The 55,766-nt window shown below is 72.4% G+C and carries 55 protein-coding genes, 4 tRNA genes and 1 pseudogene (1 of these 60 running past the window's edge); 30 read left to right on the forward strand and 30 right to left on the reverse strand.

Going from position 1 to position 55,766, the window contains the following annotated elements; translation table 11 throughout:
- Positions 1–687 precede the first annotated feature (687 nt).
- The gene (locus OP18_RS45380; RefSeq protein ID WP_033365872.1) at positions 688–900 is read left to right on the forward strand and encodes a hypothetical protein; all 213 of its coding nucleotides are present in this window, start codon (positions 688–690) and stop codon (positions 898–900) included.
- A gap of 55 nt (positions 901–955) precedes the next feature.
- Here the strand turns inward: OP18_RS45380 and OP18_RS45385 are convergent, their stop codons facing one another.
- The 7 genes from OP18_RS45385 to OP18_RS45415 form a co-directional block, all read right to left on the reverse strand.
- Positions 956–1,750: a carbon-nitrogen hydrolase family protein gene (locus tag OP18_RS45385; protein ID WP_033365874.1), complete on the reverse strand. Its 795-nt coding sequence runs from the start codon at positions 1,748–1,750 to the stop codon at positions 956–958.
- Between the two features lie 16 nt (positions 1,751–1,766).
- On the reverse strand, positions 1,767–2,600 hold the full coding sequence (locus tag OP18_RS45390) for an EamA family transporter (protein ID WP_033366069.1): 834 nt from the start codon (positions 2,598–2,600) through the stop codon (positions 1,767–1,769).
- Between the two features lie 194 nt (positions 2,601–2,794).
- Positions 2,795–4,093, reverse strand: a complete 1,299-nt coding sequence (gene clpX, locus OP18_RS45395) for an ATP-dependent Clp protease ATP-binding subunit ClpX (RefSeq protein ID WP_033365878.1) — start codon at positions 4,091–4,093, stop codon at positions 2,795–2,797.
- A 245-nt stretch (positions 4,094–4,338) separates the two neighbouring features.
- Positions 4,339–4,998 (reverse strand): ATP-dependent Clp protease proteolytic subunit, encoded by a 660-nt coding sequence (locus tag OP18_RS45400; protein WP_033365881.1) that lies wholly within the window; start codon positions 4,996–4,998, stop codon positions 4,339–4,341.
- 11 nt (positions 4,999–5,009) lie between these two features.
- On the reverse strand, positions 5,010–5,660 hold the full coding sequence (locus tag OP18_RS45405; RefSeq protein WP_033365883.1) for an ATP-dependent Clp protease proteolytic subunit: 651 nt from the start codon (positions 5,658–5,660) through the stop codon (positions 5,010–5,012).
- A 140-nt stretch (positions 5,661–5,800) separates the two neighbouring features.
- Positions 5,801–7,171 (reverse strand): trigger factor, encoded by a 1,371-nt coding sequence (gene tig / locus OP18_RS45410; RefSeq protein ID WP_033365885.1) that lies wholly within the window; start codon positions 7,169–7,171, stop codon positions 5,801–5,803.
- 74 nt (positions 7,172–7,245) lie between these two features.
- Positions 7,246–7,319 (reverse strand) — tRNA-Pro (locus tag OP18_RS45415).
- Positions 7,320–7,461: 142 nt separating this feature from the next.
- Between OP18_RS45415 and OP18_RS45420 the strand changes: the two genes are divergently transcribed.
- Positions 7,462–7,532, forward strand: a tRNA-Gly gene (locus OP18_RS45420).
- 312 nt (positions 7,533–7,844) lie between these two features.
- Here the strand turns inward: OP18_RS45420 and OP18_RS45425 are convergent.
- Both OP18_RS45425 and OP18_RS45430 read right to left on the reverse strand, forming a co-directional pair.
- Positions 7,845–8,108 (reverse strand): hypothetical protein, encoded by a 264-nt coding sequence (locus tag OP18_RS45425; RefSeq protein WP_052388324.1) that lies wholly within the window; start codon positions 8,106–8,108, stop codon positions 7,845–7,847.
- 191 nt (positions 8,109–8,299) lie between these two features.
- Entirely contained in the window at positions 8,300–9,115 is an 816-nt protein-coding gene (locus tag OP18_RS45430) for an SDR family oxidoreductase (protein ID WP_033365887.1), read from the reverse strand.
- Positions 9,116–9,234: 119 nt separating this feature from the next.
- Between OP18_RS45430 and OP18_RS45435 the strand changes: the two genes are divergently transcribed.
- The 6 genes from OP18_RS45435 to OP18_RS45455 all read left to right on the forward strand — a co-directional run bounded on the left by OP18_RS45435 (position 9,235) and on the right by OP18_RS45455 (position 12,985).
- Positions 9,235–9,882: a DUF2625 family protein gene (locus OP18_RS45435; protein WP_033365890.1), complete on the forward strand. Its 648-nt coding sequence runs from the start codon at positions 9,235–9,237 to the stop codon at positions 9,880–9,882.
- A 1-nt stretch (position 9,883) separates the two neighbouring features.
- Positions 9,884–10,639, forward strand: coding sequence for an alpha/beta fold hydrolase (locus OP18_RS45440; protein WP_033365892.1), 756 nt, complete (start codon positions 9,884–9,886; stop codon positions 10,637–10,639).
- A 12-nt stretch (positions 10,640–10,651) separates the two neighbouring features.
- Positions 10,652–11,053 (forward strand): YciI family protein, encoded by a 402-nt coding sequence (locus OP18_RS45445; protein ID WP_211273884.1) that lies wholly within the window; start codon positions 10,652–10,654, stop codon positions 11,051–11,053.
- Entirely contained in the window at positions 11,037–12,257 is a 1,221-nt protein-coding gene (locus OP18_RS45450) for an RNA polymerase sigma factor (RefSeq protein WP_052388326.1), read from the forward strand. Before OP18_RS45445 ends, OP18_RS45450 begins: the two co-directional genes overlap by 17 nt.
- A 70-nt stretch (positions 12,258–12,327) precedes the next feature.
- Positions 12,328–12,483, forward strand: a complete 156-nt coding sequence (locus OP18_RS58250) for a hypothetical protein (protein WP_156090244.1) — start codon at positions 12,328–12,330, stop codon at positions 12,481–12,483.
- A gap of 115 nt (positions 12,484–12,598) precedes the next feature.
- Complete coding sequence (locus tag OP18_RS45455) at positions 12,599–12,985, forward strand: hypothetical protein (protein WP_156090245.1); 387 nt, start codon at positions 12,599–12,601, stop codon at positions 12,983–12,985.
- A 126-nt stretch (positions 12,986–13,111) separates the two neighbouring features.
- Here the strand turns inward: OP18_RS45455 and OP18_RS58925 are convergent, their stop codons facing one another.
- Both OP18_RS58925 and OP18_RS54060 read right to left on the reverse strand, forming a co-directional pair.
- Complete coding sequence (locus tag OP18_RS58925; protein WP_052388327.1) at positions 13,112–13,837, reverse strand: tyrosine-protein phosphatase; 726 nt, start codon at positions 13,835–13,837, stop codon at positions 13,112–13,114.
- Positions 13,834–15,522: a protein kinase domain-containing protein gene (locus tag OP18_RS54060; protein WP_081971679.1), complete on the reverse strand. Its 1,689-nt coding sequence runs from the start codon at positions 15,520–15,522 to the stop codon at positions 13,834–13,836. The genes OP18_RS58925 and OP18_RS54060 overlap by 4 nt, the downstream gene beginning before the upstream one ends.
- 107 nt (positions 15,523–15,629) lie before the next feature.
- Between OP18_RS54060 and OP18_RS45470 the strand changes: the two genes are divergently transcribed.
- Positions 15,630–16,856 carry a GNAT family N-acetyltransferase gene (locus OP18_RS45470; RefSeq protein ID WP_033365899.1) on the forward strand — a complete coding sequence of 409 codons (1,227 nt, stop codon included), beginning with the start codon at positions 15,630–15,632 and terminating at the stop codon, positions 16,854–16,856.
- Positions 16,857–17,754: 898 nt separating this feature from the next.
- A pseudogene (locus OP18_RS62405) lies at positions 17,755–17,949 on the forward strand (hypothetical protein); the annotation flags it as partial.
- 416 nt (positions 17,950–18,365) lie between these two features.
- On the opposite strand, the gene OP18_RS45480 reads toward OP18_RS62405, so the two are convergent.
- The 5 genes from OP18_RS45480 to OP18_RS45500 form a co-directional block, all read right to left on the reverse strand.
- Complete coding sequence (locus tag OP18_RS45480; protein ID WP_033365901.1) at positions 18,366–18,836, reverse strand: ribose-5-phosphate isomerase; 471 nt, start codon at positions 18,834–18,836, stop codon at positions 18,366–18,368.
- A 13-nt stretch (positions 18,837–18,849) separates the two neighbouring features.
- Positions 18,850–19,038, reverse strand: a complete 189-nt coding sequence (locus tag OP18_RS45485; protein ID WP_033365906.1) for a hypothetical protein — start codon at positions 19,036–19,038, stop codon at positions 18,850–18,852.
- Positions 19,039–19,094: 56 nt separating this feature from the next.
- Positions 19,095–20,261, reverse strand: coding sequence for a DUF1015 family protein (locus tag OP18_RS45490; protein WP_033365907.1), 1,167 nt, complete (start codon positions 20,259–20,261; stop codon positions 19,095–19,097).
- Positions 20,262–20,278: 17 nt separating this feature from the next.
- On the reverse strand, positions 20,279–20,491 hold the full coding sequence (locus OP18_RS45495) for a hypothetical protein (RefSeq protein WP_033365909.1): 213 nt from the start codon (positions 20,489–20,491) through the stop codon (positions 20,279–20,281).
- A 146-nt stretch (positions 20,492–20,637) separates the two neighbouring features.
- Entirely contained in the window at positions 20,638–21,039 is a 402-nt protein-coding gene (locus tag OP18_RS45500) for an ATP-binding protein (protein WP_052388329.1), read from the reverse strand.
- A 144-nt stretch (positions 21,040–21,183) separates the two neighbouring features.
- Between OP18_RS45500 and OP18_RS45505 the strand changes: the two genes are divergently transcribed.
- Entirely contained in the window at positions 21,184–22,116 is a 933-nt protein-coding gene (locus OP18_RS45505; RefSeq protein WP_033365912.1) for a cation diffusion facilitator family transporter, read from the forward strand.
- Here OP18_RS45505 and OP18_RS45510 read toward each other — a convergent pair.
- Genes OP18_RS45510 through OP18_RS45520 form a run of 3 tightly spaced genes read right to left on the reverse strand, consistent with a single transcriptional unit; the run spans position 22,084 to position 23,442 of the window.
- Positions 22,084–22,401: a DUF3817 domain-containing protein gene (locus OP18_RS45510; protein WP_081971687.1), complete on the reverse strand. Its 318-nt coding sequence runs from the start codon at positions 22,399–22,401 to the stop codon at positions 22,084–22,086. The two genes, OP18_RS45505 and OP18_RS45510, sit on opposite strands and share 33 nt — an antisense overlap.
- Positions 22,402–22,415: 14 nt before the next feature.
- The gene (locus tag OP18_RS45515; RefSeq protein WP_033365918.1) at positions 22,416–22,787 is read right to left on the reverse strand and encodes a hypothetical protein; all 372 of its coding nucleotides are present in this window, start codon (positions 22,785–22,787) and stop codon (positions 22,416–22,418) included.
- A gap of 25 nt (positions 22,788–22,812) precedes the next feature.
- Positions 22,813–23,442 carry a mycothiol-dependent nitroreductase Rv2466c family protein gene (locus OP18_RS45520; protein ID WP_033365920.1) on the reverse strand — a complete coding sequence of 210 codons (630 nt, stop codon included), beginning with the start codon at positions 23,440–23,442 and terminating at the stop codon, positions 22,813–22,815.
- Between the two features lie 161 nt (positions 23,443–23,603).
- Between OP18_RS45520 and pepN the strand changes: the two genes are divergently transcribed.
- A complete protein-coding gene (gene pepN / locus OP18_RS45525) occupies positions 23,604–26,195 on the forward strand; it encodes an aminopeptidase N (protein WP_052388331.1) in 2,592 nt (863 codons plus the stop codon).
- A gap of 147 nt (positions 26,196–26,342) precedes the next feature.
- On the opposite strand, the gene OP18_RS45530 is transcribed toward pepN, so the two are convergent.
- Positions 26,343–26,747, reverse strand: a complete 405-nt coding sequence (locus OP18_RS45530) for a DUF5130 family protein (RefSeq protein ID WP_033365928.1) — start codon at positions 26,745–26,747, stop codon at positions 26,343–26,345.
- The gene (ctaJ, locus tag OP18_RS45535) at positions 26,734–27,036 is read right to left on the reverse strand and encodes an aa3-type cytochrome oxidase subunit CtaJ (protein ID WP_033365930.1); all 303 of its coding nucleotides are present in this window, start codon (positions 27,034–27,036) and stop codon (positions 26,734–26,736) included. Before ctaJ ends, OP18_RS45530 begins: the two co-directional genes overlap by 14 nt.
- Before the next feature lie 118 nt (positions 27,037–27,154).
- On the opposite strand from ctaJ, the gene kynU reads away from it, so the two are divergent.
- Complete coding sequence (gene kynU, locus OP18_RS45540; protein WP_033365931.1) at positions 27,155–28,405, forward strand: kynureninase; 1,251 nt, start codon at positions 27,155–27,157, stop codon at positions 28,403–28,405.
- Positions 28,406–28,419: 14 nt separating this feature from the next.
- Here kynU and OP18_RS45545 read toward each other — a convergent pair whose 3' ends face one another.
- On the reverse strand, positions 28,420–28,962 hold the full coding sequence (locus OP18_RS45545; protein WP_033365933.1) for an HNH endonuclease: 543 nt from the start codon (positions 28,960–28,962) through the stop codon (positions 28,420–28,422).
- Between the two features lie 198 nt (positions 28,963–29,160).
- On the opposite strand from OP18_RS45545, the gene OP18_RS45550 reads away from it, so the two are divergent.
- From OP18_RS45550 to OP18_RS45570, 5 genes are all read left to right on the forward strand, one after another.
- Positions 29,161–30,198: a mechanosensitive ion channel family protein gene (locus OP18_RS45550; protein ID WP_245635761.1), complete on the forward strand. Its 1,038-nt coding sequence runs from the start codon at positions 29,161–29,163 to the stop codon at positions 30,196–30,198.
- A gap of 244 nt (positions 30,199–30,442) precedes the next feature.
- On the forward strand, positions 30,443–31,945 hold the full coding sequence (locus OP18_RS45555) for an MFS transporter (protein ID WP_052388332.1): 1,503 nt from the start codon (positions 30,443–30,445) through the stop codon (positions 31,943–31,945).
- Complete coding sequence (locus OP18_RS45560; RefSeq protein ID WP_033365938.1) at positions 31,942–32,361, forward strand: globin; 420 nt, start codon at positions 31,942–31,944, stop codon at positions 32,359–32,361. Before OP18_RS45555 ends, OP18_RS45560 begins: the two co-directional genes overlap by 4 nt.
- Before the next feature lie 74 nt (positions 32,362–32,435).
- The gene (locus OP18_RS45565) at positions 32,436–33,689 is read left to right on the forward strand and encodes a PKD domain-containing protein (RefSeq protein WP_033365939.1); all 1,254 of its coding nucleotides are present in this window, start codon (positions 32,436–32,438) and stop codon (positions 33,687–33,689) included.
- Between the two features lie 180 nt (positions 33,690–33,869).
- Complete coding sequence (locus OP18_RS45570; protein WP_156090248.1) at positions 33,870–34,817, forward strand: hypothetical protein; 948 nt, start codon at positions 33,870–33,872, stop codon at positions 34,815–34,817.
- Between the two features lie 47 nt (positions 34,818–34,864).
- Here OP18_RS45570 and OP18_RS45575 read toward each other — a convergent pair.
- The 4 genes from OP18_RS45575 to OP18_RS45590 all read right to left on the reverse strand — a co-directional run bounded on the left by OP18_RS45575 (position 34,865) and on the right by OP18_RS45590 (position 39,581).
- Positions 34,865–34,940 (reverse strand) — tRNA-His (locus tag OP18_RS45575).
- A 53-nt stretch (positions 34,941–34,993) separates the two neighbouring features.
- On the reverse strand, positions 34,994–35,611 hold the full coding sequence (gene orn, locus OP18_RS45580; RefSeq protein WP_389254044.1) for an oligoribonuclease: 618 nt from the start codon (positions 35,609–35,611) through the stop codon (positions 34,994–34,996).
- Positions 35,612–35,773: 162 nt separating this feature from the next.
- On the reverse strand, positions 35,774–37,570 hold the full coding sequence (locus OP18_RS54065) for a hypothetical protein (protein WP_052388333.1): 1,797 nt from the start codon (positions 37,568–37,570) through the stop codon (positions 35,774–35,776).
- Positions 37,571–37,862: 292 nt separating this feature from the next.
- The gene (locus tag OP18_RS45590; protein ID WP_033365944.1) at positions 37,863–39,581 is read right to left on the reverse strand and encodes a copper resistance CopC/CopD family protein; all 1,719 of its coding nucleotides are present in this window, start codon (positions 39,579–39,581) and stop codon (positions 37,863–37,865) included.
- 122 nt (positions 39,582–39,703) lie between these two features.
- Between OP18_RS45590 and bcp the strand changes: the two genes are divergently transcribed.
- From bcp to OP18_RS45620, 6 genes are all read left to right on the forward strand, one after another.
- A complete protein-coding gene (bcp, locus tag OP18_RS45595) occupies positions 39,704–40,177 on the forward strand; it encodes a thioredoxin-dependent thiol peroxidase (RefSeq protein ID WP_033365946.1) in 474 nt (157 codons plus the stop codon).
- Positions 40,178–40,243: 66 nt separating this feature from the next.
- Positions 40,244–41,818 (forward strand): circularly permuted type 2 ATP-grasp protein, encoded by a 1,575-nt coding sequence (locus tag OP18_RS45600; protein WP_081971684.1) that lies wholly within the window; start codon positions 40,244–40,246, stop codon positions 41,816–41,818.
- An 8-nt stretch (positions 41,819–41,826) separates the two neighbouring features.
- Positions 41,827–42,774, forward strand: a complete 948-nt coding sequence (locus OP18_RS45605) for an alpha-E domain-containing protein (RefSeq protein WP_033365948.1) — start codon at positions 41,827–41,829, stop codon at positions 42,772–42,774.
- Complete coding sequence (locus tag OP18_RS45610) at positions 42,771–43,613, forward strand: transglutaminase family protein (protein ID WP_033365950.1); 843 nt, start codon at positions 42,771–42,773, stop codon at positions 43,611–43,613. The genes OP18_RS45605 and OP18_RS45610 overlap by 4 nt, the downstream gene beginning before the upstream one ends.
- Positions 43,614–43,648: 35 nt before the next feature.
- Positions 43,649–43,721: transfer RNA gene (locus OP18_RS45615), tRNA-Leu, on the forward strand.
- Positions 43,722–43,773: 52 nt separating this feature from the next.
- On the forward strand, positions 43,774–44,505 hold the full coding sequence (locus OP18_RS45620) for a DUF7873 family protein (protein WP_033365952.1): 732 nt from the start codon (positions 43,774–43,776) through the stop codon (positions 44,503–44,505).
- A 396-nt stretch (positions 44,506–44,901) separates the two neighbouring features.
- Here the strand turns inward: OP18_RS45620 and OP18_RS45625 are convergent, their stop codons facing one another.
- Genes OP18_RS45625 through OP18_RS45635 form a run of 3 tightly spaced genes read right to left on the reverse strand, consistent with a single transcriptional unit; the run spans position 44,902 to position 46,974 of the window.
- Positions 44,902–45,393 carry a hypothetical protein gene (locus tag OP18_RS45625; RefSeq protein ID WP_033365955.1) on the reverse strand — a complete coding sequence of 164 codons (492 nt, stop codon included), beginning with the start codon at positions 45,391–45,393 and terminating at the stop codon, positions 44,902–44,904.
- A gap of 13 nt (positions 45,394–45,406) precedes the next feature.
- A complete protein-coding gene (locus OP18_RS45630) occupies positions 45,407–46,120 on the reverse strand; it encodes an HAD family hydrolase (RefSeq protein WP_033365960.1) in 714 nt (237 codons plus the stop codon).
- Between the two features lie 38 nt (positions 46,121–46,158).
- Positions 46,159–46,974, reverse strand: coding sequence for an MOSC domain-containing protein (locus OP18_RS45635; RefSeq protein WP_033365963.1), 816 nt, complete (start codon positions 46,972–46,974; stop codon positions 46,159–46,161).
- Between the two features lie 96 nt (positions 46,975–47,070).
- Between OP18_RS45635 and OP18_RS45640 the strand changes: the two genes are divergently transcribed.
- Genes OP18_RS45640 through hutH form a run of 6 tightly spaced genes read left to right on the forward strand, consistent with a single transcriptional unit; the run spans position 47,071 to position 54,888 of the window.
- Entirely contained in the window at positions 47,071–47,931 is an 861-nt protein-coding gene (locus OP18_RS45640) for a MurR/RpiR family transcriptional regulator (protein ID WP_033365966.1), read from the forward strand.
- A 13-nt stretch (positions 47,932–47,944) separates the two neighbouring features.
- Positions 47,945–49,594: a urocanate hydratase gene (hutU, locus tag OP18_RS45645; RefSeq protein ID WP_033365970.1), complete on the forward strand. Its 1,650-nt coding sequence runs from the start codon at positions 47,945–47,947 to the stop codon at positions 49,592–49,594.
- A gap of 2 nt (positions 49,595–49,596) precedes the next feature.
- Positions 49,597–50,802: an allantoate amidohydrolase gene (locus tag OP18_RS45650; RefSeq protein WP_081971685.1), complete on the forward strand. Its 1,206-nt coding sequence runs from the start codon at positions 49,597–49,599 to the stop codon at positions 50,800–50,802.
- Positions 50,799–52,205, forward strand: a complete 1,407-nt coding sequence (locus OP18_RS45655; protein WP_052388344.1) for a formimidoylglutamate deiminase — start codon at positions 50,799–50,801, stop codon at positions 52,203–52,205. The genes OP18_RS45650 and OP18_RS45655 overlap by 4 nt, the downstream gene beginning before the upstream one ends.
- Positions 52,202–53,371, forward strand: a complete 1,170-nt coding sequence (gene hutI / locus OP18_RS45660) for an imidazolonepropionase (RefSeq protein ID WP_033365976.1) — start codon at positions 52,202–52,204, stop codon at positions 53,369–53,371. Before OP18_RS45655 ends, hutI begins: the two co-directional genes overlap by 4 nt.
- Complete coding sequence (gene hutH, locus OP18_RS45665) at positions 53,368–54,888, forward strand: histidine ammonia-lyase (protein ID WP_033365981.1); 1,521 nt, start codon at positions 53,368–53,370, stop codon at positions 54,886–54,888. Before hutI ends, hutH begins: the two co-directional genes overlap by 4 nt.
- Before the next feature lie 737 nt (positions 54,889–55,625).
- Here hutH and rdgB read toward each other — a convergent pair.
- Positions 55,626–55,766 carry the 3' portion of an RdgB/HAM1 family non-canonical purine NTP pyrophosphatase gene (gene rdgB / locus OP18_RS45670; RefSeq protein ID WP_033365985.1) on the reverse strand. 456 nt of this gene lie beyond the right edge of the window, so the window shows 141 of its 597 coding nt (coding positions 457–597); its start codon lies off the right edge, out of view — the gene reads right to left on this strand; the stop codon is at positions 55,626–55,628.

The following is a 55,766-nucleotide window of genomic DNA, read 5'->3' on the forward strand; positions in this document are numbered from 1 at the left end:
GAATCCTCGGACACGACAAGCGTGTCACGGGGTCAATCAATTGGCACTGGCTTAACAAGCACCCTGTTGAGTTCTCAAACAACCAACACACACCGCTGAAGCTCGCTAAGCGAAGCTCGCCTCATCCGGGGCAACTTCTCTACTTTACCAGGTCGCTCGCCGTTGTCAAGTCCGTGTTTTCGGGCTGTTCAACTGCAAGCGGCTTTCCCAAAGCATAACAACAGCACCGTTTCCGGTGATCTTGTTTCGGGAGATCCGGTAGGACCGGCCGGCACTGGAGCGTCACGCTCGCTTGCCCGCCCGGCTCCCTGCCGGCTTTGTTACTTTACCAGTCCGTTCCGTCCTGTCAAGTTCGCGTTGACCGCTTGTTGACGCTCTGGCCCGGCTCCCGCGCATGCCGACCGCACCGTCTCCGGTGTGGGGACCTGCTCGGGATTCCGACTGGACCGGCCGGCTCGCACCTCTCGGTGCTCACCCGCCCGGCTCCCTGCCGGCTGATCTAAGCTACCCGGCCGGCTTCGCGATCGCAAATCAGGCTTACACCGTCTGAAATCGCACCACCCGGGGACAAACACCGTGAACGGGTCGTTTCCGACCAGCTCTCGGACCTGGAGAACCGTACGGGGAACGACGAACCCGAGTCAAATCGGCCGTGCACCGGCCCTGCCGAACAGGGAGGATGGCGACATGACGCCGAGCCCCCGCGCTGACGCGCTGCTGGAGCTGCTCTTCCCCGTGTGGCAGTTCGTGATCGGTGTGGTCGTCGCGTTGGTGGTCGTCATCGCCACCTACCGGCTCGCGCTACGGGGACCCTCGCGCATGCGCACCGTGCTGATCGTCACGGGCGCGGCCATCGTGGGGATCACCGTCTTCGGCATCCTGAGCGCCCGCTCCGCATAGGTCAGGAGGTGCGCGGCATCAGTCAGGGACACGTGACGCCCGCGAGAGCCACCGCTCAGAGCCGCCGGTTCGCCAGACTCGGCAGCGTCGCCCGGATCTCCGCCAGCCGCGCGAAGTCCAGATCCGCGAACGTGACACCCACGACATCCGGCGCCAGCGCGACCACCGTCCCCCACGGATCGACCACCATGCTCCGCCCGAAGCACGTCCGGTCCGGGTCGTGGTTGCCGACCTGCCCGGCGGCCAGCACATAGCACTGGTTCTCGATCGCCCGGGCGCGCAGCAGCGGCTCCCAATGGTCGCGCCCCGTGTGCAGCATGAACGCCGCCGGCACCACGAGCACGGTCGCGCCGTCGATCGCGAGCTGCCGGTACAGCTCCGGGAAGCGCAGGTCGTAGCAGATCGACAGCCCGACCATGGCCTCGTCGACGGGCAGCAGCGTGGTCCCGGTGCCCGGGGCGACGGTCGCGGACTCGTGATAGGAGACCCGGCCCGGGATCTCCACGTCGTAGAGGTGGATCTTCCGGTACGTGCCGGCGAGCCCACCCTGCCGGTCGAAGACGAGCGTCGTGTTGTAGGTGTGCTCCGCGTCTGGACCGATCTCGTGGAACGAGCCGGCGTGCACCCAGATCCCGAGCTCCCGCGCCGCGTCGGCGAAGAAGGTGGCGAACTCCCCGTCGATCGGCTCCGGCTTCGGCGCGCCCTCGGCCCGGCCGAGATAGTCCACGTACTCCGGCAGCACCGCCAGATCGGCGCCACCCGCGGCGGCCCGCTCCAGCAGGCCCCTGGCCACCCTCAGGTTCTCCGCCCGGTCGTCACGGGCGTTGAGCTGACACACCGCTACGCGCATACCTCCAGCCTATCGATCAGGCGGCGCTCAGCACGAGTGCCGCGGCGGCCAGACCGAGGCCAGTGATCTGCAGCGGCCGCATCCGCTCCCGGTCGACGGCCATGGCCAGGAACACGGTGCTGACCGGGTAGAGCGACGCGATCGGCGCGGCGATGCTCAGCATCCCGTCCCGCACCGCCATGAGGTAGAAGGCGTTGGCGGTCACGTCGAACACGCCGGCCGTGCCCGCGAGCACGACCGATGTGCCGTCCATTCGCGTCGGTACGCGCATCAACCGCATCGCCACGAGCAGACCGACGGCGCCGGCGACCCGCCCCGACAGCAGCGGCCACATCCCGGACTCGTGCGACGTCTGGGCGAGCAGCGTGAAGTACCCGCCGAACAGCACCCCGGCGGCGAGCGCGGCGGCAACCAGGCGCTTGGAGACGGTCCCCCCGGCGCTCGGGCCGGCGCTCACGAGCGTGATGGCGACGACGGCGAGCACGGCACCGGCGAGCGCCAGGGTCGACGGGCGGCGGTCGAGCACCAGGCCGAGCAGGAGCGGCACCGCGGCGGTCGTGGTCGCGGTCAGCGGCGCGACGACCGACATGGCACCGCCGGACAGCGCGCGGTAGAAGACGACGAGACCGGCGACGCCGAGTACACCCGCCGCGGCGCCCCAGCCGAGGTCCGCGGCCGCCGGCACGCCGGGCCGGGTGACGAGCAGCCAGCCGATGACGAGCGGAATGCCGGCCAGCTCGGCGACGAGCGCGATGCCGACCGAGTTGGTGCGCTGACTCGCCTTGCCGCCGGCGAAGTCACCCGCACCCCAGATGAGCGCGGACGTGGCGGCGAAGAGGAGTGACAACACGCCGGCCACGATATGCGTTGGCTAGACGGCCTGCCACCACGTTTTCCGTCGTACCGAACGGTCACACACCATTTTTCCGTGGCGTGAGCTGGGCGTTCGTCGTACGGACGCCGCCGCGGGAACACCGGAAGGACGTGGCACGAAACACGCCGCCCACCTGGAACGGTGGACGGCGTGCCGGTGGTCGGTGCGGATCAGGCCGACTTCTCCTCGCGGTCCGCGCGGCGGCGGCCGGCCCGGTGGGCAGCCAGGTCGCGCGGGACGATGGTCGGGATGACCTTCTCGAGGACGACCTCGCGGGTGATCAGGACCCGGGCGATGTTCGGGTTGCTGGGCACCTCGTACATCACGCTGAGGAGGACCTCCTCCATGATCGCGCGGAGCCCCCGGGCGCCGGTGCCGCGGAGGATCGCCTGGTCGGCGATCGACTCGAGGGCCTCGGCGTTGAACTCCAGCTCGACGCCGTCCAGCTCGAACAGGCGCTGGTACTGCCGCACGAGCGCGTTGCGCGGCTCGGTGAGGATCTTGACCAGGGCGTCGCGGTCGAGGCTCTTGACGCTGGTGATGACGGGGAGCCGGCCGATGAACTCGGGGATGAGCCCGAACTTCAGCATGTCCTCCGGCATCACGTCGCCGAAGCTGTCGTCCATGGTGCGGTCGGTGATCGAGCGCAGGTTGGCGCCGAAGCCGGTGCCGCCCTTGCCGACCCGCGCCTGGACGATCCGGTCCAGGCCCGCGAACGCGCCGCCGCAGATGAACAGCACGTTGGACGTGTCGATCTGGATGAACTCCTGGTGCGGGTGCTTGCGGCCGCCCTGCGGCGGCACGTTGGCGACCGTGCCCTCGATGATCTTCAGCAGCGCCTGCTGCACGCCCTCGCCGGACACGTCCCGGGTGATGCTGGGGTTCTCCGACTTGCGGGCGATCTTGTCGACCTCGTCGATGTAGACGATGCCGGTCTCGGCGCGGCGGATGTCGTAGTCCGCGGCCTGGATCAGCTTCAGCAGGATGTTCTCGACGTCCTCGCCGACATAGCCGGCCTCGGTGAGCGCCGTGGCGTCCGCGATCGCGAACGGCACGTTGAGCATCCTGGCGAGGGTCTGCGCGAGGTGGGTCTTGCCGCAGCCCGTCGGGCCGATCAGCAGGATGTTGGACTTGGCCAGCTCCACGCCGTCGCTGCCCGTGTTGCCGCCGGATTCGGCCTGGACCCGCTTGTAGTGGTTGTAGACCGCCACCGCGAGGGCCTTCTTCGCCTGGTCCTGTCCCACCACGTACTGGTCGAGGAAGGCGCAGATCTCCATCGGCTTGGGCAGCTCGTCGAACTTGACGTCACCGGACTCGGCGAGCTCTTCCTCGATGATCTCATTGCAGAGATCGATGCACTCGTCGCAGATGTAGACGCCGGGTCCGGCGATCAGCTTCTTCACCTGCTTCTGCGACTTGCCGCAGAAGGAGCATTTCAGTAGGTCGCCGCCGTCGCCGATCCGTGCCACCTACGATCTCCCTGCCTTCAGCCGGACTGACTGCCCGGATCGCATCGTGCTGTCGTTGCCGCGCGGCGCCCGCGTGAGGTGCCCGCCGCCGCTCGCGTCGTGCTTCGTGCGTGTTGCTTGGTGCTGCCTCGACGTTACCTGGTGGTCGGCAGTATTCCGACCCCCTGGGGCGTGGTGTCTTTCCGGAGGGCCACATCGGCCCGCCAGACCGTGAGGTGAGGCGGGCCGAGCGTGGACCTGTGGCACTACGCCCCGGAAGCGACCAGCGCCGACTTCTTGCGGCTGACGAGAATGTTGTCGACCAGCCCGTACTCCTTGGCCTCCTCGGCCGTCAGGATCTTGTCACGGTCGATGTCCTTGCGGACCTTCTCGATCGGCTGCCCGGTGTGGCGGGACACCATCTCCTCGAGATTCGTGCGCATCCGCATGATCTCGCGCGCCTGGATCTCGATGTCGGATCCCTGTCCGTAACCGCCCTCGGTGGCCGGCTGGTGGATGATGATCCGCGAGTTCGGCAGGGCGAGCCGCTTGCCGGGCGTGCCGGCCGCGAGGAGCACCGCCGCGGCGCTCGCCGCCTGGCCGAGGCAGACGGTCTGGATGTCCGGCCGCACGTACAGCATCGTGTCGTAGATCGCCGTCATGGCGGTGAACGAGCCGCCGGGCGAGTTGATGTACATGATGATGTCGCGGTCCGGCTCGTTGCTCTCCAGCGTCAGCAGCTGCGCCATCACGTCGTTGGCCGACGCGTCGTCGATCTGCACGCCGAGGAAGATGATCCGGTCCTCGAACAGCTTGTTGTACGGGTTGGTCTCCTTGATCCCGTACGACGTGCGCTCCACGTAGGACGGGAGGATGTAACGGTTGTGCACCTCGCGCAACGCCGGGGGCAGGCTCAGATCGGTCATCGCTTCGCTCCTCAAGCCAGGGTTCCGGCGCCTTCCGGAGCCTGCTGGGCCCCGGTGATCACCTTGTCGATGAAGCCGTAGTCGCGCGCCTCTTCGGCGGTGAACCAGCGGTCGCGGTCGGAGTCGGCCTCGATCTGCTCCAGGCCCTGGCCCGTGTGGAACGCGACCCGCTCCTGGAACATCCGCTTGGTGTAGAGCATCTGCTCGGCCTGGATGGCGATGTCCGAGGCCGTGCCGCCGATGCCGCCGGAGGGCTGGTGCATCATGATCCGCGCGTGCGGCAGCGCCATGCGCTTACCCGGCGCGCCGGCGCACAGCAGCAGCTGGCCCATCGACGCCGCCATGCCCATCGCGACCGTCGCCACGTCGTTGGTGACAAACTGCATGATGTCGTAGATCGCCATGCCCGAGTAGACGGAGCCACCGGGCGAGTTGATGTAGAGCCAGATGTCGCGCTCCTCGTCCTCGGCGGCGAGCAGGAGCATCTGGGCACAGATCCGGTTGGCGACCTGGTCGTTGACCTCGCTACCAAGGAAGATGATGCGCTCCTTGAGCAGCCGGTTGAACACCGAGTCGTCGAGCGTCAGGCTCGAGTCCGCGCCCCGACCGCGCCCCGAGGGCGCGGGACTGACTGGCGACGCTGGAATATGCAGGTCGGTCATGGCAGCCCTTCGCAAGAGTCTTGTACTTGCCGACCCTAACCGGTGTTGGGAGCGGGAGCTTCCCATGCTCACCGCATTTCGCTATGAGCGCACCGTGGTCGACCGGGCCCGCAGCGTCCGCCCGGGCCCGGTCGATCGGGTCAGTGGTTGTGACCCTCGTGGTCACCGTGGTCGTGGCCCTCGTGCTCGTCCACCGGGCCGCGCAGGTCGTCCAGCGACAGCGCGGTGCCCTCCGAGTCGACGATCTTGACGCGCTCCAGCACCAGGCCCAGCGCCTTGCCCCGCCGGACGTCGCCGAAGACCGCGCCGGCGACACCGGCCTGGACCAGCTGGTCGTAGTACTGCTGCGGGCCGACCCCGGCGCGCTGCGCCCGGTGCACGATCTCGTGCCCGAACTCGTCGTCGCTCACCTGGATGTTCTCGGCGTCGGCCAGGGTGTCGAGCACCAGCTGCACCTTCACGCCCTCGACGGCCGCCTCGTTGAGCTCGGCGTCCATCTCCTCCTCGGTCTTGCCCTCCGTGGACAGGTAGTCCTCGAACGACGCGCCGATGCGCTGGAGCTGATCGTTCATCGACTCCTTGCGCGACTCCACCTCGTCCTTCACCACGCCCTCCGGCGCGGGGACGTCGGTGGCCTCGATGACGGCCTTCAGCGCCAGGTCACGGGCCGAGTAGAGCTGCTCCATCCGCTTCACCCGGCTCAGCCGCGTGCGCAGGTCGTCCTTCAGCTCCTCGAGCGTGTCGAACTCGCTCGCCAGCTGCGCGAACTCGTCGTCGACCGGCGGCAGCTGCTTGTCCTTGACCGACTTGACGGTCACCGCCACCTCGGCGTCGCGCCCCTCGAACTCCCCGCCGACCAGCTGCGTGGTGAACGTGGTCGACTCACCGGCCGACATGCCGACCAGCACGTCGTCCAGGCCCGGCACGAGCTGGCCGCTGCCGACCTCGTGGGAGATGTTGTTGGCGCTGCCGCCCGGCACCTCCTCGCCGTCGACCTTCGCGACCAGGTCGATCTGGACGAAGTCGCCGACCAGCGCCGAACGCTCCACCGTCTTCAGCGTCGCGAACCGGTCCCGCAGCCCCTTGAGCTGCTCCTCGACGTCATCCTCGCTCACCACGAGCGCGTCGACCGTCACCTGGATCTCGCTCAGGTCCGGCAGCGTGATCTCCGGCCGCACGTCCACCTCGGCGGTGAACTTCAGCGGCTGCCCGTCGGCGAACTCGGTGATCTCCACCTCGGGCCGGCCGAGCGTCTTCACCTCGTGCTCACGCACCGCGGCGAGGATCTGTGTCGGGATGACCTCCTGCACCGCCTCGTTGAGCACAGCGCCCCGGCCGACCCGCTGGTCGATCACGGCGCTGGGCACCTTGCCGCGGCGGAACCCGGGAATCACGACCTGCGAGCCGATCTCCCGGTAGGCCTTCTTCAAGCTGGGCTCCAGCTCGGCGAACGGCACCTCGATTTCGAGCCGCACGCGCGTCGGGCTCAGGGTCTCGACGGTGCTCTTCACAGAACTTCTCCTCATGGGTCGCGGTCAGCCGCTCCAACGGCTGGGTGGACTGGCGGCTGCCTGGTGTGTCCCGGTCGGGGTGGCGGGATTTGAACCCACGGCCCCTCGCTCCCAAAGCGAGTGCGCTACCAAACTGCGCTACACCCCGGTGCTGTGCGTCGGCAAGTGTATGCGTTGGGTCCGACAGTCCGCCGCTCGGTATGGCGGTGTCGCACTGCATGGACCCGCCGTCTGCCTTCCCGGCGAGGATTCGGTACGCTGGGAGACGCACCCGGCACCACCGGGCGCACGCGGGCGTAGCTCAATGGCAGAGCTTCAGTCTTCCAAACTGACGGTGTGAGTTCGATTCTCATCGCCCGCTCTTCACTCTTCCGGCAGGTCAGCGCCGGTCGCGCCGCGGTGCGGGCGGCGGGGATGACCGCTTTGACCGTGTCTTTCCGGTTCACCGCATGGCCGTAAGTTTCCCGCGACGCCGGCGCCGGCGGGGCGCCGCGACGGGCACCCGCGAGCGGGCCGCCCGGGGATACTGCCCGGACCCTCGCCTTCCACTCGGCCGGCGGCTCGACCTCACCCTCGAGTTGCTCCGCCGCGCAGCCGCGCCGTCAGCGCGGAGCGGAGGCTCCCGACCCTCCGCCCAAGGGGCACAGGCGGCACCGCCGGCATGGGGGCACGGTCAGGGCGCGGACGCTCCGGACCCCGCGGTCCCCATCAGCCCGAAGCCGCCGAAGCAACCCACGCAGCACAGGACGAGGAGCAGGATCGGCGCGACCGTCATCACGATCCAACCCCACAGCGCGATCTTGCCCGCGCGGAACAGGCCGACCTTCTCCTGCTCCGCCGCCTGCGTGGACGACGGCGGCGGCTGGTGCTGGGCGTACGGCGGGGACAGGTGGGGCGGCTGCTGGAACCCGTACGGCGGCGGCACGGGCTGCCGCATCGGCGCCGGCAGATTCGCGGCCGGCGGGGTACGGTCCGGGCAACGGCACGACCCGGGTGAATCCCCGAAATCAGCCGGTCCGGGTCGTTGCCCAGAGCGGTCACCGCCCCCGGTCGGCGGGACCGCCGCACCGGATGCCGCCACCGCCGGCACCAACGACCGGCGGCGGTCGACGAACGGCCCGGCGAAGCTCAGGAGACCGTCAGCGGGCGGGCGTTCAGCAGGGCCGTGTGCTGGCGCTGGGCGGCGTCCAGCAGGGCCCGCCAGGCGTCCTCGCCGATCGGGAGCCTCGTCGGGCGGTCGTCGGAGGCGATCAGCCGCAGCACCTCCGCCGCGAACAGTGACGGCGGGTTGGCGATCGGCAGCTGCTTCATGGCGCGGGAGCCGGCGAGCATCGGGGCGGTGACGTCACGGTACGTGTCCAGGTGCGCCGACTCGGTCAGCGTGGTGCCCCATTCGGTGGCGAAGCAGCCGGGCTCGACGGCGACGACGTTGACGCCGGTGCCGGACAGCTCCTGCGACAGGGCGTCGACCATGCCTTCGAGGGCGTACTTGGCGGCGGTGTACGCACCCAGGCCCGGGTACGCGAGGCGGCCCGCGGTCGAGGAGACCATGACGATGTCGCCGTGGCCCCGGGCGCGCATCTGGGGCAGGACCATGCGGGTCAGTCGCCACGGGGCGAACAGGTTGGTCGCGAACTGGGCCGCCAGCTCCGCGTCGGTGACCTCCTCGACGGCGCCGAAGTGGCCGTAGCCGGCGTTGTTGACCAGGACGTCGATGCCGCCGAAGCGGGCCGTGGCGGCGTGCACGGCGTTGTGACAGTCGTCCGGGTCGCACACGTCGAGCGCGCAGGTGGCGAGCGTGCGCGGGTACGCGTCACGCAGGTCCTCGAGCGTCTCGGGACGGCGGGCGGTGGCGAGGACCTGTTGCCCGGACGCGGCGACCGCCTCAGCGAGCGCCCGGCCGAGTCCGGTGGAGCATCCGGTGATCAACCAGCGACGAGTCATGTGGGACATAGTGACTCTCAGTATCCGTTCAAGGGCAGAGCGAGAAACGTGAGTGACCGTCATTCACCGAAGAATCCGCCGTTCGTGTCGGCGGCCGGAGCGGGCCGTAGAGTTGCGGCATGCGCTCGCTCGCCGAGCTGATCTCCGAGGACCGGTCGGCGTGGGCCGAGGTCGAGGCGGCGGTCAGCGCGTCACCGTTCGCGGTGGAGATCCTGCCGACCGACCCGGACCGGGCGGCGGCCTGCCTGCAGCGGCTCCAGGTGACCACGAAGTCGTGGCTGGGGTCGCTGGTGTACCTGTCCGGCGGGATCGTCGTCGACGACGGCTGGCTGCGGATCCTCGGCTCCGGGCACCCGCAGCGGCGCCTGCCCGACATCCACACGGTCAACGCGGGGTTCGAGGGCGCCGGGCTGGTCGTCGCGCAGGACGTGATGGGCGGCGAGTTCGTGTGGCGGCAGGGCGACGGCCCGACCCCCACGATCCACTACTTCGCGCCCGACACGCTGGGCTGGGAGGACCTCGGCCTCGGGTACACCGACTGGCTGTACGGCATGCTCGGCGGCGCGATCGACCGGTTCTACCTGAGCTGGCGCTGGCCGGGCTGGCAGGACGAGGTCGCCGCGGTGCCGTTCGACGCCGGGCTGCACACCGCGCCACCGCTGTTCGCCGCCGAGGGCAAGGACGTCGCCGACGTGAGCCGCCGGCCGATCCCGATGACCCAGCTGGTCAGCGTGCTGCACGACTTCGCCGACCAGTTCGGCGCCTGAGGTGGACGGACCGGTCCAGCTGCACCACCGCGTCGAGGGACCGCCGGACGCGCCCGCGGTGGTGCTGCTGCACGGCGGGGGCAGCCGCGGCGCCACCTGGGACCTGTTCACGCCGGCCCTGGTCGCGGCCGGGCACCGGGTCGTGGTGCCGGACCTGCGCGGGCACGCCGGCAGTCCGCGCTCCCGGTCGTACACCCTGGAACATCACCGCGACGACGTCCTGGCGCTGCTCGACCGGCTCGGCCTGGACGCCGTGACGCTCGTCGGGCATTCACTCGGCGGCTACGCCGCGTCGCTGGTCGCGCAGGAGCAGCCGGCCCGGGTCACCCGGCTGGTGCTGGAGGACCCGCCGGCACCGCCGCGACACAGCGAGGGCCGGCTGTCGCTGGGGCGCCTGCTGCTGCTGTCCATCGGGACCGTCGATCCGCGCCGGCGGTACGACCGGCTCGCCCTCACCTCCGCGATCGCGCAGCTGCGCCAGGGGCACCCCGGGTGGTGGGACGCGCTGCCGCGGATCACCGCGCCGACCCTGCTGCTGTCCGGCGGGCCCGCCAGTCACATCGCGCCGGCGCGGCTGGCCGAGGTGGCGGCCGGCATCCCGCACTGCGAGCTGGTCACGGTGCCGGTCGGGCACCGCATCCACAGCACCGCCCCGGACGCGTTCCGCGAGACGGTGCTGCGTTTCCTCGGCGATGCTGTCCGGGACGGCACGCCCGCTCCGACGTCTCCGGCGGAAGGTGCCGTTCGAGAGGAGTGACCCGTGAAGTACATGATCCTCAGCTACGCGTCGCAGCGCGACTACGACGAGATGGCCGGCAGGCCGGGCGACGCCCCGGTGTGGACGCCGGAGGACTTCGCCGCCATGGGCGAGTTCATGGCGAAGTTCAACCAGGAGCTGGAGGCGTCGGGCGAGCTGGTGGAGACCCGGGCGCTGGGCGCGCCGGTGCACACGCGGCGCATCGGTGGCTCGCCGGCGCTGGTCACCGATGGCCCGTACGCCGAGACCCAGGAGGTCCTCGCCGGGTACTGGATCGTCGAGGTCGACAGCTTCGACCGGGCCACCGAGATCGCCGCCCGGCTCGGCGAGTGCCCGGCGCCGCCGCAGGTCGCGAAGACGGCGTACGCGGACGTGCGGCCGGTCGTCGAGAGCGCCGGTGAGCTCGGCCTCTGACCGGCGACCGCGGCTCGGGGACCTGCTGCGCGAGCTGGCGCCGCAGGTCCTCGGCGCGCTGGTGCGCCGCTACGGGCACTTCGACCACGCCGAGGACGCCGTCCAGGAGGCCCTCATCGCGGCCGCCGCGCAGTGGCCGGCCGCCGGCGTCCCGGACTCGCCACGGGCCTGGCTCATCACCGTCGCGTCGCGGCGGCTGACGGACCTGCTGCGCAGCGAGGAGGCGCGGCTGCGCCGCGAGGCGCAGTGGGTGCCCCCGGCGCCGTCGGCCACCGGCCACGACGACAGCCTGATCCTGCTCTCGATGTGCTGCCACCCGTCGCTGAGCGCCCCCGACCAGATCGCGCTGACACTGCGGGCCGTCGGCGGCCTGAGCACCGGCGAGGTGGCCCGGGCGTTCCTGGTGCCGGAAGCGACGATGGCCCGCCGGATCAGCCGCGCGAAGCAGCGGATCAAGCAGAGCGGTGTCCCGTTCGCACTGCCCGACACGTTCTCCACCGCCGTGCCGCACGTGCTCTACCTGATGTTCAACGAGGGGTACGCCGCCACCGCCGGCCCCGACCTGCACCGCCCCGACCTCGCGGCCGAGGCGATCCGGCTGGCGCGGCTCGTACACCGGCTGCTGCCAGACGACAGCGAGGTCGCCGGGCTGCTCGCGCTGATGCTGCTCACCGACGCGCGCCGGCCGGCCCGCACCGCGCCGGACGGCACCCCGGTCCCCATGGACGCCCAGGACCGCTCCCTGTGGAACGCGTCGTTCATCGCCGAGGGCGTCGCCCTGGTCACGGCGGCGCTGCCCCGCGGGCCGCTCGGCCCGTTCCAGGTGCAGGCGGCGATCGCGGCCCTGCACGACGAGGCCCCGTCGGCGGCGCAGACCGACTGGCCGCAGATCGTCGCCCTGTACGAGCTGCTGCTGACCCTCACCGACAACCCGATGGTCGCGCTCAACCACGCGGTGGCCGTGACCATGGCCGCGGGCCCCGCCGCCGGCCTGGCGCTGCTGGCGCCGCTGTCGTCCGTGCCGCCGCTGCGGGGCGATCACCGGTTCCACGCCGTCCACGGGCACCTGCTGGAGATGTCCGGCGCCGCGGAGGAGGCATGCGCGGCGTACACGACCGCCGCCGGGCTCACCGGCAGCGTGCCGTTGCAGCGGTACCTGCACGCCCAGGCCGCCCGCCTCCGATCCGGACGCCCGGGCACGTAGCGGACGTTTCCCCATGTCAATTCCATGATCGGGCTGATTTCGAACGCCTGTACGAGTAGGGTCCCCGATCATGGAGACCACCTGCGCCGCCGTGAAACTGACCCCTACCGCCACCGGCGACATCCCGGTCCGCTGCACGAAACGCCCGGACCACGTCACCGCCGGCGACCCCGTCCACGAGGCGCGAGTGGGCGTCTTCCCGGTCAGGTGGACGAACGCCGAATGACTGACCGAACGTGGTCCGTTCCCGACCTTCCGTGACCGTCGCCTCGGCGTTCGACAACCGATTCGCGCCCGAGCGGCCGATCACCGGACGCGGCCGGCGGCGGAGGATCGCGGTCATGAGCCGTCGCCGTCTCGTTGCCGTCGTGGTGGTGCTGCTGGCACTGACCGGATGCGGATCCGCCGGGAAGCCGACCGGGGAGCCCTTGGTCGGCGTCACGTCGCCGTCCCTGTCCCCGTCGCCGTCCTTGTCCCCGTCGCCGTCCGCGGCGGCCTCCGCCGTGACGGGCGCTCCGGCGACGCCGACCGGGACGACAGACGCGCCGAAGCCACCGACCACGAAAGCGGCGCCGCCGAAGACGACCGCCCCGGCCGGCGGCAACAGCAACGTCCACCCGGGGGCGTTCTGCTCCCCGGAGGGCGCGCTGGGCCGGACCTCGTCTGGGACCCTGATGCGCTGCACCCGCAAGGCGGGCGAGGACCGCGCCCGGTGGCGCGCCGCCTGACCGGACGACGCGCGTACCTCGTTGCGGCACGCCGCACCGCGGCTCTTGCCGATCAAGTGGGACGAGGCGCTGTGCACGCACCCGCGGCGCGACCGCGGCCGTGCACGCCTGCCTGCGCCCCGGCTGTCAGGCGACCAGCGCCGCCCGCAGGGCTGACACGTCGTCGTCCTTCAGGCCGTACGCGTGGGCCCAGTCCTGCATCGAGCCCCACCGGTCCTTCGCCAGTTCGAGCGTCTGCAGCATCATCGCCGCCTGGGGGGTCCAGTCCAGGACCGACGGGGGGCGGGGTGGCAGGCCCAGGCGGTCGACGACCACCGAGACCCGTTCGTGGATGCGGGGCATCGCCGGGGCGGTGGCCGCGTAGTCCGCGGCGATGACCTCGTCCGGGACGCCGAGGAGGCTGAGGACGACGGCGGCGAGCACGCCGGTGCGGTCGCAGCCGGCCTCGCAGTGGAAGACGGCGGGCAGGGTGGAGGAGCGGGTGAGCAGGCGGACGGTGCCGGCGAGGACGTCGCCCTTCTCGGTGAGCATGGCGACGTAGTGGCCGACGAGGTCGGCGGCGCCGCTCACGTCGGCGATCGGGGCGGAGACGTACTCGACGGGGGCGGTGGCGAGGGGGCCGCGGCCGAGGTGGGTGACCTCGTACTCGCCGCGCAGGTCGATGACGGTGGCCAGGCGCAGGTCGTGCAGGAGGTGCGCGGCGTCGGACTCGGTGGCGTACGCGAGGGAGTCGCTGCGGAACAGGCGGCCGGGACGGATCGCGCCGCCGGCCGCCGGGAGGCCGCCGAGGTCACGGAAGTTGATCAGGCCTTCCAGCGTGCGGGGGGCCCGGCGGCGGCGCCAGCGTCTCACCCGGACAGGCCCGTCAGCCAGTTCCAGAACTGCACGAACCAGCCGACCTCGCGCAGGTACGCGATGCCGGCGGCGGCCAGGAACAGGCCGGTGAGCGCGTGGGCACCCTTCGCGCTGCGGCGGACGCGGCCGAAGCGCTGCTCCAGCACGAGCCGGCCGACGAGGCGGGTCAGGGCGAACACGCCGACGGCGACGGCGAGCACGACCAGGAACGCGATGAACGGACCGGTGAGGCTGCCGTCGCTGTCCAGGGCCCACAGGCCCCAGCAGATGAAGGCGATGAACGCGCCGGTGCCGGTCAGCTCCCAGCCGATCCTGAGGGTGCGGGCGCGCTCGCCGGGCTCCGGCCGGTACATGGGACGCTCGGGCTCGGTGTCGATCGGCATCATGCCGGTCGGGTCGGGCGCCGGGCGGGGGACGACCCGGGCGCGACCGCGCATCTGCGGCACGCCGGCCTCGGAGACGGCGACCCCGGACGCGCCCGGCGACACCGGCGCGCCCGACACCGGCGGCGCCGAGACGGGCGGGGCGGACACGGGCGGCGCGGCGTAGAAGGCGGTCGGCGCGGTGTGGCCGGCGCGGAGGGCGACCAGCTCCCGTTCGAGGCGTTCGATGCGCTGGTACGCGTCGGTCTCGGTGCCCGCGACCGACGGCCGGGCCCGGCCGATGGCGCGCGAGGTCTCCGAGCCGTCCGGCTCGACCCAGTCGCAGCCGACGTCGGGCAGGCCGGACCGGCGCACCAGCTCCGCCAGGTGGGCCAGCCAGCCCGGCAGCTCCCGGGTCTCGGGCCGCTCCGACGGGCGGTCGGCCAGCGGTGCGTGCAGGTGGTCACGCAGCGCGGGGAGGCGCTCCAGCAGCGGGTGGCGGCGCAGCACGTTCCACGGCGGCGGGGACGCCTCCTGCGGGCCGCGCTGGTCGGTGCGGCCGTCGACACGCGGGTACGCGCCGGTGACCATGAAGTACGCGACGGCGCCGAAGCCGTGCACGTCGTAGGCGGGGCCGACCTGCTTCACGCCGCCGAACGCCTCCGGGCCGCCGGACTCCGGGGTGTAGGCGATCTGGGTGATCTCCTCCTCGCGGAAGTACCGGGCGCCGGTGAAGTCGATCAGGCGCACCTCGCCGGTGGCCAGGACCATGACGTTGGACGGCTTCACGTCCATGTGCAGCACGGCCGTGGCGCCGGACTGCTGCGGGTGGTGCAGCGCCTGCAGCACCGAGCTGAGGGTCTTGAGCGCGGCGACGGCGTTGAGCCGGGTGCCGCCGGGCGCCATGCCGGAGCGCTGGGCGACGTATTCGCGCAGGTTCACCCCGTGCAGGTAGTCGTAGACCTGGTACGGCACGGCGTCGCCCGGCGCCGGGCGCTCCCCCGGCCGGTGCGGCGGCGGGCCGTAGAAGCCGTCGGCGCGCCGGCAGATGCCGCCGACGCCCCGGTTGTTGAGGTCCATGAGCGCGGCGTCGCCCTTGTCCCAGGACCGCAGCTCGTCGGCGATCGGGCGCTGGGGATCGATCCGGAAGACCTTCACGGTCATCGGCGCCGACGTCACCCCGCCGCAGATGCGCACCGCTCGATAGACGTCGGCCTGCCCGCCCGAGCCCAGGTGGGCGACGAGCCGGTAGCGCTGGAACGTCTCAGGCAAAGGGCTCGCCGGACCACATACGAGGTCCAGCAACGCACCCTGCGTCATCGTGCGACTCCCCCCAGATCAAACTTTCCGCCCCCGGATACTTCCGAGAGTAACCACGTCACGAAATCGGTCGCGCTCAGTGGAGGTCACGAGGTAGACACGACTGCGTGACCGGATACACGCTGCGCGCCGCCACGACCGCCGACATCGACGCGTTCAGCCGGGTGATCCGGGGTGCGTTCTTCGTGACGGCCGAGCCGGACCCGTCCGACTCGATCCGCACCGTGCTGGACCCGGCCCGCTACACCCTCGCCGAGCTCGACGGGCAGATCGTCGGCACCGCCGGCATCTTCACCCGCGACCTCGCCGTGCCGGGTGCGGTCATCCCGGCCGCGCACGTCACCGGCGTGTCGGTGGCCGCCACGCACACCCGCAAGGGGCTGCTGCGCCGGATGATGACCAGCCAGCTGAGCACCGCCCCGGAGGCGATCGCCGTGCTGTGGGCGTCGGAGGGCCGCATCTACCAGCGCTTCGGCTACGGTCTGGCCACGCAGAACGTGACCGTCCGGGCCGACCGCCGGGAGCTGACGGTCCGCGGCGACGCCGGGGTCGGCACGGGCACCCTGCGCGCGGCGGTCCCCGCCGAGGTGCGCAAGGAGTTGTCGCAGGTGTACGACCGGGTCCTGCCGGACCAGCCCGGTTGGTCCAGCCGCGACGACGCCTGGTGGGCCCATCTCACCCACGACCCCGAGGACCGGCGCGAGGGGTTCACGGCGACCCGCGCGGTGCTCTACGAGAACGCCGACGGCGTGGTCGACGGCTACACCCGGTACCGCGTGCGCAACGAGTGGGACGACAACGGCCCGAAGGGCGAGGTCAACGTCGTCGAGCTGGTCGCCGCCACCCCGGACGCGGCGGCGGCGCTGTGGCGCTTCCTGCTCGGTGTCGACCTGACCCGCACCGTCGTCAAGGGCCTGTCCAGCCCCGACGAGCCGCTCTTCCACCTGGTCGAGGAGCCGCGCCGGCTGGGCGGCAAGATCGGCGACGGGCTGTGGGTGCGCATCGTCGACCTGCCCCGCGCGTTGACGGCCCGCCGGTACGCGGCACCCGTCGACGTCGTCCTCGAGGTCACCGACACCCTCCTACCGGCCAACGCGGGCCGCTGGCGCCTGCGCGTCGGCGCCGGCGGCGCCCTGGTCAACTGCGCCCCCACCGCCGCGCCGGCGGACCTGACCTGCGACGTCACCGACCTGGGCGCGGCGTACCTGGGCGGCACGAAGCTCGGCGCGCTCGCCGCGACCGGCCGCGTCCAGGAGCACCGGCCCGGCGCCGTGGCCGCCGCCAGCACGGCCTTCGGCTGGCACGTCACCCCCACATCGATCGAGATCTTCTGATCCCTCGGCTGGCGGGCGGTGAACGGGTAGGGTCTGGGGTGTGGGTGGTATCCAGCGCCGGCGGCGCCGCATGCGGCATCACCAGCCCGTGACCACCGACGTGCGCCCGCCCGGCCAGGACCCCTCCGCCGAGGACGCCGCACCGGCGCCGGAGGCCGACGACGCCGTACCGGCCAGGGAGGCCGGGGACGCCGCAGCGGCGCGGGACGCCAAGGACGCCGCGGCGGTGGACGGGTCGCCCGCGGACCCGGATGGCCCGCCGGCGCCGGGCGACGCGGCGACGGTGACCGAGGACGCCGTGGCGAAGACCGCGCCGACGACCGCACCGACGGTGGCCGACGATGCGGCGGCGAAAACCGCGGCGGCGCTGGCGGACGATGCCGTGGCGAAGACCGCGGCGACGCCGGTCGGGGTGGCCGCCGTGGTGAAGCCGCACCCGCCGGTCCCACATCCGCCGGTCCCACATCCGCCGGCCCCGCACCCGCCGGTCCCACGCCCGCCGATGCACCCGCCGGTGAGCACGCAGCCGACGTCCGGCCCTCCATCGGGCCCCGCGTCCGGCGCCGCCGTCCCCGGAGCAGCCGTCCCCGGAGCAGCCGTCCCCGGCACCGCCGTCCCCGGAGCCGCGACGGCCCCGCGTGATCGTGCCGCCGCCGGCGCGGACACCGGCACGCCGAGCGCCGCGCCGACCAGTCCGGCGCCGCCGAGCCCGGCGCAGCTGGCCGAGCTGTCAGGGGCGTTCGCGATGACCGCGAGCGTGCACGACCCCGAGGCCGACGCCGACGGCCAGGCCGGTGAGCGACCCGCGGCGCACGGCAAGGACGAGCCCGACCATGACCACGATCACCACCACCACGACACCCACCACCACCATCACCACCATCACGACGAGGTGGTCTCCGAGCGCGGCCTGCGCGGCCTGGTCGGCGGCGGGGCGTCGCAGGTGAGCGTCTCGGCGGCGATGCGGGCCCGGGACGCGGCCCGCCCCACCGACGAGGACCTCGCGGCCGCCGACCGCGACCTGCAGATCATCCGCCGCGGCTGGGTGCCCCGCGAGGAGCTGACCCGCCCCGGCCACCGCCCGCGCTCCTGACGGCCGCGACGCCGGCCGGCGCGCTCCTGACGGCCGCGACGGCAACCACCCGCGTTCCTGACGACCGTGACGACAACCAGCCGCGGGCAGCGGACAGCCGGGCAGCGGACGGCAGGCGGCGGGGGCGGCGGGCGAAGGTCTGGTGCCCGCACCCGGCGAGGCGGCGAGGCCCCGATGGCGACACCGACGAGCCCCGACGGCGAAGCGCGCGACGCCCGACGGCGAAGCGCGCGACGCCCCGACGGCGAGGCGACGAGGCGGCGAGGCCCCGATGGCTACACCGACGAGCCCCGACGGCGAAGCGCGCGACGCCCCGACGGCGACCCGGCGAGCCCGGACCGCGAAGCGGCGAGCCCGGACCGCGAAGCGGCGAGCCCGGACCGCGAAGCGGCGAGCCCGGACCGCGAAGCGGGGCCTCAGTCGGGCAGGGGCGGCAGGACGCGGGTCGTGTCGTACTCGAGGACCTGCGCGATGCGGCGGGCGTGCCGCTCGTTGCCCGAGAAGGCCGTGGACAGGAACGCCGTCACGAGGGCCGTGGCCTCGTCGAGGGTGTGCTGGCGGGCGCCGACGGCGACGATGTTCGCGTCGTTGTGCTCGCGGCCGAGGCGGGCGGTGTCCAGGTTCCACGCGAGGGCGGCCCGCACGCCGGGGACCTTGTTGGCCGCGATCTGCTCGCCGTTGCCGGAGCCGCCGATGACGACGCCGAGGCTGCCGGGGTCGGCGACCACGCGGGCGCCGGTGTGGAAGCAGAAGGCCGGGTAGTCGTCGTCGGGGTCGAACTTCGCCGGGCCGACGTCGACGACCTCGTAACCCTGCAGCCCCAGGGCGCCGACCAGGTGCACTTTCAGCTCATAGCCGGCGTGGTCCGAACCAAGATAGACGCGCATACCGGGAAGTCTGTCAGAGCTGGATCAGGCCCAGGCAGGAACCCACCACCAAGGCGAGCCCGACGAACAGCAGCCCGGAGACCCATCCGGCGGTGGCGCCGCCGGTGAGGCGCCAGTGCCGCCGCCGGTCCCAGACGAGGGCGGCGGCGGCGAAGGCGCCGATACCGATGGCGGCGACCATGGCCGCGATGAAGATCCGCATGTGCACACCCCAGGCCGAAGACGAAACGGCCTAGTGTCTACCACGATCGGGTGACGCTACGACAGTTGGGCGACGACCAGGCCGGCCCGGGCCTTCGGGGTGAACCAGGTGCTCTTGCGGGGCATCTTCTGCCGGGCGAGGTTCACCGCGACGAAGTCGTCCACGGTGACCGGGGCGATGAGCACCGCCAGCTCGGCGCGGCCCGCGTCGACCTCGCCGCGCAGCCATGAGGCCGGGTAGTCGCCGCCGACGTAGGTGATGCGCTTGTCGCCCGGGTCCAGCCCGAGGGTGTCGGCGAAGAGCCGGCGCTCGACGAGGGCGTGGTCGAGGTTGCCGACGACCCCGCCGTCCGGGTCGCGGGGAAGCTCGACGGCCCAGGCGCCGTCGCGGGTGTACAGGTGGACCCGCCCGCCGGTCGCGGGGATCTCGGCGGTGTCCAGGGCGGTGCCGCCGAAGGTGACGTCGCCGGGCAGCTCGGCGACGAGCCGGTTGTACGGCTGGATCGCCACCGACTCGGGGGTGGTGACCACGGCCAGGAAGCGCGGGTAGCCGGCGGTCTGCGCGGCGAGGCTGCGGTGGTTGCCGTCGGCGACGACGAGCTCGCCGCCGCCGGCGAGGGCGAGGAGCCGGTCGCGGGTGGTGCCGGCCGCGACGGGCCAGATCTCGTGGCTGCGCCCGGCCGGGTCGACGTCGGTGACGACGGGCGTGCCGGCGTCGGCGCAGGCGTGGGCGAGCGCGGTGTGCAGGGCCTCGCCGTGCGCGGTCTGCAGCAGCAGCACCGGCGACAGCAGGTGCTGCGTGGCCTCGGCGAGGGCGACCCGCTCGCGGACCTTCTCGATGAAGACGTCCTCGTTGCGGATGACCGCGCCGGGCTCCTCGGCGCTGGTGGAGATCTGGTCCGTGGCGACCATGCACCACAGCCCGTAGGCGCGGGCGCCGTCGGGTGCGGTGATCCGGTAGAGCACGACCACGTCGGCGGCGGCGGTGTAGTGCCCGTCGTCCTTGGCCGCCTGGAGGCGGGCCACGGCGTCGGGAAGGCTGTCGTGGAAGGAGCGGCCGACGTTGTCCGGCGCCCGGTGGGGCATCTCGATGGCGAGCGCGCTGGACGGGTTGTCCGCGATGATCGCGGTGATCTCCGCGTCGTCGGCGAACTCGTCGTAGTTCTGCGCGCCGGTGCCTCCGGTGGAGAGCCAGGCGTGGGCGATCGGGTACGCAACCGTCATGAACGAAACGGTATAGCTCAGGCGATCAGGGCCATGGCACCGGGGACGGCGCGTCCCGCAGTGGTGGACGCGCTGACCACGACCGGCGGCGCGAGCAGGGCGATCACGTCGTCGGGCAGGTCCGGCAGGTCCTGCTTCCAGGCGCGGTCCTGCACGGTCCAGCGGGTCTCGGGCGAGGTCAGCGCGGTGACGGGGACGGTGTCGGGTGAGGTGGCGGTGGCGGTGGTCATCGTGCGGGCCCTCCGGCTTGCGGGGTGACGTTGCACACTGCGCAACGGCGACCGGGTGCGCCGGTGTCGCACCGGCTGTGCGGATCCATTGCAGACCCGCGGAGGAATCGACGGCACAGTTCTGTCCGGAAATCACCAGGACGAGCTCAGGCGGGCGCCGGCGTCACCCTGGTCAGCATCTTCACGATCCGCAGCGCCACCCCGTGGGGTTGATGGCGGCGGAACTCGACCATGTCGGCGAGGGCGTGGATGATCCGCAGCCCCCGGCCGCTCTCGGCGTCGGCGGCCGCGTCGTCGCCCTCGGTGGCGGCCCGGACGGCCTCCATGCCGACGCCCTCGTCGACGACGTCGATCACGCAGCGGTCCTCGTGGATGGTGACCGTGACCTGGTAGTCGGCGCCGAGGTCGGCGTGCTGGACGGCGTTGGCGCAGGCCTCACCGACGGCGAGGCCGATGTCGTCGCGGCAGTCGCGGGTCACCGAGAACACCCCGAGCGCGGCGTCGAGGACCCTGCGGGTGAGCGGGACGGTCGAACGATCGCGCGGCAACGACAAAGTCAGCCGGATTTCCATGCCCACGGGCCCTGCCCCCTTCGTGTGTCACTCCCGCGACGTCGTACTGCCGTAGTGCCCCGGCATACGGTGGCAGAAACGACTGCCGTCATATAGCGAAGTACGCATAAGATGTCGGACATGGGCCACGACCACGACCACGCTCACCACCACGCGCCGTCGGCGGACGCCGACCGGCGGTTGCTGGGCGTCGCGCTGGTGCTGATCACCGGCTTCATGGTGGTCGAGGTCAGCGTCGGCCTGCTGGTCGACTCGCTGGCCCTGCTCTCCGACGCGGCGCACATGCTGTCGGACGCCGCCGCGATCGCGCTGGCCCTGTTCGCGACCCGGCTCGCGGCCCGACCACCGTCCGGCGGGTACACCTACGGCCTGAAACGGGCGGAGATCCTCTCGGCCCAGGCCAACGGTCTCACCCTGCTGCTGCTGGCGGTCTGGATCGGCTACGAGTCGGTGACGCGGCTGATCCACCCGCCCGCGGTCGGCGGCGGCGCGGTCCTCGTGACCGCCATCGCGGGCATCGCCGTCAACCTGCTCGTGGTGTGGATCCTCGGCCGGGCGGACCGGTCCAGCCTCAACGTCGAGGGCGCCTTCCAGCACGTGCTGACGGACCTGTTCGCGTTCGTCGCCGCGGCGGTCTCCGGCCTGGTCGTGCTGCTCACCGGCTTCCACCGGGCGGACGCGATCGCGTCACTGGTGGTGGCGGCGCTCATGGTGCGCTCGGGGCTCGGCCTGGTCCGCGACTCGGGCCGGATCTTCCTGGAGGCGGCGCCGGCCGGGATGGACCCGGCGGCGCTGGGCCGCGAGCTGTGCGGCGTGCCGGGCGTGGTGGAGCTGCACGACCTGCACGTCTGGCAGGTCACCTCGGGCTATCCGGCGCTGTCCGCGCACGTGCTGGTGGCCCCGTCGGGCGACTGCCACGCGGTGCGTGAGGCGATCGAGGAGCGGCTGCGGGAGCGGTACGCGATCGAGCACACCACCTTGCAGGTCGACCACACGCTCGACGCCGAGCACTGCGTGGACTCACACGGCGCTACCTACAAGGGGTCGGGCTGACTGGACCCGCCGGGTCACGACCCGCTCGGCCACGAACGACAGGAACGGCACCGTGCCGGCCAGCAGCACCAGCACCGTGAAGCCGAGCTTCCACCGGGCGCGGCGGGCGAGGTCGGCGGCCAGGACCAGGTAGGCCATGTAGAGGAAGCCGTGCGCCGGGCCGACCAGGGCCACGATCGTGTCGTCGTCGGCCGTGTACTTCAGCACGGTGCCGACGGTGAGCACGACCAGCAGCACGCCGACGATCCAGGCGATGATCCGGAAACGGGTGAGAGCGTTCTTCAGCGGCACGGGGAACCTCATCCGGGGAAGTCGCCGGGACGGCGGGAAGGGTCGGCGGCGAGCCAGGCCAGCATGCGGTTGTACTCGGCGAGCTGCGGGTCGTCGTCAGCGGTGGGCCGGGGCGCGGCCGCGGCGCGGGGTGTCGGGCGCGGGCGCAGCGGCTCCGGCGTCTTGACCGGCCGCGGCCCGAGGACGTCCCGGACCGCCCGCACCCACAGGAACACCACGAACAGCGCGAACAGCGGCCACTGGACGGTATACGCCCAGCTGAGCATGTTGCCCGCGGTCGCCCGCTGGTACTGCCACCGGCCGGCCAGCAGGCAGACCGCCACCCCGGCGAGCGCCAGCAGGTGCCAGAGCACCCACCGGGGAGTCAGAAAGCGCCGCACAGGTAGGCAGCCTACCCCTAGGCGGTCAGTCGAAGACCGGGCCCACGTCGCGCGTGCGCTTGATCTCGTAGAAGCCGGGGGTGCCCGCGACCAGCAGCGTGCCGTCCCACAGCCGCCCGGCGGCCTCACCCGTCGGCCGCGGCGTGACGACCGGGCCGAAGAACGCGATGAGGTTGCCGTCCGGGCCGGGCACGTGGATCACGGGCGTGCCGACGTCCATGCCGACCGGGTTCATCCCGGCGAAGTGGCTCTCCCGCAGCTGCTCGTCGAACTCGGTGGAGTCCGCGTACTCGGCCAGCTGCGCCGGCAGGCCGGCGTCGGTGAGGGCACCCTCGTACAGCTCGGGGCCGAGCTCCTGCTGCTCGTGGTGGATCCGGGTGCCGAGCGCCGTGTACAGCGGCCGCAGCACGTCGTTGCCGAACTTCTGCTCGGCGGCGATCGCGACGCGGACCGGCCCCCAACCCTTGGCCAGACCCTCTTTGTATCGGGCGGGCAGATCGTCGCGACCCTCGTTGAGGATCGACAGGCTCATGACGTGGAACCGCACGTCAACTGGGCGAACCTGCTCCACCTCGAGCAGCCAGCGGGAGGTGATCCAGGCCCACGGGCACCGCGGGTCGAACCACATGTCTGCGATGATGCGCTCTGCTGCCATAGCGGCGGCACCTCACTTCAGGAAAAGCACACGGGAAACGCTACTGAAAGAGTCGGGAATCCAATTCGATCCTTACGCAGCGTTGGCTGCCCGTGCCAGTCGGGCGGCGGGTGACCTGAGCCACTCCTCCGTTGTGCGCCGTGGACATGGAAGACTCAGGGATGGCGCCGTCGACGGGGACGGCCACAGCGAACGACAGGAGACGACACGTGGCCGGTGTACGCAACCTACGCCAGGTTGAGGCGGTCGACCGGGCCCGCCTGCTCGACGTTGCGGCGTACGACATCAGTCTCGACCTGACGGACGGCGCCGGCTACCCAGGTGAAGGCACGTTCCGCACGACCACCGAGGTGCGGTTCGCGTGCGCCGAGCCGGGCGCCGACAGCTTCATCGAGCTGGCGGTCACGACGGTGCTGAGCGCGACGCTCAACGGCACCGCCCTCGACACGTCGGACTGGACCCCGCAGACCGGGCTGCGCCTGCCCGGCCTCGCCGCCGAGAACGTCCTGGTCGTCGAGGCCGTGGGCACCTACTCCACGACCGGGCAGGGGCTGCACCGCAGCGTCGACCCCGTCGACAAGGAGGTGTACCTCTACAGCCAGTTCGAGACGACCGACGCGCAGCGCGTCTACGCCTGCTTCGACCAGCCCGACCTGAAGGCGAGCTTCACGTTCCACGTGACCGCGCCGGCGCACTGGCGGGTCATCTCCAACATGCCGCCGCTGCGGCGCGACGGCCTCACCGTGCACTTCCCGCCCACGCCGCGGATGAGCACCTACGTCACGGCGATCTGCGCCGGGCCGTATCACGAGGTCCGCGACACCCACGACGGCATCGACCTGGGCGTCTTCTGCCGCCAGTCGATGAAGCAGTACCTCGACGCCGACGACATCCTGCTCATCACCAAGCAGGGCTTCGACTTCTTCCACCAGGAGTTCGGCATCCGGTACCCGCTGCCGAAGTACGACCAGGTGTACTCGCCGGAGTTCAACGCCGGCGCGATGGAGAACTTCGGCTGCGTCGTGCACGCCGAGCAGCACTACATCTTCCGCTCGCCGGTCACCGACTTCGAGTACGAGCAGCGGGCCAACACGATCCTGCACGAGCTGGCCCACATGTGGTTCGGCGACCTCGTCACCATGCGCTGGTGGGACGACCTGTGGCTCAACGAGTCGTTCGCGGAGTGGGCGAGCCACTGGTGCAACACCCGCGCGACCCGCTTCACCGACGCCTGGACGACGTTCCTGTCGATCCGCAAGAACTGGGGCTACCGGCAGGACCAGCTGTCCTCCACCCACCCTGTCTACTGCGAGATGCCCGACGTGGAGGCGGTCGAGGTCAACTTCGACGGCATCACGTACGCCAAGGGCGCCAGCGTCGTGAAGCAGCTGGTCGCGTACGTCGGGATCGACCCGTTCCTCACCGGGCTGCGCGCGTACTTCCAGCAGCACCAGTGGGGCAACGCCACCTTCGACGACCTGCTGTCGGCGCTGGAGGCCGCCTCCGGCAAGGAGCTGCGCAAGTTCGCCGCGCAGTGGCTGGAGACCGCCCAGGTCAACACGCTGCGCCCCGAGCTGACGATCGCCGCCGACGGCACCTACGAGCAGGTCGTGGTGCTGCAGGAGGCGCCCGCCGCGTATCCGACGCTGCGCACCCACCGCATCGGCATCGGCCTGTACGACGTCGTCGGCAGCGCCCTGGTCCGCCGCGAGCTCATCGAGGCCGACGTCGACGGCGAGCGCACCGAGATCGCCACCCTCGCCGGCCGCCGCGCCGCCGACGTGCTGCTGCTCAACGACGACGACCTCACCTACGCGAAGCTGCGCCTCGACCCCCGCTCGATGGACACCGTCGCCGACCACATCCTCGGCATGGACAACTCCCTGGCCCGGGCGCTGGTGTGGACCGCGGCGTGGGACATGGTCCGCGACGCCGAGTTGGCCGTGCGCGACTACATCAAGCTGATCGCCTCCGGGCTGCCGGCCGAGCGCGACATCAACCTGGTCACCGCCACCATCCGGCAGGCGCAGTCGGCCCTGGTCTTCTACGCCGACCCGGCGTGGGCGCCCAAGGGCTGGCACGTGCTGGCCGACACGGCCCGCACCGCCCTGCGCGACGCCGAGCCCGGCAGCGGCTTCCAGCTCGCGTGGGCGCGCTCGTTCGCGGCGGCCGCCCGTACCCCCGACGACCTGGCGGTGCTGACGGGCTGGCTGGACGGTGTCGATGTGCCCTCGGGCCTCACCATCCAGGCCGACCTGCGCTGGGGCATCCTGCACGCGCTCATCGCCAACGGCGCCGCCGACCCCGCGCAGATCGAGGCCGAGCTCGATCGGGACCGCACCGCCAGCGGCGAGCGCCAGGCCGCCCTGGCCCGCGCCCTCATCCCCACCCCGGAGTCGAAGGCCGAGACCTGGCGGCGGCTGGTGGAGGACCACGACCTGCCGAACTGGCTGCAGCGCTCGATGCTGCAGGGCTTCCAGCACTCGGCGCAGGTCGCCCTCACCGCGCCGTTCCTGCCGGCGTTCTTCGACGCGCTCATGCCGGTGTGGGAGCACCGCGACTCCGAGCCGGCCGCCGAGTTCGTCGAGCTGGGCTACCCGTCGTTCCAGGTGAGCGAGGACACGGTCGCCAGGACCGAGGCGTGGCTCGCCGAGCCCGGCCGCCCGGCGCCGCTGCGCCGCCTGGTCGGCGAGGGCCGCGACGGCATCGTGCGGGCGCTGAAGGCCCGCGCCAAGGACGCCGCCGCCGGCTGAGCACGGCACCGCCACCGGGGTCCGCGCGACGCGGGCCCCGGTGGTCCGGTTCCGGGGTCCACCGCGGACAACGACGACGGCGCGCGGCGGGCTTCCTGGGGTCAGGAGCCTGCCGCGCGCCGTCGACGCGTCTGGAGCGGGTGTCGCCTAGTGCCGGCCGGCGTGGTCGGCGAGCTGCGACAGGCCGGCGACCAGGCCGCCGGCGAGGTCGCCGCCGCCGAAGGCCGCCGCCATCGACAGGGCGGCCAGCTTCGCCGCGCGGTCCGGGAGCCGGCGGCGGGCCTCGCCGCCGGTGACGATCTCCAGGACCCGCTGGTTGGGCGAGACCGCGATGAGCACGGAGTGCGGCGGGTCGGCGAGCTGGCCGTGCAGCTGCTCGGCGTAACCGCGCACCGGCTCCTCGAGGTCGCCGACGTAGATGCTGAAGGTCAGCCCGGTCGAGGAGTCGGCCAGGCGCAGCGCCTCGTCGAGGCGCAGCAGCTGGCGCGTGGTGAACGGGCCGTTGAGAACGTCGGGCTGGCCCTTCAGGCCAACCGCGCTACCACCGGTCACTTGCGCCTCCCATGACGTGCGGCTGCGTCCGCTCGCCGGACCATTCGGTCACGGCCGGCGCGCCGGCGGTCAGTTCGGCCCGCCGCGCACCGGTGAGCTCGCGGGCTTTCGCTGCCTGGGTCACCCGCTCGGGCACGGACAGGAACCAGACCGGCGTGAAGTCGAACGGCCGGCCGGGCCGGTAACGCTTGCTGCGCCGGGCACCCCCGGCGTAGCTGGCGGCCGCGATGAGCACGATGACCGCGGCCGGGATGCCGGCGAAGATCAGCGTCGTCTCGATGATGGACAAGCTCAACGCCCCCAGGCGTCGAAGGGACTAAAAGACCGGCTTCACGTTAGCGGGCCCTGATGACCAGCGCGTTGCCGGGGGGTATTGCCGATCTTCGGAGAAGCTACCGTCTTCTTCCATGGACCTCAGCCGCCAGTATGCCGAAGCGCGCGACGCACAGGACCCGATCGGTCACTTCCGTGCGCGTTTCCACATCCCGGACGGGCACCTCGTCTACTTCGACGGCAACTCCCTCGGCCGGCTGCCGCTCGCGACGCGGGACCGGCTGCTCGACGCGATCGAGCGGGAGTGGGGCGGTGACCTCATCCGCGGCTGGGACACGTGGATCGACCTGGCCGGACGCGCCGGTGACGTGATCGCCGAGGGGGTGCTGGACGTCGCGCCGGGCGAGGTGATCCTGTCCGATTCGTCCAGCGTCAACCTGTTCAAGCTGGCGTCCGCCGCACTCGACGCGAACCCGGGCCGCCGGGTCATCGTCACCGACGACGACAACTTCCCCACCGACCGTTACGTGCTGGAAGGGCTGGCCCAGGCCCGGGGCCTGCAGCTGCGGGTCGTGCCGACCGACATCGACGAGGGCGTCGACCCGGCGCGGATCGCCGCCGCCCTCGACGACGACGTCGCGCTCGTGTGCCTGTCGCACGTGGCGTACCGGTCCGGCGCGCTCGCCGACATGGTGGCGATCACCACTGCCGCGCACCGGGTGGGGGCCCTCACACTGTGGGATCTGTGCCACTCCGCGGGGTCGGTGCCGGTGCCGTTGCGGCAGTCGGGGGCGGACCTGGCGGTCGGGTGCACGTACAAGTACCTCAACGCCGGCCCCGGCGCCCCGGCGTTCCTGTTCGTCCGGCGCGACCTGCAGGCGAGGCTGCGCCAGCCGATCTGGGGCTGGTTCGGCCAGCGGGACCAGTTCGCGATGGGTGCCGGCTACGACCCGGTCGAGTCGATCGAGCGGTTCCAGGTCGGCACGCCGCCGGTGCTCGGCGGTTACGCGGTGCTCGAGGGCGCCCGGATCACCGCGGAGGCGGGCGTGGCGAACCTGGCGGCCAAGAGCGCCGAGCTGCTGCGGTACACCCTGCGGCTCAACGACGCCTGGCTCGGCGACCGGCTGACTCTGGCGACGCCGAGCGACCCGGCGCGGCGCGGGTCGCACGTGACGTTCCACCACCCGCAGGCGTGGCAGATCTGTCAGGCGCTGAAGGCGGCCGGGGTCATCCCGGACTTCCGGACCCCGCAGCGGCTGCGGATCGGCCTGGCGCCGCTCTACACCCGGTTCGTGGACGTGTGGGAGGGCATGGCGCGGCTGCGGGACATCGTCGACAGCGGCTCCTACGAGGCGTTCGAGCCGGCGCTGGGGCGGGTGACCTGAGCCACCCGCCCGGTTCAGGCGGCGAGCTGCTGGCCGTCCATCGGCACGTCGAGCCAGTCCGCCCAGCGCGGGTCGGGGGTGCGGTGACCGAGGACCCGCCAGGCGACGCCCTTCGGCGCGTGCGGGGTGGCAAGCAGACGCCAGCCGAGCTCGGCTGGCGTCTTGTCACCTTTGGTGTGGTTGCAGCGGGCGCAGGCGGCGACCACGTTGTCCCATGCGTGCCGCCCGCCGCGGCTGCGCGGCATCACGTGGTCGATGGTCTCGGCCGGGCCGCGGCAGTAGGCGCACCGCCAGCCGTCCCGGGCGAAGATCCCGCGGCGGGAGAGGCCTATGTGCGTGCGGTACGGCACACGGACGTAGCGTGTGAGCCTGACCACGGAGGGGACCGGCAGTTCGTTCATCGCACTGTGCAGGATGCCCTCACCGTCGGCGACGGTGACCGCCTTCGCGGTGAGGACCAGGATGGTGGCACGTCTGACAGACACGACACACAGCGGCTCGTAGGTGGCATTCAGAACCAGCGCACCCGATACTCGTGCGGGTCGTATGTCAGGCATCGCCGTCCCCCTAGTGCGTGAAGGAATCTCCCTGGAAATGTCTGTGTAGCGGGCCGCCGAGGTGGCGGTCCGTGCGCTAATCGTCCCTGATAGATCCTCGGATTGCACGTACTATTTGCGGCCGGCGGGTGAACCTTCGCCCGCCGGCAACGTGGTTTGTGCGGACTTCCCCCGGTTCGCGTGGTTTGCAAGGAGTGTTTGTTGAGCAGCGTGCTCGCCCTGTCGCCGACGCCGGCGCCCGACCCGACTCCGAGCTGCTCCAACAACGGCTTCTGCCAGTTCGTGTACGAGCAGACCAAGATCACCTGGCTGGCGGAGAGCAGCTACTGGATCCTGGTCAAGCCGTTGACCATCGTGATGATCATCGTCCTGGCGTTCCTGATCCGGGCGATCATCCACCGGGCGATCGACCGCCTGATCAAGCACACCATCTCCGACAACGAGTCCGGCGGCTCGCTGCTGCGCCCGCTGCGCCGCCGGCTGCCCAACGCGCTGACCGCGCCGTGGGAGCGGCGCAACCAGCGGGCCCGCGCGCTCGGCTCGGTGCTGCGCAGCATCGCCTCGGCGGTGGTGTTCAGCATCTCCACGATGCTGGTGCTGGGCGAGCTCGGGCTCAACCTCGGCCCGCTGCTGGCCAGCGCCGGCATCGCCGGCCTGGCGATCGGCTTCGGCGCGCAGAACCTCGTGAAGGACTTCATCGCCGGACTGTTCATGCTGCTGGAGGACCAGTACGGCATCGGCGACGTGGTGGACATCGGCGAGACCGTCGGCACCGTCGAGGCGGTCGGGCTGCGGATCACCACCATCCGCGACGGCTCCGGCGTCGTCTGGTACGTGCGCAACGGCGAGATCGTCCGCGTCGGCAACAAGAGCCAGGGCTGGGCCGTGGTCAACATCGACGTGCCGGTCGGGTTCGTGGCGATCGACCAGGCCACCGCGGTGCTGCGCGACGCCGCCGCGACCGTCGCGGACGACCCCGACTTCGCCGAGGACCTCATCGACCCGCCGACCGTGCTGGGCGTGGAGCAGCTGACCGCCGAGGGCGCGGTGCTGCGCACGACGGTGAAGACGTCGACGGAGGCGCAGTGGCGGGTCGGCCGCGAGCTGCGCCGGCGGCTGACCGAGGCACTGGAGAAGGCGGGGATCGCCGCGCAGATCACGGCCTCGCGGATGTTCATCCGGCCGCCGACCGACACCGGCGCCGGCACGGACACCGGTCAGGGCGGCCCGACCTGAGGTTCCTTCGGCGGACGCCGTCGCGACTCTTTTGTCCGATCTTGCGGTCAGTTGCGCCCAGCCCACCGGGTAGGGTCGCGCATCGGGTGGCTATTCGGTTATCGTCCGTTCGTTCAGGTGCATCGCTGCACGATGTCCCGGTCCGGCGCCGTCTGACCCCTCCCGGCGCCGGAGCAGACCGGTCCGGCCGCGCCCGCGAACGCTCGACGCCGCTGTCGTGACCGATGGAAAGGGGGCTCCGCCGGTGTCCGACCCCGACGAGTCCGCCGACCGCCCGGCCAGTGCGCGGGAGGTCCTCGCCGACCGCGAGTACCGTGCCGTGTTCACCGCCAGCGCCCTGTCGTGGTTCGGTGACAGCACCGCGCGGGCCGCCATCATCGCGCTGGTCTATCTGCGCACGGAGTCGCCGATCGCGTCGGCGGCCGCGTTCGCGATCAGCTACCTGCCGTGGCTCGGCATCGGCGCGGTGCTCTCCGCGATCACCGAGCGCCACTCGTACCGCAAGATCATGATCCTGTCGGACCTGATCCGGCTGGGCATCATGACCGCGCTCGCCGTCTTCGGCGGCCTGCCGGTCGCCGCGCTGATCGGGCTGCTGTTCATCAGCGCGCTGCTCAGCCCCCCGTTCGACAGCGCCCGCTCGGCCCTGCTGCCGCGCATCCTGCAGGGCGAGCGGTACGTGACCGCGCTGACCATGCAGCGCACGGCCGGCCAGTTCGCCCTCATCCTGGGCTACGCGGCCGGCGCCGCCCTCACCGCCGTCGACGCGCGCTACGCGCTGCTGCTCAACGCCGCCAGCTTCGGGGTCTCCGCCCTGCTGATCGCCGTCCGGGTGAAGGAGCGCACACCGAGCCTGACCGCCGACAAGCGCACCAACCTGATGCGCGAGACCGTCGAGGGCTACACGGTGGTGTTCCGCTCCCCCGTGATGCGCTCGATCGCCCTGGTCGTGTTCTGCGGCGTCTGCTACGGCGTGGTCCCCGAGGGCCTCGCCGCCGCATGGTCCGCCGACCTCGCCGGCGGCCCCAACGCCGTCTACCTCGGCACGATCATGGTCGCCGCGGCGGTCGGCTTCGTCGCCGGCAGCATCGTGATGACCTGGCTGGTCAAGCCGCAGCGGCGCAACGCCTACATCCGGCCGTTCGCGCTCATCACGCCCCTGGCGCTGGTGCCGGCGCTGTTCGACCTCAACATCTACGGCGTCGTGGCCATGACGCTGATCTCCGGGGCGGCGCTGTCGGGCACGCTGCCGGTCACCAACAGCCTGTTCGTGCAGGTGCTGCCGCCGGCGTACCGGGCGCGCGCGTTCGGCGTGATGCAGAGCGGCGTCCATCTCGTGCAGGGCGGCGCGATCCTGTTCACCGGCTGGCTGGCCAGCCACTACCCGCTGCCGCAGGTCGTCGGCTACTTCGCGATCGCCGGCGTGGTGGTGATGGCGGTGATCGTCGCCACCTGGCCGGCGCAGGCCACGATCGCCGACGCGATCGCCGCCAACAAGGTGCGCGTCGCCGCCGACGAGCACTCCACCACCCCCGGCTCGAACGAGGACTTCGGCGAGGTCACCATCGACCTGGGCCGCGCGCCGCTGCCGACCCGCCGCCCGCGCCCGACGCCGGGGCCGGCGCAGCGCCGGGTCCCGGCGACCGAGCCGGCGGAGCACACGGTCGACCTCACCGAGCGCACCACGGAGCTCGGTGCGCTCCCGCCGCGCTCCTTGAGCCACGGTCGCGGCATAGTTGACGGGTGACGTCCACCCCGAACTTCTATGAGCTCGTCGGCGGCGAGCCGACGTTCCGCAAGCTGGTCGACGAGTTCTACGCCGGTGTGGCCGAGGACCCGATCCTGCGGCCCATGTACCCGGAGGAGGACCTCGGGCCGGCCAACGAGCGGTTCCGCCTGTTCCTGATCCAGTACTGGGGCGGCCCCGGCACCTACTCGGAGACCCGCGGCCACCCGCGGCTGCGGATGCGGCACGCTCCGTTCGTGGTCGGGCCCGCGCAGCGTGACGCGTGGCTGCGGCAGATGCGCCGGGCGGTCGACACGATCGCGCTGGAGCCGGAGCTCGAGGCCGTGCTGTGGGAGTACCTCGAGCGCGCCGCCCACTTCATGGTCAACGCCCCGGACGACGCGCCGGCCGGTGGAATCGGACACATCGTGTCTTAAGTAACTTTCCTTCGTTAGCGGTGTATGCGCCCCATGTTGGGCGCTTCCCCGGTACTGACGAAGGAGCCGCACGTATGCGCCGACGATTGCTCGCCGCCGCCGCAACCGCACTGGCCGCGATCGCGGTCGCCATCCCCGCCTCCGCCGCGCTGAACCACGCCGCGACCGTGTCGACGAACCCCGTCGACTACACCCCGAACGTCCTGGACGGCGAGGTGCGCGCGTTCGCGCTCGTCGGCGACGTGGTCGTGGTCGGCGGCGACTTCACCACCGTCGTGCCCGCGGGCAAGAAGGCCAAGCTCAAGCGCAAGAACATCTTCGCGTACCGGGCGACCACCGGCGAGATCCTGCCGTTCGCGCCGGAGGCCGACGACGTGGTCCTGTCGCTCGCCGCCGGGCCGAACAACACGGTGTACGCGGGCGGCGCGTTCCAGAAGATCGGCGGCGGCGCGCAGCGCGGCATCGCGCAGCTCAGCCTGGCCGACGGCCGCCGGGTCCCGGCGTTCACCGGCGAGATCAACTGGGGTGACACCCGCAGCCTCGTGACGTTCGGCCCGTGGCTGTACGCGGCCGGCTCGTTCACCGCGATCGGCGGGCAGAAGCGGGCCGGGCTGGCCCGGCTCAACGCCACCAGCGGCTGGGCCGACGCGACGTTCGACGCGAAGCTCGCCGCGCCGAACCTGAGCCGGGTCAAGCTGGAGGACCTGGCGATCAGCCCCGACGGCAACCGCCTCGCCGCCGTCGGCGCGGTCGAGCAGGCGTTCGGCCAGTACCGGGCCCAGGTGGTCGTGATCGAGAACGCGGCCAACGCGGCCCGGCTCGCCGACTGGTACACCGACGTCTACACCAAGCCGTGCCGGGCCGGGTTCGAGACATACCTGCGCGGCATCGACTTCGACCCGACCGGCACCTACGCGACGATCGTCTCCACCGGCCGCAAGTGGGGCGACCACCTCATGTGCGACACGGCGGCCCGCTTCGACCTGCGCGGCACCGGCCTGCACCGGCCCCTCTGGACGAACTGGACCGGCGGGGACTCGCTGTACTCGGTCGCGGACACCGGCGCCGCCGTCTACGTCGGCGGCCACCAGCGCTGGATGGACAACCCGTTCGGCCGGGAGACGGCGGGCAAGGGCGCGGTCAGCCGGCCGGGCATCGCCGCGATCAACCCGTCCACCGGCAAGGCCACCGCGTTCAACCCGAAGCGCGAGCCGCGCGGCGTCGGCGCCAGGGCCCTGCTCGCCACGCCGTACGGCCTGCTCGTCGGCTCCGACACGGAGAAGATCGGCGGCGAGTGGCACGCCCGCCTGGCGATGCTGCCCGTGTAACACCACTCGCTGGTCCGGCCCCCGTCGCCCGACGGGGGCCGTTTTTCGTCACCCGCCGTTTCTCGTCGGCCTCCCGGACAGCTCGCGGCGACGACCGGCCAATGTGGTCGCGCATCGATGCGGACCGCGACGCGGGCGAATAGGTTGGACCTACCGACGCCGATGGAGGACGAAGACCAGATGGCATCGCAGGGCTACCGGGACTGGCTCAACGCGGGCCGGCCGTACACGCTGATCCGCCCGGCAAAGGCGGTGCAGGCCGCGCTCCGCGGATACGGCCTCACCGTCTACGACTATCCGAACGACGCGCACCTGCAGGCCAACACCCCCGAGGACCACACACCGTTCTCGGTCACGGGCTGGCCGGGGCCGAACAAGCGGTGGAAGGCCCGGGCCCTGGACGTCATGCCGCGCTCCGGCTCCGCCACCCACCGCAAGGAGAACGCCGACATCGCCCGGCAGCTGATCCGCGACCGCGACGCCGGCGTGGACGGCGCCATGTGGATCAAGTACATCAACTGGACCGACGAGAACGGGACCTGCCGGCAGGAGCGGTGGATGGACGCCGCCCGCCCGCTCGCCCGCACCACCAGGTCGTCGACGGACAAGGGCCACATCCACATCTCGGGCCGGTCCGACGTCGACGACGACGACCGAGCCGACGGTTACGACCCGATGGCACGCCTGCAAGGAAGGGACTACAGCGTGGCCGACTCTCAGCTCATCGCCAACGCGGAGCGTGGCATCACCGCGCTCGTCGCCGGCACCGACCCGGTCCAGTTCGACTTCCCGTGGAACGAGCAGGCCAGTGAGGGATTCCCGAACCCGTTGCGCCAGATGACGGCGAAGCTGGACACGCTCATCGCCGCCGCGGCGGCCGACGAGACCCGCGACGTGGCGGCGGTCGCCGCGATCAACAGCCTCGTCGCCACGATCCAGACCGGTGGCGCGTCCATCTCCGCCGAGCCGATCATCGCGGCGATCGAGGCGGTGCGGGCCCAGACCCACGCCGAGGTCGTCCAGTTGCAGCAGGAGCTGGCCGCGGCCCGCGCCGAGAACCAGGAGCTGCGCGCGGCGCTGCAGGCGGCGAACGCCGGACGGCAGCCCGACAGCCTGTCGGCGGAGTAGAACAGTTCAGCCCCGGTCCTCGGACCGGGGCTGAACTGTTACCTGCATGGGGTGACTGATGGGATTTGAACCCACGACACCCGGGACCACAACCCGGTGCTCTGCCAACTGAGCTACAGCCACCATGAACGTGCTCGCCAATAATAGGGCATGAGCACGGGGATCCGTCGAGCGGGTCAGTGCGTCTGAGTGTCGGTTTCCCGGCTCAGCTCCGCCGCGATCGCCTTGGCCGTCTCCACGTCCGGCCCCGGCAGCGGGACGAACAGGGTCCGGCGGTAGTACTCCAGCTCACGGATGCTCTCCCGGATGTCGGCGAGCGCCCGGTGCGCGAGGCCCTTCGGCGGCTGGCCGAAGTAGACCCGCGGGTACCAGCGACGGCACAGCTCCTTGATCGAGGAGACGTCGATCATCCGGTAGTGCAGGTGGTTGTCCAGCCGCGGCATGTCCCGCGCCAGGAACCCCCGGTCCGTGGCGATCGAGTTGCCGCACAGCGGCGCCGTGCGCGGGTCGGGCACGTGCGTGGTGATGTACCCCATGACGAGGTCCTCCGCCTCGGCCAGGGTGACCGCGGAGGCCCGCACCGCGTCGGTGAGCCCCGACTTGGCGTGCATGTCGCGCACCACGTCGAGCATGCCGTCGAGCTGCGCGTCCTCGGCGTGGATCACCACGTCGACGCCCTCGCCCAGCACGTTGAGATCCGGGTCCGTGACCAGCGCCGCCACTTCGATCAGCGCGTCCTTCCCCAGATCGAGCCCCGTCATCTCACAGTCGATCCAGACCAAAAGATCACCCACGCCCCACAGCCTAGTGTTCATCTGGCCGACTTCTCACACTCAATGACTCCTCGTTACCGTCATCCTCCGCGCGCGACGCACCTCCGCCGCTCCGGGCGCTGGTCACCGGCCCGGCCGTGCCACGTCCCGGCGTGGCGTGCCTCACGTTCCAGCCCCGCCCGGTCACCGCGGGCTGGCGGCCTCTTCCTGCTCGTCGACCTGCTCGTCGACCGCGACCGGCGCCCAGGTGAACTGCAGCTCGATCGGCGGCAGCGGCGGCAGCGGCGGCAGCGCGACCGGCCCGGGCCCGTCGTCGTCGAGGTCGGCGGGCGGGAGCGGCCGGTCGAGCTCGGACTCGGCCAGGGCCGTCTTGTCGGCCTGCTCTGGGGCTGGCTCGGTGGCGTCCGTCCGCGCGACGGTTGTCGCCGCCTCGTCCGGCTGGGGTTCCGGGGTTGCGGTGTCCGCTTCCGTGCCGGCAGCACTTCCCGCGACCGGGCTCTCGTCGATCACCGCGGCCGCCTCTTCGGTCCCTTCTGTCTCTTCAGCCGCTTCGGCCGCTTCGGCCGCTTCCGTCGCTTCGGCCACTTCCGTCGCTTCGGCTGCTTCCGCTGCTTCGGTTGGCTCGGTTGCCTCGGTTGCCTCGGTTGCCTCGGTTGCCTCGGTTGCCTCGGTCACGACGACGCTGACCGTGGTGGCCCGGCCGTCGCTCCCGTCGGTCTGGTTGGCCACCGCGACCGTGACCGCCGCGTCGCGGTCCTTCGGCACGACCGGGTTGAGCAGCGCCGCGATCGGGTCCGACAGGGTCGACAGGTTGCGGCGCAGCCCGGCCCGCGGGCCGCCCTTGGTCGGCTGGGACGGCAGCGTCGGCAGCACCAGCCGCTCCCCGGCCCGCCGCGGCGGCCAGGCGAGGACCAGCAGCGCCAGCAGGAACACCGCCGTGCCGAGCATGAGCAGCCCACCGGCCGTCGGCCCGAGCCACGCCGGCGCGAGCCGGGCCGTGACCGCCGCGTCGATGCCGGCGGAGCCGTCCGCGTTCATCACCACGAGCGCCAGGTGCCGCCCCCGCAGCGCCGACGGCGACCAGGTCAGCCGCGCCGCGCCGGCGACCGTGACGCTCTTCGCCGACCAGAACGCCTGCGCCGCCGGCCCCGCACCCCCCGCCGCCGGACCCGCGGCATTCGGGCCGGCGGCGGTGTTCGAGCCCGCCGGGTCCGAACCGGCAGGCTCCGAGCCGCCCGGAGTCGACGCGCCCGGATCGGCGGCGGCCGCGCCAGGGTCGCTCGTGCTCGGGCCGGTCGCGCCGGGATCGGCGCCGGTCGCGTTCGGGTCGCCGGCGGCCGCGTTCCCGTCCGAGCCGGCCGCGCCGGAGCCGGCCGTGTTCGGGTCACCGGCGGCCGCGTTCGCGCCGGAGCCGGTCGTGTTCGGGTCACCGGCGGCCGTCCCCTGCCCGCCCGTGGTGGCACCGGACCCGCCGGTCGACGCGTTCGGGTCGGCCGCCGCGCCGGGGTCGCCCGCGCCCGGGTCGGCGGGGACGACGCCGGGGTTGCCCTGCCGGCCGGCCGCCCCACCGGCGGAGGCCGCCGCGGCGCGGGTCTCGACCTCGGTCAGTTCGACGGGCAGCGGACCGCGGGCCAGCCGCACCCGCGACACCTGGGCCTGGACCTGCCCGCCGAGGTACCGCCGCACCGCCGCGTCCGGCGCCAGCCCGACGAACAGGGGGCCGCCGGAGCCGACCGCCGACAGGCTGAGCGTCGTCTGCCCACCCCGCGCGAACGGCGCGTCGGCTCGCAGCAGCGCGTCGATGTCCGGCACCACCACCGCGCGCCCGCTGGAACGCAGCCGCTCCAGCCGCGCCGTGAACGTGTCGTCAGCGGCACGGTGCTCCATGGCCACCCTGAGTCCGCCACCGGCAAGCGCCAGCGGCACCGCGATGAGCAGCAGCAGCGCGCCGACACCTGCCCGAACCAGACGCACGACCATGGCAGCGGCCCCTTCCCCCAGCGATCCGAAGCCGACAATACCGGCAAAAATCCGGCGAATTACCCTCTTTCCTCCAAACCCACTGATCGACGCTGAAATAGGCGCTCGACGGGCAGCGTCCAGCACAGATACGCCAGAACACCGCCCGCGCACCACCGGCCAAGCCGCGGGCACGGACAGGCCAGGACACCGCGCGCATCACCGGCCGGGCCGCGCACACGCACGGGTCAGCACACCGCCCGGAAACCCCTGACCGGGCCGCGCGCTCGAACGGGCACCACGCCCGCGACCGTCAGCCCCGGACCGGCACCTGCACGGCGATCGTCGTCTGGTTGAGCTCGTCGACCCGGACGGTGAACTTCAGCTCCCACGTCCCCGCCGGCGTCAGCGTCACCGAGCCCGACGCGTGGTCGGGCGTGATCCCCAGCAGCGGCACCACGATCGGCTCGATGCCCTTCGACGGCAGCGCCGCCGTCGCCTTCCACTCGGCGACCGACTGCGGGCCCGAGCCGTCGGGCTTCAGCGCGTACAGGTGCACGGTGTTCGGCCCGACCCGCCCCGGCGACACGTCGACCTCCAGCTTCACCAGGTTGGTCGAGACCGTCGTGGTGAACGGCCCCTGGCTCGCGTTGTCGCCCGCCTGCGCGCTGCGGGCCGGGGTCGTCTGCACGAGCACCGACGTGAAGCCGAGCACGACCACGGCGACCAGCACCTCGATCATGACGGCGCGGCGCAGCCGCGACCGGTCGGCGGGCTCGGCGGGCTCGGCCGGCGGTTCGTCCTCGGGCTCATCGTCGTCGTCGGACGCGGGCGCGGGCGTGAAGCGCCGGTTGGTGATGCGCCGCGAGTACGCCGCGACGGCGAGCACGACCGCGAGGAGCCCGACCTTGGTCATGACCAGCTGCCCGTACGTGGTGCCGGTCAGCGCGTCCAGCGTGCCGATCTCGACGAGGGCCTGCGCGGTGCCGGCGAGGACCAGCACGGTGATCGCCAGCATCGCCCACCCCGACCAGACCGGCACGATGGCCGTGAGCTCGCGGGTGTCGGCGCGGCGCAGCAGGAACGCGAACAGCATCACCAGGCCGCCGAGCCACACCGACATCGCGGCGAGGTGCGCGGCGTCGGCGACGACGGTGAGGGTCGGCACCGGCGAGGCGCTCGGGTGCCCGGAGATCGGCCAGGTGGCGAGGCCGACGACGCCGAGGATGATCAGCAGCGTCTGGTCGGTCTTGCCGGCGCGGCCGGCGATCAGGGGCCGCAGCAGCACCGCGACGGCGGCCGCGACGGCGAGCCGGACCAGGTGGGCGGCGCCGAAGGGGGTGCTGAGCACGTCACGCGCGGCGGACGAGGACACGTCGAAGAGCGTCGTGCCGGACGTGTACGGGATCTGCAGGTACAGCTCGAGCACCGCACCGGCGGCGAGCAACCCGGCACCGGCCAGCGCGACCCTGCCGGGGTCGCGGGCGCAGAGCCGGCGCGGCCAGAGGGCGAACAGCACGAGGGTCGGGCCGACCAGCAGGATCAGGCCGATGAAGCCGATGAAACGGGCGGCGGACATCGCGTTCTTCACCAGGGCGTCGGTCTTGACGTCCTGGCCGCTGTCGCCGGCGCCGGGCACGGCGGACACCTGGCCGTAGGAGAAGCTGTAGCCGCCGCTCACGGGGTGGCTGTCGGCGGAGATGACCCGGTAGCTGACCAGATAGGTGCCCTTGGGCCCGCCGGCCTTGAGCGGGATGACGAGCTCGGTGTCGCGCGCGACGGGCTTGCCGGTGTCGGCGCGGCTGCCGTCGGGGGCGGTGACCCGGATCTTGTCCGCGACGATCCGCACCGGCTCGCTGAACGTGAGCGTGATCTCGCCGGGCAGCTGGTCCACGACGCTGTCGGCGACCGGTGCGGTGCGCTCCAGCAGCGCGTGCGCGCTGGCGGGCGCGGCAGGCAGTGCCAGGGTCAGCAACGCTCCGAAGAGCGCCGCCAGGGCGATGGACCATGAGCGGCGGGTCATGCCGCCCATGATTTCGCGCTTTTCGCGCCGATGCCGTCGCGGGGGTCGGGTTTATACGCCGAGTCACACATCATGGACGTACCGCTATCCGCCGCCATCACTGTCACACCCGCGCGATAGAGTTCCGCACCATGACGACGACACGCCTGGAGCCGGGTGACACGGCTCCCGAGTTCACGCTGCAGACGGATCGCGACGAGCCCCTGTCGCTCGCCGACCTCCGGGGGCGCAAGGTCGTCCTCTATGCCTACCCGGCGGCGATGACGCCCGGCTGCACCAAGCAGGCGTGCGACTTCCGTGACAATCTCGCCTCGCTGCAGGCCGCGGGCTATGAGGTGATCGGCATCTCGCCGGACTCCCCGGCGAAGCTGGCGCAGTTCCGCGAGCGCGACGCGATCACGTTCCCGCTCGTGTCCGACCCCGACCGGTCGGTGCTGAAGGCCTACGGCGCGTTCGGCGAGAAGCAGAACTACGGGCGCACCGTGCTGGGCGTGATCCGCTCGACGTTCGTCATCGACGAGAAGGGACACATCGAGCGCGCTCTGTACAACGTGAAGGCGACGGGGCACGTCGCGAAGCTCCGGCGGGACCTCGGCCTGGACTGACGGCAAGATCGGCGGCCAAAACACACCGGTAATGCGGCTGAAACGGTTCGTACCTACGCTCTCGTCATGGCGGACATCTTCGACGACTACTCGATGTCCGGGGCAGTCTCCGGAGCGATGTTCGAAGCGTGGGACGAGATGTTCGAGCGCCCCGGTCAGCCGCGCTCGCCGTATCGTTCGCTGTTCGCCGCGCTGCAGCCGCTCGCCCCGGCCGATCTGCGGTTCCGTGCCGACCAGCTGGCCCGGGTCTTCACCGACCGGGGGGTCACGTTCGCATATGCGGGCGAGGAGCGGCCGTTCCCGCTGGACCTGATCCCCCGCATCCTCGACGCCGGGGAGTGGGATCTGCTGACGGCCGCCGTGCAGCAGCGGGTCAAGGCGTTGGAGGCGTTCCTCGCCGACATCTACGGCGCCGGCCGGGTGTTCGCCGACGGCGTCGTGCCGCGCAAGCTCATCACGACCAGCGCGCACTTCCACCGGCAGGCGTATGGCATCGAGCCGGCCAACGGGGTGCGGGTGCACATCAGCGGCGTCGACCTGATCCGGGACGAGCAGGGCAGGTTCCGCGTCCTGGAGGACAACCTGCGCATCCCGTCCGGGGTGTCCTACGTGATCGAGAACCGGCGCGCCCTGACCCACACCATGCCGGCGCTGTTCGCCGAGGCGCGGGTCAGGCCGGTCGACGACTACCCGGCCCGGCTGCTGGCGGCGCTGCGGGCCGCGGCGCCGGAGGGTGTCGAGGACCCGACGGTGGTCGTGCTGACGCCGGGCGTCTACAACGCGGCCTACTTCGAGCACGCGCTGCTCGCCCGGCTCATGGGCGTGGAGCTGGTCGAGGGCCGCGACCTGGTCTGCAGCGGCAACCGGGTGCGCATGCGCACCACGCAGGGCGAGCGCCCGGTGCATGTGGTGTACCGGCGGGTCGACGACGAGTTCATCGACCCGCTGCACTTCCGGCCCGACTCCGTCATCGGCTGCCCGGGCATCGTCAACGCGGCCCGCTCCGGCCACGTCACGCTGGCCAACGCGGTGGGCAACGGGGTCGCCGACGACAAGCTCGTCTACACGTACGTGCCGGACCTGATCCGGTACTACCTGTCGGAGGAGCCGCTCATCGACAACGTCGAGACGTACCGGCTGGACGACCGCGACCCGGACGTCCTGCACGACGTGCTCGGCCGGCTCGACGAGCTGGTCCTCAAGCCGGTCGACGGCGCGGGCGGCAAGGGCATCGTGATCGGGCCGCAGGCGTCCGAGGAGACGCTTGTCGCGCTCAGGAGACAGGTCGAGAAGGACCCGCGGGGCTGGATCGCGCAGCGGCCCGTGGCGCTGTCGACGTCGCCGACGCTGCTCGGCGACCGGGTCGCGCCGCGCCACATCGACCTGCGGCCGTTCGCGGTCAACGACGGCAACGAGATCTGGCTGGTGCCCGGCGGCCTCACCCGCGTGGCGCTGCCGGAGGGCGCGCTCGTCGTCAACTCCAGCCAGGGCGGCGGGTCGAAGGACACCTGGGTGCTCGCGCACCACACCGACCCGGCGCCGTCCGCGCCGCGGGCGAGGCTCGTGCCGGAGCCGCGGGACTCCGGCGGCAGCCCCCGCGACAGCGGACCGGCCGCCGCGCAGCTCGCCGGACAGCAGTAGGAGGGGCCGTGCTCAGCCGTATCGCGGAGTCCCTGTTCTGGATCGGCCGCTACATCGAGCGCGCCGACGACACCGCCCGCATCCTCGACGCGTTCCTCGGCCGGCTCCTGGAGGACCCATGGGCCGACGAGGACGCCGCGTGCCGGACGCTGATGTCGGTGCTCGGCGCGCCGGCCCCGCAGGACCGCCGGATCACCACCGGTGACGTGCTGGAGCTGCTGGCGTTCGACGCCGAGGACCCGAGCGCGATCTCCGGCGCGATCGTGGCGGCCCGCGACAACGCGCGGGGCGTCCGCGAGACGATCTCCAGCGAGATGTGGGAGTGTCTCAACGTCACCTGGCACACCCTCGCGTCGCGGCGCGTCGCCGCGGAGCGGCTCGGTCCGACCGTCTTCCTCAGCTACGTCCGGGAGCGCGCCGCGCTGCTGGCCGGGCTCGCGGAGTCGACGATGAGCCGGGACGACGGGTGGCGCTTCCTGGTCCTGGGCCGCAGCCTGGAGCGCGTCGACATGACCGCCCGGCTGCTGTCGATCCAGACCAACACCACCGACGAGATCACCGGCTGGCGGACGGTGCTGCGCTCGTGCGGCGCCGACGAGGCGTTCCTGCGCACGCACGGCGGCACGTTCGACCCGCAGCGGGTGACCGAGTTCCTGCTGCTGGACCGGCTGTTCCCGCGCTCGGCGCTGCACGCGCTGGGCACCGCCGAGCAGTGCCTGCGCGACCTGGCGCCGACGACGGAGCGGGCGGGTGTGACCGACGCCGCGCGCCGGCCGATCGGGCAGATCAGGACGCGTCTGGAGTACGCCGACACCACCACCCTGCTCGCCGAGCTGCCGCAGCACCTGCGGGCGCTGCAGCAGACGTGCGCCACGGCCAGCGCGGCGATCACGGCCCGCTACTTCCCGCAGTCCACGCCCGTCACCTGGGGCACCGTCGCATGGGGTGGATCATGAGCTGGCGTCTCAAGATCAGGCACGTCACGGGGTACAAGTACGCGGGCAACGTCTCGGCGTCCTACAACGAGGCCCGGCTGACCCCGATGACGCTGCCGTGGCAGACGACGCTGTTCAGCCAGGTCGAGGTGACGCCCGGCGCGACCACGTACCGGTACTACGACTACTGGGCGACCCAGGTCACCGCGTTCGACCTGCACCGGCCGCACCAGCAGCTGCGGGTCGTGTCCAGCAGCCTGGTCGAGGTGACGCCGCCGCCGCTGCCCGTGGTCAACCTGAGCTGGTCGGAGCTGGCCGCCGACGTGGTCCTCGACGCGCACGCGGAGCTGCTCACCGAGAGCCCGCTCACGGCCGTCGACACGGCCCTCGTCGAGGAGGCGTGGGACGCCGTCGCCGGCAGGTCGCCGCAGCGGTCCGCGGAGGCGTTGTCGCACTGGGTACGGGACAACGTCGCCTACGTGCCGGGGTCCACGGGCGTGCAGACCAGCGCGCGGGAGGCGTGGAAGCTGCGCAAGGGTGTCTGCCAGGACATCGCGCACCTGACCGTCGGCCTGCTGCGGGCCAGGGGCATCCCGGCCCGGTACGTGTCCGGCTACCTGCACCCGAAGGTCGAGGCCGAGGTCGGCGAGACAGTCGCCGGGCAGAGCCACGCCTGGATCGAGTGGTGGGCCGGTGAATGGACCGGGTTCGATCCCACCAACGGCGTCCCGGTCGGCCCGCGGCACGTGGTGGTGGCCCGCGGCCGCGACTACGACGACGTGCCGCCGCTGCGCGGGGTGTATCACGGCGCGCCGAGCAAGCACCTCGGGGTCACCGTGGAGATCACGCGCCTGGCGTGAGTAAAGTGATGGCCGGTCATGGCATGGGTCGGCGTGGGGCCGTAGCCCAATGGCAGAGGCACACGGTTTAGGTCCGTGCCAGTGTGAGTTCGACTCTCACCGGCCCCACTGTTTTCTCGGATGATTTCCGGCGCATCCGGCTCGTACACTCGGGCACATCATGACGAAGCTGAATCAGATCATCGCGGTGGAGAAGGGCGTCAAGTCGCGCTCCTTCCAGGAGCTCACCGACGCGCACCACGTGCTGCAGAAGCCCGCCCTGCTGGCCGGCATCGCGCGCACCTACCGTCCGAAGGACGAGGAAGGCGAGCAGCTGCCGCCCGAGTCGACCCGCGTACAGGTGAAGGCCGACGAGGTCCTGCGGCAGACCGCCACCATCCTGACCCGGCTCTTCGACGTCACGGCGACGAAGGACTGGACCAACTGCGTCGCGCGCGCCGACGTCCTCGTCGACGGCACGCCGCTGCTGCGTGACGTGCCGGTGTCCTATCTGCTGTTCCTGGAGAAGCAGCTGGTCGACCTGCTGACGTTCGTGCGGAAGCTGCCGGTGCTGGACGCGGCCGAGTCGTGGGTGTACGACGCCTCCGCCGACTGCTACGCGACCGAGCCGACGCAGACCACCCGCACCAAGCGGATCCCGCGCAACCACGTGAAGGCCGAGGCGACCGAGAAGCACCCGGCGCAGGTCGAGGTGTATTACGAGGACGTCGTCATCGGCTACTGGAAGACGGTGAAGTTCTCCGGCGCGCTGCCCGCGCAGCGGATCAACGAGCTGGTGGAGCGGGTCGAGAAGCTGCAGGCCGCGGTGAAGTTCGCCCGCGAGGAGGCCAACTCGGCGGAGGTCGTGCAGCAGGAGGCCGGCGAGAAAGTGTTTCGCTTCCTCTTCGGCTGACGGCTAGGATCGGCGGTGCGCAAGGAGCGCAGACTGAACCTGAGGCTCAGTTTGACAGGTGCGCGCGGTGTCAATGTGGAGGTTCGATTCCTTCCGCCGTCACTCGTGACGGCGTAGCCCAATGGCAGAGGCGGCCGCGGGAGCCGAAACACAAACTCAACTTCTCGCTCCAGTCTGAGCATTCGCCGTTCAACACCGGATCGACCGCTCACAGACCTTGTCGTCGAGGTTACGGGTTCAACTCCCGTTCGGGCCTCCAACGCGGCCCGATAGCTCAATCGCAGAGCGCGACGCCTTCAACCTGATCTGTGACCTTAAACGTGCCGGTGTGTGCAAATGGGCGGCACACCGAGGCCCGGGGATGGGCATTCCCCGGGCTTCACCAATTGCGCCGCATCAGCGGACCGCGCTGCGCATCCGGTTCAGGGCGGCCTCGGCCTCGTCGGGGTCGTCGACGCTGACCGTGAACCGGCGACCGGCGAAGTCGAACAGCAGGGCCGGCCCGGACCGTACGATGACCGCCCGCCCGCGACCGGGGACCCAGGTCCATCCCCAGCGCTGGGCGAGACTGGACTGGACGTCGACGGCGCGCATGCCGCTGACCATCCGCAGCGGCACCGTGATCGGCGGCATCGGCAGCAGCCCGTGGCGGATCCGCACGTTGTACATGCTGATCTGCACCCCGACGTGTGCCATCGCGGCGGCCCAGACCAGGGCGGCGAGCCCGGCCGCGCCCAGCAGCACCGCGGCGGCCAGGGCGTTGGGCCGCTCGAGCGGGTGCTCGGGGAAGACGGTCACCGCGGCGGCGGCGCAGGCCACGCCGACGACGAGGCCGACACCGGCGCGGCGGTGCCCGATCGCCTGTCCCGACCAGAGCAGAAATGACACGCGCGTTGTTCTATCAGAGCGACGCGCCGCGCTGCTGTGACGGCGCGCACGCGCGGACCGCTCCGGCGAGGTGTGTCAGGGATTGGACGACGGCGTTGCTGCCCTCGCCGCCGTGCAGCATCTTGCGCGGTTCGCGGATGCGTTCGACGCCGATGGCGTGGGCGCCGGCGCGCTGGGTCGCGGACATGGCGGAGAACGTCGCGCAGACCACCGCGGTCTCGCCCGGCAGCGCGCCGATCGACTCCAGTACCGGCGCCATCGTGCGCACCGCGGGGTGACGCATCGCGAAGCCACGGCCGAGCGCCGGGCCCACGAGCGGGCGCAGGCCGTGCTGGTGCAGGTAGCGCCCGACGGCCGACTCGCTGTGCGGCGCGTACACCGTGACGGTCCGGCCGGTGGCCCGGCACGCCTCGAGCAGGGCGCGGGTGCCCGGTGTCACCGGCGCCCGGGCGGCGGCGTCGACCTCCGCGTCGTGGATCAGCTGCTCGGCCCGGCGGCCCAGGTCCTCGCCGGCCGTGTACGCCTCGGCCAGCATGTCGAACGGGTTGTCGCCCGCCCCGATCAGGATGGACAGCCGGTGGCCGGTGTCCAGCAGCATGTCGCGGACCCGGCCGGCGACCGCCTCGGGCTCTGGCAGGAGGTTGCCGAGCACGCTGAACGTCAGCACCACGTGCGCGGTCCGGTCGAGGATCCCGGCGAGGTGGGGCCTGACCCGCAGGGGTGTCACCCCTTGATCATGGCGGGTCACCAGCCCCGGCGGGTGCGTTATGCCACGATCACCTCGTCGCCCACGGCGATCTTGCCCCGTCCGTCCTGCCCCTCCAGGTCGGGGATCAGGTTGACGCCGAACAGCAGCCCCTGCGGGAACCGGCGGCGCTGGCCCAGGACGCGCAGCGGCTGCCGGCCCTTCTCGCCGGTCTCCGGGTCGACGGTGGTGAGCACGCAACGGCTGCACGCCTTCGGCACCCGGAAGGACACGTCGCCGATGACGACGCGGCCGCCGATCCAACCGTCCTCCGCCCAGGCGGGAGCGCCGCTGACGACCACGTTGGGCCGGAACCGGGTCATCGGGACCGGCTCCTCCCCCGCCTCGACCAGCCAGTCGTTGACCGCGTCCAGCGAGGCGGCGTTGGCCAGCAGCAGCGGGAACCCGTCGGCGAAGCTGACCCGGTCGCCGGGCTCGCCGTAGGCCGGGTCGACCGGGCGGCGGGTCGGGTCGTCGAGGTGGACCAGCGTCGCGGGGCGGCCGATCACGCCGGAGATCCACCGGTCGGCGTCCCGTCCGGCCGGTGTCGCGGCGATCGACAGGAAGAAGTGCCGCACGTCGGTCGTGGGGCCGGACGGGAACGGCACCCACAGGTCCTCCGCGCCGGCCGCCCGCAGCAGCAGGCCGCCGTCGCGCGGCTGCGGGCGGATGCGCCCGAGCTCCGGCGTCTCCCGCTGGGTGATCAGTTTGGCGTCGTCGTCGACGATCAGCCAGCGGCGGTCGCCGGCCAGCCCCCAGGGCTCCACCTCGGCCGCGTCGGCCTCCACCCGGTGGCAGCTCTTGACGGGATACGTAGCCAGATAGGTCAACCGCACGCCGCGAGGGTCGCACGGGTACCCCCTGGTTAGGCAACACTCCTGAATGACTTCATGCGCTTGACTGAAGTTTGAATGGAGGCATACATTTTTGGCATGACCTCGGAGATGGAGCGGCGACTGCTGGAGCTGTTCGACGGGCAGCGGCTCACGCCCGCCCAGCGGCGCATCGCCCGCTGCCTGGTCGACAACGCCGGCCAGGCCGGCTACCTGTCCAGCGGCGACCTGGCGACGCTCGCCGGGGTGAGCCAGCCGTCGGTCACCCGCTTCGCGACCGCGCTCGGCTTCGACGGCTATCACGCGCTGCGTGACACGATCCGGGTCACGTTCGACGGCTATGCCCACCGCCCGCTCCGCGACGACGAGCCGGCCGGGTCCGAGACCAACCAGTTCCAGCAGGCGCTGAGCGCCGAGATCGGCAACCTGCAGCGCCTCGCCGACGCGCTCGCCGACCCAAAGCCGCTCGCCGAGGCGGGCGCGCTGCTGATCGGCAGCCGGCCCCTGCCCGTGTTCGGCATGCGGGCGGCCCGCGCGCTCGCCGACGCGTTCACCTACTTCGCCGCGAAGATCCACCCCGACGTGCGGCTGCTGCACGAGCACGGCAGCCTGCTCGCGGATCGGCTGGATCAGGCGCGCGGGGCGGGCGCAGTTGCCATGCTGGCGTTTGTGCTGCCGCGGTATCCGCGTGAGGCGGTCGACGCGCTGCGGGAGGCCCGCGCCGCCGGTCTCACCGTCGTGACCGTCACCGACTCGCCGGTCAGCCCGGCCGCCGCCGAGTCCGACATCGTGCTGCCCGCGCCGGTGGGCTCGCGGCTGGTCTTCGACTCCCACAGCGCCCCGACGGCGATGGTGACCATGCTGCTGCAGGCCATGTGCGACGCCGACCCGACCGAGACCCAGGCCCGCCTCGAGTCCTTCGAGCGGTCCGCCACCACCCGCCAGGTCTTCCTGCCCTAACCCGAGGAGTTCCATGGAGACGGTCCGTGCCGCTCGCGGCACCACGCTGACGGCCCGTGGCTGGCAGCAGGAAGCCGCACTGCGCATGCTGATGAACAACCTCGATCCCGAGGTCGCCGAGCGGCCGCAGGACCTGGTGGTCTACGGCGGCACCGGCAAGGCCGCACGCGACTGGCCGTCGTTGCGCGCCCTGATGCGCACGCTCACCACGCTCGGCCCCGACGAGACGATGCTGGTGCAGTCCGGCCGCCCGGTCGGCGTGCTGCAGACCCACGAGTGGGCGCCGCGGGTGCTCATCGCCAACTCCAACCTCGTCGGCGACTGGGCCAACTGGCCCGAGTTCCGCCGCCTGGAGGCGCTCGGCCTGACCATGTATGGGCAGATGACCGCCGGCTCGTGGATCTACATCGGCACCCAGGGCATCCTGCAGGGCACCTACGAGACGTTCGCCGCGGTGGCGGCGAAGCGGTTCGGCGGCAGCCTCGCCGGCACACTGACGCTCACCGCCGGCTGCGGCGGCATGGGCGGCGCCCAGCCCCTCGCCGTCACCATGAACGGCGGGGCCTGCCTGATCATCGACGTCGACCGGGCGAAGCTGGAGCGGCGGGTCGCGAGCCGCTACCTCGACACCGTCGCCGGCTCCCTGGAGGAGGGGGTGCGGCTCGCGGTCGAGGCGCAGATCGCCCGCCGGCCGCTGTCGGTCGGCGTCGTCGGCAACGCCGCGCTGCTGCTGCCCGAGCTGCTGCGGATGGGGGTGCCGGTCGACATCGTCACCGACCAGACCTCCGCGCACGACCCGCTGTCCTACGTGCCGAGCGGGGTCGAGCCCGGCGAGGCCGCCGCCTACGCCGCGGCGAAGCCCGAGGAGTTCACCGACCGGGCCCGCCACTCGATGGCCCGGCACGTGGAGGCGATGGTCGGGTTCCTCGACCGGGGCGCCGAGGTCTTCGACTACGGCAACTCGATCCGGGGCGAGGCGCAGCTGGGCGGGTATGACCGGGCGTTCGCGTTCCCCGGGTTCGTCCCGGCGTACATCCGTCCGCTGTTCTGCGAGGGCAAGGGGCCGTTCCGGTGGGCGGCCCTGTCGGGCAACCCCGCCGACATCGCCGCCACCGACCGGGCCGTGCTCGACCTGTTCCCCGACAACGACTCGCTGCACCGCTGGATCCGCATGGCCGGCGAGCGGGTCGCGTTCCAGGGGCTGCCGGCCAGGATCTGCTGGCTCGGGCAGGGCGAGCGCGACAAGGCCGGCCTGAGGTTCAACGAGATGGTCGCCGACGGCACCGTCGAGGCCCCGCTGGTGATCGGCCGCGACCACCTCGACACCGGCTCAGTCGCCTCGCCCTACCGGGAGACGGAGGCGATGCGTGACGGCTCCGACGCGGTCGCCGACTGGCCGCTGCTCAACGCGCTGGTCAACACCGCCTCCGGCGCGTCGTGGGTGTCGATCCACCACGGCGGCGGGGTCGGGATCGGCCGGTCCATCCACGCCGGCCAGGTGTCCGTCGCCGACGGCACCGAGCTCGCCGCGCGGAAACTGGCCCGGGTGCTGACCAACGACCCGGCGATGGGCGTGATCCGCCACGTCGACGCGGGCTACGACGAGGCCGCCGAGGTCGCCGAGCGCACCGGGCTGCGCGTGCCCATGCGGGAGGAGTCATGACGATGACCGCTGAGCGGTTCGCCGCGCTGTGGGGTTCGCTGAGCCCGATCGGCAGGGCCGGCGGCGACGGGGGCTACCTGCGGCACTCGTGGACCGACACCGACATGGTCTGCCGCGAGTGGTTCGTCGAGGAGGCCCTCGACCGCGACCTGGAGGTCGAGGTCGACCGCAACGGCAACTTGTGGGCGTGGTGGGGCTCCCCCGACGGTGAGGGGGCGGTCGTCACCGGCAGCCACCTCGACTCGGTGCCGCACGGCGGCGGCTACGACGGGCCGCTCGGCGTCGTGTCCGGGCTGCTCGCCGTCGACCGGCTCCGCGAGCGCGGCGTGACACCGTCCCGGCCGGTCGCGGTCGTGGTGTTCACCGAGGAGGAGGGCGCCCGCTTCGGCGTGCCGTGCCTCGGCTCGCGGCTGCTCACCGGCGCGTTCGACCCGGCGCGGGCGCTGCGGCTGCGCGACCGCGACGGGATCTACCTGGCCGAGGCGATGGGCAAGGCCGGTCTCGACGTCGACGCGCTCGGCCCCGACCCGCAGCGGCTGGCCCGCATCGGCGCCTTCGTCGAGCTGCACGTGGAGCAGGGCCGCGCCCTCGACGTGCTCGACGCGCCGGTCGGGGTGGCGAGCGGGATCTGGCCGCACGGGCGCTACCGGCTGGACTTCTCCGGCGAGGGCAACCACGCCGGCACGACCAGGATGCACGACCGCCACGACCCGATGCTGACCCTCGCGCACACCGTCCTCGCCGCCGACGAGGCCGCGCGGACGCACGGCGCGCACGCCACCGTCGGCCGGGTCGACGTCGCGCCCAACGCCACCAACGCGATCGCCGCCCGCGCCTCGGCGTGGCTGGACGCGAGGGCGGCCGACAGCGACACCCTCGACCGGCTCGTCACCGCGATCCAGCAGCGCGCGGAGGAGCGGGCCCGCTACGACGGCACCCGGGTGACCCTCGAGGCGGAGTCGGTGACCGCGGAGGTGGCGTTCGCCGGCGACGTGAGCCGGCTGGCCGCGCTGGAGCTCGGCGCCCCCGTGCTGCCGACCGGCGCCGGCCACGACGCCGGCGTGCTGTCCAAGCACGTCGACACGGGCATGCTGTTCGTGCGCAACCCGACCGGTATCTCGCACGCGCCGCAGGAGTCGGCCTCCGACGCCGACTGCGCCGTGGGCGTCGAGAAGCTCACCGACCTGCTGGCCAGGCTGTGCCGATGAGCGCCGTCCCGGCTCCTGCGGCAGCGCGGTTCCACTGCGAGTGGGCGTGGCTGCCGGGTGGTGTCGCGGCCGACGTGCTGATCGAGGTCGTCGACGGCAGGTTCGCCACGGTCACGCCCGGCACGCCCGCCGGGCCCGGTGCGGTCCGGCTGGCCGGGGTGACGCTGCCAGGGCTGGCCAACGCGCACTCGCACGCGTTCCACCGGGCGTTGCGCGGGCGGACCCAGGGCGGGCGGGGCACGTTCTGGACCTGGCGCGAGCAGATGTACGCGGTGGCCGGCGCCCTCGACCCCGACACCTACCACCGGCTCGCCACGGCCGTGTACGCCGAGATGGCGCTCGCCGGCATCACCTGCGTCGGCGAGTTCCACTACCTGCACCACGGGCCCGGCGGCACGCCGTACGCGGACCCCAACGCGATGGGCGAGGCGCTGGTCGCCGCGGCCGCCGACGCCGGCATCCGCATCACGCTGCTCGACACGCTGTACCTGACCGCGACCGTCGACGGCCGGCCCCTCGACGGCGTCCAGCGCCGCTTCGGCGACACCGGCGTCGACGGCTGGGCAGACCGGGTCGCCCTCCTGCGCCCGCGGCCGCACGCGAGGATCGGCGCCGCCGCGCACAGCGTCCGGGCCGTGCCGGCGGCCGCGCTCACCGAGCTCGCCCGGTACGCGTCGGCCCCGGGTGCGTTCGGTGCCGGCGCCGACGGCGTGCCGGTCCACGTCCACCTGTCGGAGCAGCGCGCGGAGAACGACGCCTGCCTCGCGGCGCACGGCCGCACCCCGACGCAGCTGCTCGCCGACCGGGGCCTGACCGGCCCGTCGGTGACCGCCGTGCACGCCACCCACCTCACCGACACCGACCGCACCGAGCTCGGCGACTCCGCCACCGGCGTCTGCTTCTGCCCCACCACCGAGCGCGACCTCGCCGACGGCATCGGCCACGCGCGCGCCCTGGTCGACGCGGGCAGCCCGCTGTCCCTCGGCAGCGACAGCCACGCCGTGATCGACCTGTTCGAGGAGGCCCGCGGCGTCGAGATGCACGAGCGGCTGCACACCGAGCACCGCGGCCACTTCACCGCCGCCGAGCTGCTCGCCGCCGCGACCGCCACCGGCCACGCGTCCCTCGGCTGGGCCGACGCGGGCGGCATCGCCCCCGGCGCCCGCGCCGACCTGGTCACGGTCGCCCTGAGCTCGCCCCGCACCGCCGGCTGCGCGCCGGAGGCGGTGCTGTTCGCCGCGACCGCCGCCGACGTCCGCCACGTCGTCGTCGACGGCCGCACCGTCGTCCGCGACGGCGTCCACGGCGCGGTCCCCGACACCGGCGCCGCCCTCACGGCCGCGCTGCGCGCGCTCGACGTGCCTACGCCGGCGGCGGCCGCGACGACCGGAGGGCCGCGATGAGGTCGATGCTGATCACCAACATCGGTGAGCTGGTCACCTGCGTGCCGGGCTATGGCGAGGGGCCGCTGGGCATCCGCCGGCAGGCGGCGCTCGTGGTCGACGAGCGCGCGGTGGCGTGGATCGGCCGGGCCGCGGACGCGCCGCCGGCCGACGCGCGGGTCGACGCCGCCGGCGGCGCGGTCCTGCCCGGGTTCGTCGACAGCCACGCGCACCTGGTGTTCGCCGGGGACCGGGCCGCGGAGTTCGCCGCGCGGATGGCAGGCGAGCCGTACACGGGCGGCGGCATCCGCACGACGGTCGGGGCGACCCGGGCGGCGGACGACGAGCAGCTGCGCACGAACGTCGCCCGGCTGCGGCGGGAGGCGCTGCGGCAGGGCACCACCACCATGGAGATCAAGTCCGGCTACGGGCTGACCGTCGCGGACGAGGCCCGCTCGCTGCGGGTGGCGCGGGAGTTCAGCACCGAGACGACATTCCTCGGGGCGCACGTGGTCCCCGTCGAGTACGCGGGACGCACCGCCGACTACGTCAGCCTCGTCTGCGGCCCGATGCTGACCGCGGCGCAGGCGGCCGGGGCGCGGTGGATCGACGTGTTCTGCGAGCGGGGCGCGTTCGACGCCGACCACTCCCGGGCGATCCTGACCGTCGGCGCGGCCGCCGGGCTGGGCGTGCGGGTGCACGCCAACCAGCTCACGGCCGGGCCGGGGGTGCGGCTCGCGGTCGAGCTCGGGGCGGCCTCCGCCGATCACTGCACGCACCTGGCCCCGGCCGACATCGACGCCCTGGCCGGGTCCTCGACCGTGGCGACGCTGCTGCCGGGCGCCGAGTTCTCGACCCGTTCGCCGTACCCGCCGGCGCGGGCGCTGCTGGACGCCGGGGCGACCGTCGCGCTCGCCACGGACTGCAACCCGGGCTCGTCCTACACGACGTCGATGCCGTTCTGCGTGGCCCTCGCGGTGCGCGAGATGGCGATGACGCCGGCCGAGGCCGTGCTCGCCGCCACCACCGGCGGGGCCGCCGCGCTGCGCCGCGACGACGTCGGCCGGCTGCGGGTCGGGGCACGGGCCGACCTCATGATCCTCGACGCACCGTCGCACCTGCACCTGGCGTACCGGCCGGGCGTACCCCTGATATCCACCGTCATGCTCAATGGGGAGCTGGTTTGATCACCGTCACCGCCTCAGGCATCACCCCCGACGACCTCATCGCGGTCGCGCGGGGCAACGCGCGGGTGACCCTCGCGCAGGACGCGCTGGACGCGATGCGCACCAGCCGGTCGATCGTCGACGCCATCGAGCGTGACGGCCGCCCGGTCTACGGCGTGTCGACGGGCTTCGGCGCGCTGGCCAACACGTTCATCGCCCCGGAGCGCCGCGTCGAGCTGCAGCACGCGCTGATCCGCTCGCACGCGGCCGGCATCGGCGCCCCCATGCCCCGCGAGGTGGTGCGGGCGATGATGCTGCTGCGCGTCAGATCCCTCGCCATGGGCCGTTCCGGTGTACGGCCGGAGATCGCCACCGGCCTCGTCGACCTGCTCAACGCGGACATCACCCCCTGGGTGCCGGAGCACGGCTCGCTCGGGGCGTCGGGCGACCTCGCGCCGCTCGCGCACTGCGCGCTCGTGCTCACCGGCGAGGGCTGGGTCCTCGCCAAGGACGGCAGCCGCATCACCGCCGCCGACGCCGGGGTCAGCCCGCTGGAGCTGTCGTCGAAGGAAGGGCTCGCGCTGATCAACGGCACCGACGGCATGCTGGGCATGCTGCTGCTGGCGATCTCCGACGCGGCGCACCTGTTCACCATGGCCGACGTCACCGCGGCCCTGTCGATCGAGGCGATGCTCGGCTCCGACCGGCCGTTCATGCCGGAGCTGCACACGATCCGGCCCCACCCGGGCCAGGCCGCCTCCGCCGCCAACCTGCACCGCCTGCTGCAGGGCTCACCGATCATGGACTCGCACCGCGACGACCTCGAGCACGCCGTGCAGGACGCGTATTCGATGCGCTGCGCCCCACAGGTCGCCGGCGCCGCCCGGGACACGCTGGAGTTCGCGACCACCGTCGCCGCCCGGGAGCTGCTGTCGATCGTCGACAACCCGGTCGTGCTCCCCGACGGCCGGGTCGAGTCGACCGGCAACTTCCACGGCGCGCCCCTCGGGTTCGCCGCCGACTACCTCGCGATCGCGGCGGCGGAGGTCGGCGCGATCGCCGAGCGCCGCGTCGACCGCATGCTCGACGTGTGCCGGTCGCGGGACCTGCCACCGTTCCTCACCCCGGACGCCGGGGTCAACTCGGGCCTGATGATCGCGCAGTACACGGCCGCGGGCATCGTCGCGGAGAACCGGCGCCTCGCCTCTCCCGCCAGCGTCGACTCCCTGCCGACGTCGGGCATGCAGGAGGACCACGTCTCGATGGGCTGGGCGGCGACCCGCAAGCTGCGCACCGTCCTGGACAACCTGTGCAGCATCCTCGCCGTCGAGCTGCTCTCCGCGGTCCGTGGCCTGCAGCTGCGCGCCCCGCTGACGCCGTCGGTGGCCGGCCGGCTCGCCATGGCGGCCGTCGAGGAGCACGCCGGCCAGCCCGGCCCGGACGTGTTCCTCGCCCCCGTCCTGGAGGCGGTCCGTGCCACCATCGCCGGCCGCGACCTACGCACCGCCATCGAACGGGAGGTCGGCCCCCTGGCATGACACACCGAGCCCGCTCGGCGCCGCGCCGCTGAGCCCGGCCCTGACGGCGGCGCCGACGGCGGATGGCGGCATTAGCGGGGCCGGCTCGGACCACCGCGGCGGGTCGAAAACCTGCCTGGATGCACGGACCGACCGACGTCGGCTCAGTCCGTTCTCGACCGGCCGCGAGACACCGGGGCGGAGACGCCGGGCGAGACGCCGGGCGGAGACGCCGGGCGAGACGCCGGGCGAGACGCCGGGCGGAGACGCCGGGCGGAGACGCCGGGCGGAGACGCCGGGCGGAGACGCCGGGCGGAGACGCCGGGCGGAGACGCCGGGCGGAGACGCTGCCACCGCGGGATGCCCGTGTGGCGATCCCGGAGGGGCACGGCGTCATGTCACCCCGGGGGGCTGGTGCTGCGTTCGGCCGGCACCAGAGCCCACGCGGCCGGCACCCATGGCGGGAAGCCGTCGAACGCCACGCCACGCCACGCCGCGGAGGGGGGGCGGGCCACCGCAACACGATGCCCGGGGCGCCAAGGCACGCAGGGCATGGGAGCCGCCAACAGATGCCCCGGGGCCGTGTCATGCCGCAGAGGTGCGCAATGCACGGCTGCCGCAGTTGCCGACGCGGGCGAGCCGGTCACAGCCCGACGCCGGCGAGCGGTCACGGCCCGGCGGCGGCGAGCGGTCACGGCCGGTGGCGGCGCCCGGGAGCCGCACGGTTCCTGGGCGCCGCCGAAGCGGGGCGCGGCCTGTCAGAGGGTGGCGGCCAGGGCGCGGAACGCCTTGCCCCGGTGGCTGATGGCGTCCTTCTCCGCCGGGGGCAGCTCGGCGGTGGTCAGCTCGTGCCCGTCGGCGACGAAGATCGGGTCGTAGCCGAAGCCGCCGTCGCCGCG

This window comes from Dactylosporangium aurantiacum, from assembly GCF_000716715.1.
GTDB lineage: Bacteria > Actinomycetota > Actinomycetes > Mycobacteriales > Micromonosporaceae > Dactylosporangium > Dactylosporangium aurantiacum.

What these genes read in the sequence shown, in the direction of transcription:
- OP18_RS45380 (WP_033365872.1), top strand. Translation starts at nt 688, where the DNA reads ATGACGCCGAGCCCCCGCGCTGACGCGCTGCTGGAGCTGCTCTTCCCC.
- OP18_RS45385 (WP_033365874.1), bottom strand. Translation starts at nt 1,750, where the DNA reads ATGCGCGTAGCGGTGTGTCAGCTCAACGCCCGTGACGACCGGGCGGAG.
- OP18_RS45400 (WP_033365881.1), bottom strand. Translation starts at nt 4,998, where the DNA reads ATGACCGATCTGAGCCTGCCCCCGGCGTTGCGCGAGGTGCACAACCGT.
- OP18_RS45405 (WP_033365883.1), bottom strand. Translation starts at nt 5,660, where the DNA reads ATGACCGACCTGCATATTCCAGCGTCGCCAGTCAGTCCCGCGCCCTCG.
- OP18_RS45425 (WP_052388324.1), bottom strand. Translation starts at nt 8,108, where the DNA reads ATGCGGCAGCCCGTGCCGCCGCCGTACGGGTTCCAGCAGCCGCCCCAC.
- OP18_RS45430 (WP_033365887.1), bottom strand. Translation starts at nt 9,115, where the DNA reads ATGACTCGTCGCTGGTTGATCACCGGATGCTCCACCGGACTCGGCCGG.
- OP18_RS45435 (WP_033365890.1), top strand. Translation starts at nt 9,235, where the DNA reads ATGCGCTCGCTCGCCGAGCTGATCTCCGAGGACCGGTCGGCGTGGGCC.
- OP18_RS45445 (WP_211273884.1), top strand. Translation starts at nt 10,652, where the DNA reads ATGATCCTCAGCTACGCGTCGCAGCGCGACTACGACGAGATGGCCGGC.
- OP18_RS58250 (WP_156090244.1), top strand. Translation starts at nt 12,328, where the DNA reads ATGGAGACCACCTGCGCCGCCGTGAAACTGACCCCTACCGCCACCGGC.
- OP18_RS45455 (WP_156090245.1), top strand. Translation starts at nt 12,599, where the DNA reads ATGAGCCGTCGCCGTCTCGTTGCCGTCGTGGTGGTGCTGCTGGCACTG.
- OP18_RS54060 (WP_081971679.1), bottom strand. Translation starts at nt 15,522, where the DNA reads ATGACGCAGGGTGCGTTGCTGGACCTCGTATGTGGTCCGGCGAGCCCT.
- OP18_RS45480 (WP_033365901.1), bottom strand. Translation starts at nt 18,836, where the DNA reads ATGCGCGTCTATCTTGGTTCGGACCACGCCGGCTATGAGCTGAAAGTG.
- OP18_RS45485 (WP_033365906.1), bottom strand. Translation starts at nt 19,038, where the DNA reads ATGCGGATCTTCATCGCGGCCATGGTCGCCGCCATCGGTATCGGCGCC.
- OP18_RS45490 (WP_033365907.1), bottom strand. Translation starts at nt 20,261, where the DNA reads ATGACGGTTGCGTACCCGATCGCCCACGCCTGGCTCTCCACCGGAGGC.
- OP18_RS45495 (WP_033365909.1), bottom strand. Translation starts at nt 20,491, where the DNA reads ATGACCACCGCCACCGCCACCTCACCCGACACCGTCCCCGTCACCGCG.
- OP18_RS45505 (WP_033365912.1), top strand. Translation starts at nt 21,184, where the DNA reads ATGGGCCACGACCACGACCACGCTCACCACCACGCGCCGTCGGCGGAC.
- OP18_RS45520 (WP_033365920.1), bottom strand. Translation starts at nt 23,442, where the DNA reads ATGGCAGCAGAGCGCATCATCGCAGACATGTGGTTCGACCCGCGGTGC.
- pepN (WP_052388331.1), top strand. Translation starts at nt 23,604, where the DNA reads ATGGCGCCGTCGACGGGGACGGCCACAGCGAACGACAGGAGACGACAC.
- kynU (WP_033365931.1), top strand. Translation starts at nt 27,155, where the DNA reads ATGGACCTCAGCCGCCAGTATGCCGAAGCGCGCGACGCACAGGACCCG.
- OP18_RS45545 (WP_033365933.1), bottom strand. Translation starts at nt 28,962, where the DNA reads ATGCCTGACATACGACCCGCACGAGTATCGGGTGCGCTGGTTCTGAAT.
- OP18_RS45565 (WP_033365939.1), top strand. Translation starts at nt 32,436, where the DNA reads ATGCGCCGACGATTGCTCGCCGCCGCCGCAACCGCACTGGCCGCGATC.
- OP18_RS45570 (WP_156090248.1), top strand. Translation starts at nt 33,870, where the DNA reads ATGGCATCGCAGGGCTACCGGGACTGGCTCAACGCGGGCCGGCCGTAC.
- OP18_RS54065 (WP_052388333.1), bottom strand. Translation starts at nt 37,570, where the DNA reads ATGGTCGTGCGTCTGGTTCGGGCAGGTGTCGGCGCGCTGCTGCTGCTC.
- OP18_RS45590 (WP_033365944.1), bottom strand. Translation starts at nt 39,581, where the DNA reads ATGGGCGGCATGACCCGCCGCTCATGGTCCATCGCCCTGGCGGCGCTC.
- bcp (WP_033365946.1), top strand. Translation starts at nt 39,704, where the DNA reads ATGACGACGACACGCCTGGAGCCGGGTGACACGGCTCCCGAGTTCACG.
- OP18_RS45600 (WP_081971684.1), top strand. Translation starts at nt 40,244, where the DNA reads ATGGCGGACATCTTCGACGACTACTCGATGTCCGGGGCAGTCTCCGGA.
- OP18_RS45610 (WP_033365950.1), top strand. Translation starts at nt 42,771, where the DNA reads ATGAGCTGGCGTCTCAAGATCAGGCACGTCACGGGGTACAAGTACGCG.
- OP18_RS45620 (WP_033365952.1), top strand. Translation starts at nt 43,774, where the DNA reads ATGACGAAGCTGAATCAGATCATCGCGGTGGAGAAGGGCGTCAAGTCG.
- OP18_RS45640 (WP_033365966.1), top strand. Translation starts at nt 47,071, where the DNA reads ATGACCTCGGAGATGGAGCGGCGACTGCTGGAGCTGTTCGACGGGCAG.
- hutU (WP_033365970.1), top strand. Translation starts at nt 47,945, where the DNA reads ATGGAGACGGTCCGTGCCGCTCGCGGCACCACGCTGACGGCCCGTGGC.
- OP18_RS45650 (WP_081971685.1), top strand. Translation starts at nt 49,597, where the DNA reads ATGACCGCTGAGCGGTTCGCCGCGCTGTGGGGTTCGCTGAGCCCGATC.
- OP18_RS45655 (WP_052388344.1), top strand. Translation starts at nt 50,799, where the DNA reads ATGAGCGCCGTCCCGGCTCCTGCGGCAGCGCGGTTCCACTGCGAGTGG.
- hutI (WP_033365976.1), top strand. Translation starts at nt 52,202, where the DNA reads ATGAGGTCGATGCTGATCACCAACATCGGTGAGCTGGTCACCTGCGTG.